This is a genomic window from Kitasatospora sp. NPDC005751, assembly GCF_040630835.1.
GTDB lineage: Bacteria > Actinomycetota > Actinomycetes > Streptomycetales > Streptomycetaceae > Kitasatospora.
This window is the reverse complement of sequence record NZ_JBEXYC010000058.1, coordinates 1-45,542: the sequence shown is the minus strand read 5'-3', so window position 1 is coordinate 45,542 and position 45,542 is coordinate 1. Positions and strand designations below refer to the sequence as shown.

The 45,542-nt window shown below is 75.6% G+C and carries 42 protein-coding genes; 19 read left to right on the top strand and 23 right to left on the bottom strand.

The window, feature by feature from the left end; translation table 11 throughout:
- Positions 1-144: 144 nt before the first annotated feature.
- Entirely contained in the window at positions 145-2,412 is a 2,268-nt protein-coding gene (locus ABZ497_RS31180; RefSeq protein ID WP_359810052.1) for an RICIN domain-containing protein, read from the bottom strand.
- A gap of 869 nt (positions 2,413-3,281) precedes the next feature.
- On the opposite strand from ABZ497_RS31180, the gene ABZ497_RS31175 reads away from it, so the two are divergent.
- Entirely contained in the window at positions 3,282-4,667 is a 1,386-nt protein-coding gene (locus ABZ497_RS31175; protein ID WP_359810049.1) for an FAD-dependent monooxygenase, read from the top strand.
- A gap of 295 nt (positions 4,668-4,962) precedes the next feature.
- Here the strand turns inward: ABZ497_RS31175 and ABZ497_RS31170 are convergent, their stop codons facing one another.
- The 3 genes from ABZ497_RS31170 to ABZ497_RS31160 form a co-directional block, all read right to left on the bottom strand.
- Positions 4,963-5,529: an SMI1/KNR4 family protein gene (locus ABZ497_RS31170; protein ID WP_359810046.1), complete on the bottom strand. Its 567-nt coding sequence runs from the start codon at positions 5,527-5,529 to the stop codon at positions 4,963-4,965.
- Positions 5,530-5,667: 138 nt separating this feature from the next.
- A complete protein-coding gene (locus tag ABZ497_RS31165; protein ID WP_329491251.1) occupies positions 5,668-6,090 on the bottom strand; it encodes a hypothetical protein in 423 nt (140 codons plus the stop codon).
- Between the two features lie 248 nt (positions 6,091-6,338).
- The gene (locus tag ABZ497_RS31160) at positions 6,339-7,118 is read right to left on the bottom strand and encodes a sigma 54 modulation/S30EA ribosomal C-terminal domain-containing protein (protein ID WP_359810043.1); all 780 of its coding nucleotides are present in this window, start codon (positions 7,116-7,118) and stop codon (positions 6,339-6,341) included.
- 432 nt (positions 7,119-7,550) lie between these two features.
- Between ABZ497_RS31160 and ABZ497_RS31155 the strand changes: the two genes are divergently transcribed.
- Positions 7,551-10,085, top strand: a complete 2,535-nt coding sequence (locus tag ABZ497_RS31155) for a cytochrome P450 (RefSeq protein WP_359810040.1) — start codon at positions 7,551-7,553, stop codon at positions 10,083-10,085.
- Here ABZ497_RS31155 and ABZ497_RS31150 read toward each other — a convergent pair.
- The 3 genes from ABZ497_RS31150 to ABZ497_RS31140 all read right to left on the bottom strand — a co-directional run bounded on the left by ABZ497_RS31150 (position 10,063) and on the right by ABZ497_RS31140 (position 11,342).
- Positions 10,063-10,194, bottom strand: coding sequence for a DUF6126 family protein (locus ABZ497_RS31150; RefSeq protein ID WP_329491248.1), 132 nt, complete (start codon positions 10,192-10,194; stop codon positions 10,063-10,065). The two genes, ABZ497_RS31155 and ABZ497_RS31150, sit on opposite strands and share 23 nt — an antisense overlap.
- Before the next feature lie 74 nt (positions 10,195-10,268).
- The gene (locus tag ABZ497_RS31145) at positions 10,269-10,643 is read right to left on the bottom strand and encodes a metalloregulator ArsR/SmtB family transcription factor (RefSeq protein WP_359810037.1); all 375 of its coding nucleotides are present in this window, start codon (positions 10,641-10,643) and stop codon (positions 10,269-10,271) included.
- A gap of 243 nt (positions 10,644-10,886) precedes the next feature.
- Complete coding sequence (locus ABZ497_RS31140) at positions 10,887-11,342, bottom strand: hypothetical protein (RefSeq protein WP_329491246.1); 456 nt, start codon at positions 11,340-11,342, stop codon at positions 10,887-10,889.
- A gap of 277 nt (positions 11,343-11,619) precedes the next feature.
- Between ABZ497_RS31140 and ABZ497_RS31135 the strand changes: the two genes are divergently transcribed.
- Positions 11,620-12,336, top strand: coding sequence for a polysaccharide deacetylase family protein (locus ABZ497_RS31135; RefSeq protein ID WP_359810035.1), 717 nt, complete (start codon positions 11,620-11,622; stop codon positions 12,334-12,336).
- Positions 12,337-12,358: 22 nt separating this feature from the next.
- Here the strand turns inward: ABZ497_RS31135 and ABZ497_RS31130 are convergent, their stop codons facing one another.
- The gene (locus ABZ497_RS31130) at positions 12,359-13,558 is read right to left on the bottom strand and encodes a glycoside hydrolase family 3 N-terminal domain-containing protein (protein ID WP_359810033.1); all 1,200 of its coding nucleotides are present in this window, start codon (positions 13,556-13,558) and stop codon (positions 12,359-12,361) included.
- Positions 13,559-13,721: 163 nt separating this feature from the next.
- The gene (locus ABZ497_RS31125; protein ID WP_359810030.1) at positions 13,722-15,215 is read right to left on the bottom strand and encodes a PLP-dependent aminotransferase family protein; all 1,494 of its coding nucleotides are present in this window, start codon (positions 15,213-15,215) and stop codon (positions 13,722-13,724) included.
- Positions 15,216-15,244: 29 nt separating this feature from the next.
- Here ABZ497_RS31125 and ABZ497_RS31120 point away from each other — a divergent pair, with 29 nt between their 5' ends.
- Positions 15,245-16,174, top strand: coding sequence for a methyltransferase domain-containing protein (locus ABZ497_RS31120; protein WP_359810027.1), 930 nt, complete (start codon positions 15,245-15,247; stop codon positions 16,172-16,174).
- Between the two features lie 81 nt (positions 16,175-16,255).
- Here the strand turns inward: ABZ497_RS31120 and ABZ497_RS31115 are convergent, their stop codons facing one another.
- Positions 16,256-16,753 carry a MarR family transcriptional regulator gene (locus tag ABZ497_RS31115; RefSeq protein WP_329491241.1) on the bottom strand — a complete coding sequence of 166 codons (498 nt, stop codon included), beginning with the start codon at positions 16,751-16,753 and terminating at the stop codon, positions 16,256-16,258.
- Between the two features lie 98 nt (positions 16,754-16,851).
- Here ABZ497_RS31115 and ABZ497_RS31110 point away from each other — a divergent pair, with 98 nt between their 5' ends.
- A complete protein-coding gene (locus ABZ497_RS31110; RefSeq protein ID WP_359810024.1) occupies positions 16,852-17,862 on the top strand; it encodes an EamA family transporter in 1,011 nt (336 codons plus the stop codon).
- Positions 17,863-17,939: 77 nt separating this feature from the next.
- Entirely contained in the window at positions 17,940-18,578 is a 639-nt protein-coding gene (locus tag ABZ497_RS31105) for an NAD(P)H-binding protein (protein WP_359810021.1), read from the top strand.
- Between the two features lie 127 nt (positions 18,579-18,705).
- Here ABZ497_RS31105 and ABZ497_RS31100 read toward each other — a convergent pair whose 3' ends face one another.
- Positions 18,706-19,806: a M20 family metallopeptidase gene (locus ABZ497_RS31100; RefSeq protein WP_359810018.1), complete on the bottom strand. Its 1,101-nt coding sequence runs from the start codon at positions 19,804-19,806 to the stop codon at positions 18,706-18,708.
- 114 nt (positions 19,807-19,920) lie between these two features.
- Positions 19,921-20,529, bottom strand: coding sequence for a helix-turn-helix domain-containing protein (locus ABZ497_RS31095; RefSeq protein ID WP_359810015.1), 609 nt, complete (start codon positions 20,527-20,529; stop codon positions 19,921-19,923).
- A 105-nt stretch (positions 20,530-20,634) separates the two neighbouring features.
- Between ABZ497_RS31095 and ABZ497_RS31090 the strand changes: the two genes are divergently transcribed.
- Positions 20,635-21,327, top strand: coding sequence for a nitroreductase (locus ABZ497_RS31090; protein WP_359810012.1), 693 nt, complete (start codon positions 20,635-20,637; stop codon positions 21,325-21,327).
- On the opposite strand, the gene ABZ497_RS31085 is transcribed toward ABZ497_RS31090, so the two are convergent.
- Complete coding sequence (locus ABZ497_RS31085; RefSeq protein ID WP_359810010.1) at positions 21,324-22,859, bottom strand: hypothetical protein; 1,536 nt, start codon at positions 22,857-22,859, stop codon at positions 21,324-21,326. The two genes, ABZ497_RS31090 and ABZ497_RS31085, sit on opposite strands and share 4 nt — an antisense overlap.
- 300 nt (positions 22,860-23,159) lie before the next feature.
- On the opposite strand from ABZ497_RS31085, the gene ABZ497_RS31080 reads away from it, so the two are divergent.
- On the top strand, positions 23,160-24,704 hold the full coding sequence (locus tag ABZ497_RS31080) for an alpha/beta hydrolase (RefSeq protein ID WP_359810007.1): 1,545 nt from the start codon (positions 23,160-23,162) through the stop codon (positions 24,702-24,704).
- Positions 24,705-24,835: 131 nt separating this feature from the next.
- On the opposite strand, the gene ABZ497_RS31075 is transcribed toward ABZ497_RS31080, so the two are convergent.
- The 3 genes from ABZ497_RS31075 to ABZ497_RS31065 form a co-directional block, all read right to left on the bottom strand.
- Positions 24,836-25,198, bottom strand: coding sequence for a hypothetical protein (locus tag ABZ497_RS31075; protein ID WP_359810005.1), 363 nt, complete (start codon positions 25,196-25,198; stop codon positions 24,836-24,838).
- 204 nt (positions 25,199-25,402) lie between these two features.
- Positions 25,403-26,299: a neutral zinc metallopeptidase gene (locus ABZ497_RS31070; RefSeq protein ID WP_359810002.1), complete on the bottom strand. Its 897-nt coding sequence runs from the start codon at positions 26,297-26,299 to the stop codon at positions 25,403-25,405.
- 144 nt (positions 26,300-26,443) lie between these two features.
- Positions 26,444-27,424, bottom strand: a complete 981-nt coding sequence (locus ABZ497_RS31065) for an EamA family transporter (RefSeq protein ID WP_359809999.1) — start codon at positions 27,422-27,424, stop codon at positions 26,444-26,446.
- 46 nt (positions 27,425-27,470) lie between these two features.
- Between ABZ497_RS31065 and ABZ497_RS31060 the strand changes: the two genes are divergently transcribed.
- Positions 27,471-28,019: a MarR family transcriptional regulator gene (locus tag ABZ497_RS31060; protein ID WP_359809996.1), complete on the top strand. Its 549-nt coding sequence runs from the start codon at positions 27,471-27,473 to the stop codon at positions 28,017-28,019.
- A gap of 100 nt (positions 28,020-28,119) precedes the next feature.
- Here ABZ497_RS31060 and ABZ497_RS31055 read toward each other — a convergent pair whose 3' ends face one another.
- The gene (locus ABZ497_RS31055; RefSeq protein ID WP_359809993.1) at positions 28,120-28,662 is read right to left on the bottom strand and encodes an AAA family ATPase; all 543 of its coding nucleotides are present in this window, start codon (positions 28,660-28,662) and stop codon (positions 28,120-28,122) included.
- A gap of 131 nt (positions 28,663-28,793) precedes the next feature.
- On the opposite strand from ABZ497_RS31055, the gene ABZ497_RS31050 reads away from it, so the two are divergent.
- Positions 28,794-29,450 carry an AAA family ATPase gene (locus ABZ497_RS31050; RefSeq protein ID WP_359809990.1) on the top strand — a complete coding sequence of 219 codons (657 nt, stop codon included), beginning with the start codon at positions 28,794-28,796 and terminating at the stop codon, positions 29,448-29,450.
- On the opposite strand, the gene ABZ497_RS31045 is transcribed toward ABZ497_RS31050, so the two are convergent.
- Positions 29,411-29,830 carry a helix-turn-helix domain-containing protein gene (locus tag ABZ497_RS31045; RefSeq protein WP_359809987.1) on the bottom strand — a complete coding sequence of 140 codons (420 nt, stop codon included), beginning with the start codon at positions 29,828-29,830 and terminating at the stop codon, positions 29,411-29,413. The two genes, ABZ497_RS31050 and ABZ497_RS31045, sit on opposite strands and share 40 nt — an antisense overlap.
- Positions 29,831-29,971: 141 nt before the next feature.
- Between ABZ497_RS31045 and ABZ497_RS31040 the strand changes: the two genes are divergently transcribed.
- Positions 29,972-30,907 (top strand): NADP-dependent oxidoreductase, encoded by a 936-nt coding sequence (locus ABZ497_RS31040; protein ID WP_359809984.1) that lies wholly within the window; start codon positions 29,972-29,974, stop codon positions 30,905-30,907.
- 276 nt (positions 30,908-31,183) lie between these two features.
- On the opposite strand, the gene ABZ497_RS31035 is transcribed toward ABZ497_RS31040, so the two are convergent.
- Together ABZ497_RS31035 and ABZ497_RS31030 are read right to left on the bottom strand one after the other, a co-directional pair.
- Entirely contained in the window at positions 31,184-31,459 is a 276-nt protein-coding gene (locus ABZ497_RS31035) for a hypothetical protein (RefSeq protein WP_359809981.1), read from the bottom strand.
- A gap of 8 nt (positions 31,460-31,467) precedes the next feature.
- A complete protein-coding gene (locus ABZ497_RS31030; protein ID WP_329491226.1) occupies positions 31,468-31,848 on the bottom strand; it encodes a hypothetical protein in 381 nt (126 codons plus the stop codon).
- Between the two features lie 420 nt (positions 31,849-32,268).
- On the opposite strand from ABZ497_RS31030, the gene ABZ497_RS31025 reads away from it, so the two are divergent.
- The 7 genes from ABZ497_RS31025 to ABZ497_RS30995 all read left to right on the top strand — a co-directional run bounded on the left by ABZ497_RS31025 (position 32,269) and on the right by ABZ497_RS30995 (position 39,960).
- Positions 32,269-32,937 carry a hypothetical protein gene (locus ABZ497_RS31025; protein WP_359809978.1) on the top strand — a complete coding sequence of 223 codons (669 nt, stop codon included), beginning with the start codon at positions 32,269-32,271 and terminating at the stop codon, positions 32,935-32,937.
- Between the two features lie 314 nt (positions 32,938-33,251).
- Positions 33,252-34,820, top strand: coding sequence for a PQQ-binding-like beta-propeller repeat protein (locus tag ABZ497_RS31020; RefSeq protein WP_359809976.1), 1,569 nt, complete (start codon positions 33,252-33,254; stop codon positions 34,818-34,820).
- 278 nt (positions 34,821-35,098) lie between these two features.
- Positions 35,099-35,266 carry a pyrroloquinoline quinone precursor peptide PqqA gene (gene pqqA, locus ABZ497_RS31015; protein WP_359809974.1) on the top strand — a complete coding sequence of 56 codons (168 nt, stop codon included), beginning with the start codon at positions 35,099-35,101 and terminating at the stop codon, positions 35,264-35,266.
- The gene (locus ABZ497_RS31010) at positions 35,251-36,000 is read left to right on the top strand and encodes a pyrroloquinoline quinone biosynthesis protein C (protein WP_359809972.1); all 750 of its coding nucleotides are present in this window, start codon (positions 35,251-35,253) and stop codon (positions 35,998-36,000) included. The genes pqqA and ABZ497_RS31010 overlap by 16 nt, the downstream gene beginning before the upstream one ends.
- Positions 35,997-37,415, top strand: a complete 1,419-nt coding sequence (gene pqqE / locus ABZ497_RS31005) for a pyrroloquinoline quinone biosynthesis protein PqqE (protein ID WP_359809970.1) — start codon at positions 35,997-35,999, stop codon at positions 37,413-37,415. The genes ABZ497_RS31010 and pqqE overlap by 4 nt, the downstream gene beginning before the upstream one ends.
- Positions 37,331-38,320 (top strand): pyrroloquinoline quinone biosynthesis protein PqqB, encoded by a 990-nt coding sequence (gene pqqB / locus ABZ497_RS31000; protein WP_359810054.1) that lies wholly within the window; start codon positions 37,331-37,333, stop codon positions 38,318-38,320. The genes pqqE and pqqB overlap by 85 nt, the downstream gene beginning before the upstream one ends.
- A gap of 224 nt (positions 38,321-38,544) precedes the next feature.
- A complete protein-coding gene (locus tag ABZ497_RS30995) occupies positions 38,545-39,960 on the top strand; it encodes a lytic murein transglycosylase (protein ID WP_359809968.1) in 1,416 nt (471 codons plus the stop codon).
- A 102-nt stretch (positions 39,961-40,062) separates the two neighbouring features.
- Here the strand turns inward: ABZ497_RS30995 and ABZ497_RS30990 are convergent, their stop codons facing one another.
- The 3 genes from ABZ497_RS30990 to ABZ497_RS30980 all read right to left on the bottom strand — a co-directional run bounded on the left by ABZ497_RS30990 (position 40,063) and on the right by ABZ497_RS30980 (position 42,800).
- The gene (locus ABZ497_RS30990; protein ID WP_359809966.1) at positions 40,063-41,106 is read right to left on the bottom strand and encodes a DUF5954 family protein; all 1,044 of its coding nucleotides are present in this window, start codon (positions 41,104-41,106) and stop codon (positions 40,063-40,065) included.
- Positions 41,107-41,336: 230 nt separating this feature from the next.
- Positions 41,337-41,921, bottom strand: a complete 585-nt coding sequence (locus ABZ497_RS30985; protein ID WP_329491221.1) for a TerD family protein — start codon at positions 41,919-41,921, stop codon at positions 41,337-41,339.
- Between the two features lie 228 nt (positions 41,922-42,149).
- Positions 42,150-42,800, bottom strand: coding sequence for a class I SAM-dependent methyltransferase (locus ABZ497_RS30980; RefSeq protein WP_359809963.1), 651 nt, complete (start codon positions 42,798-42,800; stop codon positions 42,150-42,152).
- A gap of 275 nt (positions 42,801-43,075) precedes the next feature.
- Here ABZ497_RS30980 and ABZ497_RS30975 point away from each other — a divergent pair, with 275 nt between their 5' ends.
- Positions 43,076-45,439, top strand: coding sequence for a glycosyl hydrolase family 18 protein (locus ABZ497_RS30975; protein WP_359809961.1), 2,364 nt, complete (start codon positions 43,076-43,078; stop codon positions 45,437-45,439).
- Positions 45,440-45,542 lie beyond the last annotated feature (103 nt).

Below are 45,542 nucleotides of genomic sequence, written 5' to 3'. Positions count from 1 at the left end.
CGCTACTGCCGTGAGAGGGCAGCGTGCTAGGCCGCTACACAACGGGGGCATCCTGGCGATCCCTTGCGGAGGGTCATCGGGACGGGCGGGGGAACGGGTACGGCGGGGCGACCCGCCGTCGGACGGTCCTCGGCGGGGCCGCCGTCAGCTGGTCTTCTGGAGCGTCCAGGACTGGTAGGCCTGGCCGTTGGGCTTCTGCAGCTCCAGCAGCCAACCGCCGTAGTACCAGCGGCTGCTGACCCCGAGGACGAGGCTCGAACCCTCGGCCGTCAGGGTGGCCCCACCGCCCGACTGGGTGAGCCGCCACTTCTGCGCGCCGGAGTCGGAGCAGGGCTGCTGCGCGAGGTACTGGCCGGCCACCGGGGTGCCGCCCAGCTGGAGGCACTTGTCGGAACGCGCCGACTTGATCCGCACGGTGCCCGAACCGGCGTCCTCGAAGCTCCACTTCTGGTTGGCGTAGCCGGTGCGCTGGTAGGCGATGGCCACCGTGCCGTCGTTGAGCGAGCTGCCCCAGAGGTCGGCGGCCTGACCGGTCAGCCCGTTGACCATCGTGTAGCGGGTGCCCGGCTGCGGCTGGCCGGCGTCGGCGAGGGTGCGGAAGGTGGCGGCGCGACCGGGCTTGGAGACGCTGCCCGCGCTGTCGCGGACGGCGACGGCGACGGTGTACGCGGTGTTGGGCGCCAGCCCGACCACACCGACGACGGTGGAGCGGACGGTGCCGATGGTCTGGCCGTTCAGCAGGACGTCGTACCCGGCGGCGGCCGGCGCGGCCGTCCAGCTCAGCATGACCGAGTTCTGGGTGAGCTGACTGGCCGTCACGTCAGGCGCGGTGCCACCGGTGGGCGAGGCGGTCGGGGTCGGCGTGGGCGAGGCGGTCCGGGTCGGCGTACCGGTGGGCGACGGGGTGGTGGTCGCCGTCGGGCTCCCGGTCGGGGTCGGCGCCGGCGTCTTGGTCGGCGTGCCGGTCGGGCTCGGCGTGGTGGTCCGGGTCGGCGTGGCCGTCGGGGTGGCGGTGGGGCTCGGGTTGGGGTTCGGGCCGGTGCCGCCCCCGGGGATCAGGAACCGGTTGTTGGCGACGTTCCAGTGCGTGGCCAGGTAACTGCCCGACGCGGGAGCGGTGTTGTAGTAGTCGTCGTGGTGGCAGTCGAGCCGGTTGTCACTGGCGTTGTCCGGGCAGACCGTCTTCATCGCCGGGTAGTAGGGGGTGTCCGAGTAGCACATCAGGTCCCACTCGTCGACGCAGTGGCCGCCCTTGCTGGAGTTGGGTGCGCTGTTGCTCACCGCACCCAGGTTGTGGCCGAGTTCGTGCGCCGCCGTGGAGCCGCCCCAGCAGCCGGAGTCGGTCCGGCCGTACGACGGGCCGAAGTTGCTCAGGTTGTCCTGCCCGGGGCGCTCGTCGCCCGCGAAGGTGCCGATGCCGCAGTAGACCTTGGCATCGGTGAACATCATGTACTTGCGGTCCTTGCGGTTGAAGCCCTGCGCCGCGAGCGCGCGGTTGCTCGCGTTGAAGTCCTTGATCTCGGAGTCCGAGATCTGCACGTTCAGCACCGAGGCGGTGCAGTCGGGTTCGGTGACGAAGCGGACGTGCCGCACGCCGCCGGTCTCCTGGGCGCTGGCGTTGTAGATGACGTCGACGTCCGCGGCCCACTTCTTGAACGAGGCCAGGTACTGGGCGAACCGGTCGTTGCCGGGGGCGTGAACGTACACCGCCTGGACCCGGTTGCCGGTGCTGCCGTCGCCCTCGCAGACGAGCGCGGAGCCGGCGGCGGCCGCGGCCTGCTGGGGCGCGGGCGCTCCGGCGGCGGCGTCACCCAGCAGGGCCTTCTGCCCGGCGTCCAGGACGGGCGCCGCACCCTTCAACAGGTCAGCGGCGGAAGGCGGTTGGGCGTCCGGGGCCGGGGTGAGCACCGGCGCCCGGTCGGCCGTGGCGGCCACCGGCGGGATGTCCTTGCGGATGTCCACGTCCTTGGGCGGCGCGTCCGGCCCGTGGCTGCAGAGCTGCCCGCCCGAGACCTCCAGCGAGCCGGCGCACCGGTCGCCGCTCGGCAGGGCCAGACCGGCGTAGACGAGACCGCGCTCCGGCTGGTCCTTGGGTATCTCCTGCAGTGGGGCGGCCTTCTTCTCCCGCTGCGGAGCGGGCGCCTGGGTGGCCCCCTCCGCGGTGCCGGTCTCCCCCGGGTCGCCGTCGGCGACCACTCCGGCCATGCCACCCGCCGCCCGGTCGGCCGCGGCGTCGGCCGCCACCGACACGCTGCGGTCCGCGGCCGGCTCGAACGCGGTCTGGATCCCCAGTGCGCCCGCGACCAGCCCGGCCACCACGGCTGCGGCCAGGAGCGCCGTCCGGCGCCCCGGCCTGCCGCTCCGGCGGCGACGCCGCTCGGTACTCCGGCGCTCGCTGCTCCGGTCTCCCATGTGTTCGTCTCCTCTCCTCGGTGTGACGGTCCGCCTGCCGCTGCTCGCGGCGGCCGGACCGTCCGACACCAGGGAGATCACGGCCCACCGGGCCGGATAACAGAAACCTCCTTTCGAAACTCGCGCAGATCTGCGGACGGCTTCGAACCGGCGCGCGAACGGCCCCACCGAGCACGCGGCGAACCCCTCGGCGCGGGCCGGTGGTCGGGCCGCTCGGCCCGCACCGCACCGGCTCCCGGACGGCCCCGCCCGACCGGTCCGGTCGCCCGCGTGACCGCCGTTCACCCGGGGGCCGTGGTCACCCGTGCGAGGGAAGAACGAAGGTTGTCCTTTGAACAGTTGCGGCCGCTGGCCAGAATGGGCTTCCTCGGTCGACCGACCGGTGACCGCCGGAATCCGGTGACCGGCGGCCGGGGACCGGCGATCGAAGAGCGGGGGTGGGGGCATGGAGCCGGGTACGCCGGGCTCCGGCCGGGGGGTCGGGGCGGACGCCCGTCCGGCCGTCACCGGTGCCACCGCCACGGGCTGCCCGGCGCCCCACCCCGCCGGCACACCCCTCGCTGCTTCGCGAAGTCGGCTCCCCCGAAACGGAGTTCGTGCACGAGCGGAACCCGTTCGTCCGCGCCCTCGTCCACTGGGCGGCCCCGCCGTCCGCTACCGCACGGAGGCTCCTCGATGATCCCCCGGCCGCCCGTCGGGCACCTGGTGCCACTCCCGCACGACCCGCCGGACGCCCCACCCCCGACGGCCCACCGCGGCTCGGCGCACCCCGGCTCCGAGCGTCTCACCGCCCACCGCACGTCCGCCTACCGCACGCCCACCCACCGCTTGTTCGACCACCGCGCGTCCGACCGCTCCGCCGGAGCGCGGTGAGCACCGCCGTCGTGCTCGGCGGCGGACTCGCCGGGCTCCTGGCCGCCGCGGCCCTCGAACCGCACGCCCGCCGCGTCACCGTCGTCGAGCAGGACACCCTCCCCGACGGGCCGTACCCGCGCCGGGGGTTACCGCAGGGCGACTTCAGCCACATCCTGCTCGGTGGCGGAGCCGATGCCCTGGACGCGCTGCTGCCGGGAACCGTCGACGCGCTGCTGGCCGCCGGAGCACACCGCCGGCCGATGCCCTCCGGCATGCTGATGCGCCTCGGCCCGGGCTGGCTCCAGGCCTTCGAGTCGACCGCCTATCTGATCGCCTGCAGCCGGCACCTGCTCGACCACATCGTCCGGCAGCGGCTGCGCGGCCGGGCCGCCGTCACGATCCGCGAGGGCACCTCCGTCCTCGGCCTGACCGGCGACGCGGCCCAGGTCCGCGGGGCGCTGGTGCGGAACCCGGACGGATCGCGCGAGACCCTCCCGGCCGACCTAGTCGTGGACGCGACCGGCCGCCGCTCCCAGGCCCCGCGCTGGCTGCGCGCACTCGGCTCGACAGGTCCGCGGGAGGTCACCGTGGATGCCGGACTCGCCTATGCCGCCCGCTTGTTCGACGCGCCGCGCGGCAACCAGGGCTTCCCCGTCGTCAGCATCGTCCCCGTCCCCGGCCGGCGGACACCCGGGCGCGGCGCCACCGTCGTCCCCATCGAGAACGACCGCTGGATCATCACCCTCTCCGGCACCCGGGCCGGCGAACCCTCCCGCACCGAGGCCGAGTTCCACACCTTCCTCAAGGGTCTCACCCACCCGGTCGTGCACGACCTGGCCCGCGCCGCCCGCCCCGTCGGCCCGATCCGCACGTGTCGCGGCACGCTGAACCGCCGCCGCTGCTACGAGAGCGGGACACCCGCGGGGTTCGCCGCGACGGGCGACGCGCTGGCCGCCCTCAACCCGGTCTACGGCCACGGCATGGCCGTCGCCGCGCAGTGCGCCGTCGCCATCCGGACCACCCTCGACGCCGAAGGGCTCCACCCGCACGTCAGCGCCACCGTGCAGCGGCGGATCGCCCGCGCCGTCGACACCCCGTGGAAGATGGCCGAGGAGCAGGACCGGGACTTCCCCGGCGCACGGTCGAACGAACCTCCCGCCCAGCGGCCGACCGCGCGACTCGGCCGCTGGTACACCGAGCGGCTGCTGCGCGCCGCCCTCACCGACCCGGCCGTCTCGGCGGCCTACTTCGACGTCTTCTCGCTCGCCGCCCCCGCCGGCCGGCTGACCTCGCCCGCGGTGGCCCTCGCCACGCTGCGGCCCCGCCGGACCGTCCCACCGACCCTCGGCGAGGCGATCGCCCGGTTCCCGCGGGTGGCCGAACTGACCGGACCGTACTGACCCGACCGTACCGACCGACCTGTTCTGACCGGCCCGTACCGACCGCCCGGCCCCGGTCGCCGACGGCCCCGCCGACGGTCGGCCGGCGGCGCCGGGAAGCGCGCTCGGGGGGTACGCGCTCCCCGGCATGAGGTGGCGGAGCCACCCGGCCGGCTGGTCCGAATGCCCGGACCACGGCTGCCGTGACCGGAATGCTAGACCTGAGCCGGCGCCGTGACCAGAACTCCGACCAGCCAACTTCCCGCCCAGGACATGCCATTCGGACCGCCTCGGCAGGCACACCCGGCCCCTGCTGTCACTCCGACCACCACGGCAGGCCCGCCGCCCAGCGCGCGACCCAGCCCGCGAAGCCCGGCTCCCCCGCCGACCCGCCGTCCGGGGCGCGGTAGGGGACGGCGCCCTCACCCGTGATCAGCCAGATCTCGCCGCGCCGGGGGCCGGAGACCACCAGGTACCAGTACATCCCGCAGCCGTCGGTGCCCAGCACGATCGAGCCGTGGTGGAAGACCCGCTCCAAGAGCGCCTTGACCTCCTCCTCGGGCCGTGGATCGTCGTCCCACAGCCAGGCGGCCGACAGCGGGAACGGCTCGGCGAGGACCTGCCCGGGACGGCCGGCGCCCCAGTCGGCCGGGAGCGCGGCGGCCGGTATCAGCCCGTGGTGCGGCGGGCCGTCCGAAAAGCCGTCACAGATCTCGGCCACGAACGTCCGGTACGGCTCGGGCAGCACGATGCCGTGCTCGGCCTCGAAGGCGCGCACCCCGCCGCCGCCGAGTGGTGGTGTCCGCACGGGCGACCTGGCCCGGTCGGCACCGAACGCGGCGCGCAGCAGGGCGAGGTCGGCGGCCGAGGCGTGCTCCGTCATGCCGTCAGGAGTACCAGAGGGGTACGACAACCGCGGCCCCCGCACGAAGGGCACGGGCTCAGGGCAGTTCACGGCGGCTCGGGGCGGCTCGGGGCGGCTCGGGGCTGCTCGGGGCTGCTCAGGGCTGCTCAGGGCTGCTCAGGCCGCGACGCCCAGGTGTCCCACGCCGTAGGAGTGGACACCCTGCGCGTGCATGGCGGCGAGGGAGGCCGCCAGGCGGTCCGGGTCACCCGCCAACCAGAGCCGCAGCCCGGCCGCCAGCGCCGCACTGGCGGGGCCGACCGGCAGCCCGGCGGCCCGGGTGACCCGCTCACCGACCAGCGGGAGCAGGTCCGCGACCGGTAGGGGCAGCCAGAGGGTGACGGCGCAGGGCGCGGGCCGGGCGAGAACGCGCAACAGCCCCGGCACGCCCGCGTCGTCGTGCAGGGCGGGGATGACGTCCAGCAGGCCGTCCACCGCGACCTCCGACACGTCACCGCGGTGGCCGCGGGCCAGTGCGCGCAGCAGGGCCCGCTCGGCCGCGGAGATCCGGACGGTCAGCATGACTTCTTCGCAGTCCATGGTCCCAGTTCCCGTCTTGCGCTAGGGGTGTGCCGGTCGGTCGGGTGCTCGTCTGCTCGCCACTCGTTCGGGGCGGTGCCGTGCCGCGTCCCGCGTGCTGCGCTTTGCCTCGTTCGTCCGGCGTCCTGCGTCTCGCCTCGTTCGTCCTGCGTCCTGCGCCTTGTCTTCTGCGTCCTGCGTCCTGCGTCCTGCGGTACCGGACCGGCCGGGGTCGTCCCGGGCGACCGGTGCCGTCCGATACCTGCCCCTCAGCAGGGCCGCGCTACCGCCGTGATCAAGCCGTAGTGGCCGTCGTAGCGGCGGTAGAGCACCCGGCCCCGCGCATCGCCGGGATCGGTGTGGAAGACGAACGGCCGACCGGTGAGCCAGAGCCGGCGGGCCGCCTCGGCCAGGTCCGACGTGGGCGCGGGACGCGGGCTTTCGGTCGTGAGGAGCCCGGAGCCGCCGGCGCGCGCGCCGGCGTGGGCGCGCACCACCCGGAGGCCGCCGCTCACCGCACCGCGGTGGACGACGGCGTCCTGGCCGGTGAGCGCGTCGACGAAGAGGTGGAAGCGGTGGTCCAGGGCCAGCATCGCGCGGGCGGCCTCGTCGGGGGTGCAGCGGGCCGGCGTGACCGATTTCCGCCGGACGAGCTGCCGTTCGGCCAGCGGGCGCGGCGCGTACTGCGGCCGGTAGGCGCTCTCGTACACCGCGGCCAGTCCGATCTCCCCCTGCTCGCGCAGCCGCGTGGCGCGCCCGGCCAGCGTGCCGAGCGCGACGTCCACCGCCTCGGTCCCGGTCGCGGCGGCCAGTTGCACCCGGACCGGGCCGACACCGTCCAACTCGACCGCGGCCTGCGCCACGACCGGCCGGGTGAGCGAGCGGTGGCGCAGCCGGGTGAGCCGGATCCGGACGGCGTGCGCGCCCGGCCCGAGGGCCGCGCCCAGCCCCCGTGCCCGCGCCCGCGCGTACTCGGCATCCGCGCGCGGCAGTTCGCCGCGGATCTCCACCCGCAGGTCGGGGGCCGGCGGGTGGTGCAGACGGGTCATCAGGTCCTCCTCGGTCCGGGACCATGCTGGACCGCCCGGGGCCCTCCCGCCGAGGGCCGAAAGACCTGGTCTGTGCGGCAGCCCGGGACCACCCGGCCCGGGCCGGACGACCGGGCCGGGCCCGGCCGCACCGGACCGCACCGGACCGCACCGGCCGGGCCGCACGGGCCTCCGGGCGTCCCCGTCACGCGCCTCCGCCGTGCCCCCGGCAGCCGGGGCGCCGCTCGCGGGCCGCACGCCGCGCGCTCCACCGATGGGGTGATCCGCCGGAGTACGGCGCAACGCCCGCCGGACCGGCGCGTTTCCCATGTCGTGCGCCCTCTGGCAGTGGTGCGCGCGGGGTCCGCTCCGCGGAGCCCCCGATTCCCCCCCGGTCGCGGCGACGACACCGGCGGTGCCGCCGCGACGGTTCATCTGGTGAGAGGTAATGTCATGGTCCTGACGACTGAGACCCGGAGATCGACCGTTCCCCCCAGAAGCACCCCACGGAGAACCCCCGCGGCCCCTCCCCCGCTCGCGCCGGGCGCGCTGCCCGGCCTCGGCCACGCCCCCGCCCTGCTGCGCGACCCGCTCGGCTTCCTCGGCTCGCTCGCCCGCCACGGCGGCGTGGTGCGGATCCGGCTCGGCCCGCGCACCGTCTGCGTCGTCACCGACGCCGGCCTGGTCCACACCCTTCTGGTCGCGCTCGCGTACGACTGCCCGCGCGGCGCCGTCCAGGACACCCTCAGGACGGCGTTCGGCGACGGCCTGCTGATGTCCGAGGGCCAGGCGCACCGCGACCGCCGCCGGACCGTCCAGCCCGCCTTCGGCCCGGAGCGGACGGCCGAGTACCTCGCGGTGATGCACCGGGTCGCCGAGGAGCGGGCCGGGAGCTGGCGGGAGGGCCAGGTCCTCGACGTCGCGAAGGAGATGAACCACCTCGCGCTGGAGATCGTCACCAGCACGCTGTTCGACGCCCGGCTGAGCGAGGACGCCACGCTCGCCTTCCACCGGGCGCTGCCCGACCTGGTGAAGGGCCAGATCGTCCAGTCGCTGTACCCGCACCCGGCGTTCGCCCGGCTGCCGCTGCCGGTCAACCGGCGGTTCGACGCCGCCGTCCGGGTGCTGAACCAGGTCGTCGACCAGGCTGTCGACGGCAGTGCCCGGCCCGGCGGCACGCCAGCGGGCGGCTGCCCGTTCGGCGGTGCCGCGGGCGGCGGGCGGCCCTCCGGCCCGGCGGACCGCACCCTCCCCGCGCTGCTGCGCGCGGCCACCGACCCCGCCACCGGCCGGCCGCTCACCGAGGCCGACGTCCGGTCGGAGGCGATCACCATGTTCGGCGCGGGCACCGAGACCGTCTCCACCACGCTCACCTGGCTGCTCGACGAACTGCTGCGCCACCCCGCGGTGGAGGCCCGCGTGCTGGCCGAGCTGGACGAGCACCTCCCGGCGGGTACCGTCCCGACCCCCGAGGCGCTCGCCCGGCTCGGCTACACCCGCAGCGTCACCCAGGAGGTGGTCCGGCTGCACGCGCCGAACGCCTTCCTGATGCGGACGGCGACCGTGCCGGTCGAGCTCGGCCCGTACCGGATCCCGGCCGGCACCGAGCTGCTGTACAGCCTCACCGCGCTGCACCGCGACCCGCACCTCTACCCGGAGCCGCTGCGCTTCCACCCCGGCCGCTGGCGCGAGGGCGGCGCGGCCGCGACCGCCGGGCGGCAGGCGTTCCTGCCGTTCGGCGCGGGCAAGCACAAGTGCATCGGCGAGGCGTTCGCCTGGGCGGAGCTGACCGTGGCCGCCGCCGCGATCCTGCGCCGCTGGCGGCCGACGGCGGTGGCGGGATCCCGGGCCCGCGAGGTGGTCTGGACGACCGTCCAGGCCCAGGACCTGCGCGTCCGCCTCGCCCCGCGCACCGCCGCCACCCCGGGCCGACCGGCCGGCCGGCCCGACGGCCGGGTGCCGCACGAGGTGCCGGCCCGCCCCGCCGCGGTCACCGCCCGGGCCGCGCTCGGCCCCCGGCCGGCTCCGCCCGCCTACCCCGCCGCCCGGCCGCCCGCCCCCGGAGGCCCGCGCCGGCCCGCCGAACTGCGCGCCTCCACCGCCCGGCACGCCGACTGGGTGGTCGGCCACGGCCTACTCACCCCGGCCGACCTGCCGCGCTACCAGGCCTACGCGCTCCCCGAGCTGATCGGCCACGCCTACCCCCGGGCCCGCGGCGCCGAACTCGACCTGCTCGTCGACGTCCTGGGCTGGTTCACCATCCTCGACGACCGCTTCGACGGTGCCCCCGGCCGCCACCCCGACCGGGCCCGCGCCCTCGTCGATCCGCTGCTCGCCGTCCTCACCGGCCCCGACCGCGCGACCGCGCCTGCCGGACCGGCCCCCGGCGACGACCGGCTCCTGGGCGCCTGGCGGGAGCTGTGGCTGCGGCAGAACGAGGGCATGTCACCGGCCTGGCGCGCGCGCGGCGCCACCGAGTGGCGGTCCTGCCTGGACACCTTCATCGCCGAGGCGGTGCACCGGTCGCGGGGCACCTCCCCCGGCCTCCCCGAGACGATGCGGCTGCGCCGCCACGCCAGCTGCCTCTACCCGTTCATGAACATACTGGAGCGCGTCCACGGCGCCGACGCGCCCGCCGGGCTGCACGCCGATCCCGAACTGCACCGGCTGCGCGCCCACACGGCCGACGCCGCGACGCTGATCAACGACCTCTACTCACTGGAGCGGGAGGAGCGCCAGCCGGCCGCCGCCTTCAACACCGTGCTGACCCTGCAGCGGGTCCGCGGCTGCACCCGCCGCCGGGCGGAGCTGTCGGTGCGCGCCCGGATCGCGCGGCTGCGCGAGGAGAGCCGGACGCTGCGCCGCCGGCTGCGGCGCCGCCACCCCGCCGGGCACTGGTACCTCGACGGCAGCCGGGAGTTGGTCGACGGCGTCTACGCGTGGACCAGCACCAGTCGCCGCTACCTCAGTGACGGTCGCCGAGGGTGAACAGCAGGAGCACGAACCCGGCGAACAGGTGGGTGGCGAAGATGTAGATGCCCGCGCGGATCAGCATCGCCCTGCGCCTGCTCTTCTCGTCGCTGGTGCCGCTGGCCATGGCCGGGTTCTCCTTCGGTCGGGGGCCGGGTGCGCGATCGGACGGCCGGGCGGCGGCCTCGGACCGGACGGCCGTCATCCGCTCGTCACCCGCTCGGCGCGGGGGCCCGGCACCCCGGCGGCGTCCGGCTCCCGGAGCTCCGTGAGCAGCGCGCCCTGGTCGGTGATCAGGTCGGTGAGGATCCGCCGGGCGGCCCGCAGGAGTTCGGCGACGTCCGGCGTGCTCAGCGCGTACACCACGGTGTTGCCCTCACGGGTGGCCGTGACCAGCCGGGTGCGGCGCAGCACGGCGAGCTGCTGGGAGAGGTTGGACGGCTCGATCCCGATCTCGGCCAGCAGTTCGCGCACCGGCCGCGGCCCCTCCTGGAGCAGCTCCAGGACCCGGATCCGGACGGGGTGCCCGAGGGTGCGGAAGAACTCCGCCTTGGCCTGGTACAGCGGGACCGCCATCGTCCGCTCGCTCCCTGCTGCTCGGTGGTGCCGGTGTGCACGCCCGCGCCGGCGGGGCCGTGCCCCGGCCGCCACGGCCGGGAAGCATCATCCTGGCAGATGAAGATTTCTTCAAGTCATCATCATCGGAGCCCGAGCACCCCGGGGGCGCGCCGGGCCGGGCCCGGGGCGCCCCCGGGAAACGCGGTGGCCGGGCCCGGGGGTTCGCACCACCCCCGGGCCCGGCCGCCGCGCACGCGTCGCCTAGCAGGCCACCACCACGTCCACGGTCACCGGAGCCGGGTTCCACGGGAAGGACGCCACGCCGAAGCTGCCGTGGACGGTGGACCCACAGGGCACCGTGCCGCCGACGCCACGGACCTGCACCGTGCTGGCGGTGAACAGCGTGCGCCCGTTCGACGAGCCGAGCGAGGCACCGCCCACGACCTCACCGGACAGCGTGGTCAGCAGCTCCTTGGTCTGCGGGGCGGGACCGCCCGGGGTCGGCGGACCGGCCAGCGAGACCTGTCCGTACAGCTGGACCTGGTCACCGGTCACCTCGACGCACACCTTGGTCGCCAGGCCGGCCTGCAGCCCGGAGGCACCGCAGGTGGTGACGGTGCCGGTGGCGGTCGTGGTGGCGGCACCGGCCTGCGCCGGAACGGCCAGCAGGGTCGCCGCCCCGGCGACCCCGGCGGCGAGCAGAGCGATTCGGTTCATCGGATTCTCCGTCTTCTGAAACATCGACTCATTCACATGTGACATTTCACATGTGCCATGCCTCAACCCTGGCATGGGATTCGAATACCTGAGTGGCGATCCACCCCGGAAAACCTGAACAGACCAGAAATCGACCTTCGATGGCGCGATCACTGCCGCCCCGCCCGCCCCACCCGTCCCGACCGAGACCGACCGAGCCGCCCGGGGTCCGGGCGCACGGGACACCCGGTCGGCGGTGCGCCGCGTGCCCCGCCCGGTCCGGACGCGTTGGGCAGGCGTGAAGCCCTTCCGCACGACCTTCGCCGCCGTGCTCGCCGCCCTCGCCCTCGTCGCCGCCCGGCCGGTGCCCGCACCGCTGATGGGTGCGGAGGTGCGCCTGCTCCCCACCGGGGATCGCGTCCTGGCCCTGACCTTCAACGCCGCCTGGGACGAGACCGGTCTGGACACCGTGCTGAGCACCCTGCGGGAGCGCGGGGCGCCGGCCACCTTCTTCCCCACCGGCCAGTACGCCGAGCGGCACCCGGACGCGGTCCGCGCGATGGCGGCCGCCGGGCACGGGCTCGGCAACCACTCGTACAGCCACCCGCTGTTCACCGAGCTCGACGCCCGGCAGGCCGGGGCCGAGGTGCTGCGCGCCGACACGGCGATCCGCAAGGCCGCCGGGACGGACCCCCTGCCGTTCTTCCGCTTCCCCTACAGCGAGACGACGCCGCAGCGGATCGCCGACGTCAACGCGCTCGGCTTCGCCGACCTCGAGTTCACCACCGACACCAACGGCTACCTCGGCACCGCCGGCGGCATGACCACCGCCCGGGCCGTCGACCGCGCCCTCGCCGCCCTCGCCCCCGGCGCCATCCTCCAACTCCACGTCGGCGCGTCCGACGCGAGCGCCGAGCGGCGCTGCCTGGACGCCGAGGCGCTCCCCCTGATCATCGACGCCGTCCGCGACCGCGGCTACCGCATCCTGGACCTGCGCACCCTCCTGGACGGCTGAGCCGCCCTCCCCCGGCTCCCGCTCAGCTCCCGCCGACCGAGTCCCGGAGGGCGTCGATCCGCCGGACGGACTCCAGGAAGGCCGTCCGGTCCAGGCCGCCCGCGTCGAGGGCGGTCGCGGCGGCCTCGCCCTGGCCGGCGTCGCGGGCGGAGCAGAGCAACAGGTCCATGCCCGCCCCGGCGGAGGCCAGGGCGCGGGCGCCGGTGTCGCCGTAGGGGGCGAGGGCCCCGGCCTCCAGGGCGTCGGTGACGGTGACGCCCCGGAAGCCCAGCCGGTCGCGGAGTTCGCCCTGGACCACGGCCGGGGACAAACCCGCCGGACGGTCGGGGTCGAGGGCGGGGTAGACCGCCCAGGAGGTCATCACCAGCCGGACCCCGGCGGCGATGGCGGCCCGGTACGGCTCCTCGCCCCGGGCCCGGAGGTCGGCGAGGGGGACGGGCAGGGTGACGGGGCCCTCGTCGGTGTCCAGGCCCCCGGGGGCGGAGCCGAGGCCGGGGAAGTGCTTGGCGGTGGCGGCGACGCCGAGGTCCTGCTGGGCGGTGAGGAAGGCGCTCCCCAGCCGGGCCACGAAGGCCGGGTCCTGGCCGTAGGAGCGCTCGCGGTGGTCGATGAAGTTGTCCGGGGCGTCGTAGACGTCGAGGACGGGGGCGAGGTTGACGTTCAGGCCGGCGTCCGCGACGGTGCGGGCCGCCCCGGCTCCCGATCGGGCGGCCTCGCCGACGGGATCGGCCGACGCCCCGGTGCGGCGCGCGGAGAGTACGGGCGCGCCGGGCAGGCGGCGCACCTGACCGCCCTCCTGGTCGGTCAGCAGCAGGAGCGGGCGGGGGTCCGGCGCCTCGGCCGCGGCCTGCCGCAACTCGTCGACAGCTGCCTTGAGTTGATCCGGCGAGGTGACGTTCTCGCCGAACAGGATGACACCGGCCGCCCGGCCCTCGCGGATCGCCCGGAGCACGGTGGGCGACGGCGTCGGGCCGGGGTAGGAGTAGACGATCCGCCGGCCGGCGAGCTGCCGGGAGTCCAGACCGGCGGTCCGGTCGGTGGGCGAGGGGGAGCCCGCGGTGGTGGGCGACGCGGCATCCGGACCGGTGGCCATCGACGAGGTCCTCTCCGCCGCGGACGGCGGTCGCTGCCCTCCCTGCGCCGAACAGGCCGGCACCAGGGCCGCCGCGGTCAGCAGCAGCGCCGGGAGCACGACACCGGCGGTCCGCGGCAGCGACGGCATCGGGCCTCCCCGGGACTGGGACGAGTGCGGACGGGTACGGGCGGACGGGTTCGAGCGGACCGGGCGAGGTGCCCGCCCGGTCCGCCACGCTACCGGGGTGGCGGCCGACCGGCACGGCGGACGGCACCCGCCCTCCCCCGGCCCCGGGCGCCTCCACGGCCCGTCACCCCGGCCCGCGCAGCAGCCGGCCCAGGACGGCGATGCCCTCCTCGATCCCGCCCGGCGTGCCCGCCGCGTAACCGAGGACGAGCCCGGGCGGGTGCGGCAGCCGGGCGTGCCAGGAGAGCGGCTGCACCTTGACGCCGTGCGCGAGCGCCGCGGTGGCGAGTTCGGCGTCACCGCAGCCGAGCCCGGCCGGGAAGGTGACCATCAGGTGCAGCCCGGCCGCGGCGCCGTGCACGACGGCCCCCGGCAGGTGCGCGCCGATCGCGGCGATCATCGCGTCCCGGCGGCGCCGGTGCCGGGGCCGCAGCAGGCGCAGGTGCCGCTCCAGCTCGCCGGAGTCCATCAGCCGGGCCAGCACCAGCTGGGGCAGCACGGGATTGCCGAGGTCGGCGAAGCGCTTGGCCGCGAGGGCGGCCTCGCGGTAGCGGGGCGGGACGAGCAGCCACCCCGTCCGCAGCGCGGGGGCGAGCAGCTTGGAGACGCTCCCCATGTAGCAGACCTGCTCGGGGAGGACCGCGCGCAGGGCGGGCACCGGCGGCCGGTCGTACCGGTGCTCGGCGTCGTAGTCGTCCTCGATCACCAGACCGCCCTCGCCGGCCCAGTGCAGCAGTTCGCGGCGGCGCCGGCCACCGAGCACCACGCCGGTCGGGAACTGGTGGGCGGGGGTGAGCAGCACGGCCGGGGCACCGGTGGCGCGCAGTGCGTCGATCCGGATGCCCTCCGCGTCGACCGGGACGGGCGGGGTGGCGCGGAGCCAGTGGCCGAGGTGCTGGCGGGTGCCGAGCGAGCCCGGGTCCTCGACGGCGACCTCGCTGATGCCCGCCCGGCCGAAGACCTGGCCGAGCAGGGCGAGGGCCTGGGCGGCGCCCGCGACGATCAGCACCTCGTCGGGGTCGGCGCCGATGCCGCGGTTGCGGGCCAGCCAGCGGGCGACGGCCCGGCGCAGCGCGGCGCTGCCCCGCGGGTCGCCGTAGCCGAACTCGTGGGCGGGGAGCGCGTCGAGGACGGCGCGTTCGGCCCGGAGCCAGGCGGCCCGGGGGAAGGCGGCGAGGTCGGGCACGCCGGGCGAGAGGTCGATCCGGGCGGGCGCGGCCCGCAGCGCGTCGAAGCTGGCGGGGACGGGGTCGGCCGCGAACAGGGCGGGCTCCGGCGCGGCCGGCACCGGGGTCACGAACGGCGGCGGCGGTACGGAGACGGCCGCGGCGAGGACGACCGTGCCGCCGCGCCCCCGACCGGCGAGCCGGCCCTCCTCGGTGAGGCGCCGGTACGCGTCGGTGACGACCCCCCGGGAGATCCGCAGCTCCGCTGCCAGCACCCGGGTCGCGGGCACGCGGCTGCCCGCCGGGAGCCGGCCGTCCGAGATCGCCTCGCGCAGGCGGTGGGCCAGCCAGTCGCCGAGGCCGCCGGGCGGCGCGTCGGCGGCGTCGAGCTGGAGGAAGTCCGCACCGGCGGTTATGGACCCCTGAATGGGCGTCACTTTGGACCTGTTCACCGGGCCATTGTGCGGGCCAGGGTGGGGTCATGACCACGGAGACGACGGACACCGCAGCAGCCCCCACCGCCGGACCGGCGAGCACCCCGCTCCCGCACGACGACCGCCAGCCCCACGCACGCGCCCACGAGCGGGGCGGTGAACAGGCCGGCGAGCACTCCTACGTCCACGGCTACTCGCCCACCGAGGCGCTGCGGCTGGGCGACCAGGCCGACACCCTCGCCGAACTGCTGCACGCCGGTACGGCCTACCCGGCGGGCAGCCGGGTCCTGGAGGCGGGCTGCGGCGTCGGGGCGCAGACCGTGCACCTGCTGGCGTCCAGCCCGGGCGCGGAGCTGACGGCCGCCGACATCTCGGCCGACTCGCTCGCCCAGGCCCGCGCCCGGGTGGCGGCGCAGGCGCCCGGCGCGCAGGTGACCTGGCACCACGGGGACCTGCACGAACTGCCCTTTCCGGACGACTCGTTCGACCACCTCTTCGTCTGCTTCGTGCTGGAGCACCTGGCGGATCCGTCGGCCGCGCTGACCGCGCTGCGGCGGGTGCTGCGTCCCGGCGGCACCGTCACGGTGATCGAGGGGGACCACGGGTCGACGTTCTTCCACCCGGACAGCGCCGCCGCCCGGGCGACCGTGGACCACCTGGTCCGGCTCCAGGCCGACGCGGGCGGCGACGCGCTCCTCGGCCGCCGGCTGCACCCCGTCCTGGCGGCCGCGGGCTTCCGGGACATCGCCGTCCGCCCGCTCACCGTCTCGGTGGACGACAGCCGGCCGGCGCTGGTGGAGGGGTTCACCCGGCGGACCTTCGTCGCGATGGTCGAGTCCGTGCGCCCCGACGCCCTCGCCGCGGGGCTCAGCACCGCGGCCGCGTTCGACCGCGGCATCGCCGACCTGCGGCGCACGGCGGAGGAGGGCGGGACGTTCCACTACACCTTCTTCAAGGCGGTGGCGGTCAACCCCTGACCGTCCGGCTGCCGTTGCCGCCCGGGGCCGGTGGCGCCCCGGTCCCACCCCGGTCCCGGTCCCGCCCCGGCCTCGGTTGTGCTACTCCGGGCTGTCCCCGAGGGAGGCGAGGAGGGTGCGCAGGGCGTCGATCAGCGCCTCGGTCTGCCGCTCGTCCAGGCCGGCCAGCAGCCGCCGTTCGGTGACCAGGTGGTCCGGGAGCGCCCGGTCGACCAGGGCGCGGCCCTCGGGGGTCAGTTCGACGTCCCGGCTCCGCCCGTCGGAGCCGCTGGGGGTGCGGGTGACCAGACCGCGGGCCTCCAGCCGGTCGAGCCGCTGGCTGATGGCACCGGAGGTGACCATCGCGGTCCGCATCAGGCCGGTCGGGGTGAGGCGGTAGGGCGGGCCGCTGCGGCGCAGGGTGGCGAGGACGTCGAAGGAGGGGGCGTCCAGACCGTGGGTGGCGAAGTTCCGCTTGAGCTCGGCCTCCACCAGGTAGGTGAGCCGTTTCAGCCGGCCGATCACCTCCATCGGGGAGACGTCGAGGTCGGGACGCTCGGCGCCCCACTGCTTGACCAGCCGGTCCACATGATCTGCCACACCCCCAGCCTAAACGATGCCTTAGCGGTGAGATACCTCACACGACCGAACGGCCGACGCCGACGCGAGATGCCTTAGCGCTGAGATACATTGGCTTAGTGCTAAGGAATCGACGACTCGGAATCGTCCTGCTGACCGCGCTGGCCCCCGCCATCTGGGGTTCGACCTACCTCGTCACCACCGAACTGCTCCCGCCCGGCCGCCCGCTGCTCGCCGGGGTGATCCGCGCCCTGCCCGCCGGGCTGCTGCTCATCGCCCTCACCCGCCGGCTCCCGAAGGGCAGTTGGTGGTGGCGCTCACTGGTCCTGGGCGCGCTCAACATCGGCGCGTTCTTCGCCCTGCTCTTCATCGCCGCCTACCGACTGCCGGGTGGAGTCGCGGCCACCGTCGGCGCCGTCCAGCCGCTGATCGCCGCCGGGCTCTCGGCCGGTCTGCTCGGTGACCGGCTCTCACTGCGCACCCTCCTCTCCGGCATCGCCGGGATCGCCGGCGTCAGCCTGCTGGTCCTGCGCGCCGGCGCCCAGCTCGACGCCCTCGGGGTCGCGGCCGCGCTCGGCGGCGCGGTCGTGATGGCCACCGGCGTCGTCCTCTCCAAGCGCTGGACCTCACCGGCACCACTGCTCGCCACCACCGGCTGGCAGCTCACCGCGGGCGGACTGCTGCTGCTGCCCGTCGCCCTCGTCGTCGAGGGCGCCCCGCCCTCCCACCTCACCGGCGACAACCTGCTCGGCTACGGCTACCTCGGCCTGATCGGCGCGGCCCTGTCGTACGCGCTCTGGCTCCGCGGCATCCGGGCGCTGCCCGCCACCTCGGTCACCTTCCTGGGACTGCTCAGCCCGGTGGTCGCCACCGCCCTCGGCTGGCTCGTCCTCGGACAGAACCTCACCCCCGTCCAGGGGCTCGGCGCGGTGATCGTGCTCGGTTCGCTGGTCGCCGCCCAGACCCAGCGGCCCCGCACCGCCGCGGCCCCGGCCGACCCGGCCGACCCGGCCCACCCGACCGGCCCGACCGACCCCGCTGACCCGGCCGGCCCGGCCGGCCCGGCCGGCCCGGAACCCGCGCGGGACGGCGAGCGGCCCGCGAGCGAGTCCGCCGCCGTACGCGCCTGAACCGTCGTCAGGCACTCCCGCAGAACCCTCACCCACACCACCCCTCACCCACACCACCAGAGAACCGGAGCCATCCCATGCGCATCACCGTCTTCGGCGCGACCGGCAACGTCGGCAGCCGGGTGGTGACCGAGGCCCTCGCCCGGGGCCACGAGGTCACCGCCGTCCTCCGCGACCCGTCCCGGCCGCACGCGCTGCCGGCCGCCGCCGAGATCGCCACCGGCGACGCCCGCAACCCGGAGGACGTCGCCCGTCTCGCCGCCGGCCGGTCCGTGGTGATCAGCGCCACCCGCCCCGCCCCCGGCAGTGAGCCCGAGCTGGCACTCGCCACCAAGGGCCTGCTGGCCGGCCTGGCCGGGACGGACGTCCGCCTGCTCGTGGTCGGCGGCGCGGGCAGCCTGACCCTGCCCGGCGGCGACGGCGCCACCGTCATCGACGACCCCGACTTCCCGGCCGCCTGGCTCCCCATCGCCCTCGCCTGCGGCGAGCAGCTCGCCCTCTACCGGGCCGAGACCGAGGTCGACTGGGCCTACCTCAGCCCCGCCGCGCTGCTCGAACCGGGCCGGCGCACCGGCCACTACCGCCTCGGGCGCGACGAGCTGCTGGTCGACGAGGCCGGTGTCTCGGCGATCTCCATGGAGGACCTAGCCGTCGCCCTCCTCGACGAGGCCGCTCGGCCGGTCCACCACCGCACCCGCTTCACCGTCGCCTACTGAGCCCCGCCGTCACCGCCCCCGGGAGTGCCCGGTGCCCTCGGCACCGGGCACCCGCACGTCGCGGGCGGGCCGGTGGCGGGGCCGGCCGCGGGGGCCGGTCGGTGGCGGGGCCGGCCGAGGGAGCGTCCTACGCGTTCCGGATCGCCGTCACCAGACCGGCGACGAGATCCGCCCGCTCGGCCATCGACGCGACCTCCAGGTACTCGTGGTCCGCGTGGGCACCCCCGCCGACCGCTCCGAGTCCGTCGAGTGTCGGGATCCCCAGGGCGGCCGTGAAGTTGCCGTCGCTCCCACCGCCGACCCTCATGCTCCCGACACCGGGCAGCAACCGCTCCGCCAGCGCGAAGAGTTCGGCCGACGCCGACGCGGGCATCGGCGGCCTGCCGACGCTCCCCCGCACCGTGATCCGCGCCCCGTCGAGATGCGGGGCGAGCGCCGCGAAGGCGGCCTCGATCCGCTCCTTCTCCCCGGCCGACTCGACCCGGACGTCGACGGTGACGGTCGCCCCGGCCGGCACGACGTTGTCCAGGGTGCCCGCCGAGGCCACGGTCGGGACCACGGTCGTGCCGACCTCCGGCCGGCCGAGCGCCGCGATGTCGAGCACCTGGTGCGCCGCCTCGACCAGGGCGTTGACGCCCGCCTCGGGTTCGAGGCCCGCGTGCGAGGCCCGGCCCACGACGGAGACCTCGAACGTGCCGCAGCCCTTGCGGCCGGTCTTCAGCGCCCCGCCGTCGGCCGCCCCCTCGAAGACCAGCACGGCGCCGCAGGCCCGCGCGCGTTCCTCGATGAGGGCCCGGGACGAGCCCGAGCCGACCTCCTCGTCGGCGGTCACCAGGATCTCCACGCCCGGCAGGTCGTCGAGGGCCGCCAGCCCGTGCACGGCCTGGACCAGGCCGCCGAGCATGTCGAAGACCCCGGGACCGGTCGCGTGCCCGCCCTCGACCGTGAACGGGCGGCGCCGGAGGGTGCCCAACGGGAACACCGTGTCGTGGTGGCCGAGGATCAGGACCTTGGGCTCGCCGCCGCCCGACCAGTGGACGTGCGGCCCGGCGTCGGTCCCGACCAGCACCGCGCGCCCTCCGAGACGGCTCTCGACCACACCCGCCACGGCCTCGGCCGAGGCCTTCAGCGCGTCGAGGTCACGTGACGGGGACTCGACCTCGACGAGTGTCCTGAGGTCCTTGAGCATCTCGTCGACGTTCACCGGTGCGGCCTTGTGCGTAGTCATGCCCGCCACGCTACTGAACCCGCCCGCCCCCTCGAACCGCCGTCCCGCCCCGAAGGCCCCCGAGCCCGACCCGTCGACCCGCCCGCCGCGCCCGGGGAACGTGTCCGGGCGCGATCAGCGGAGGGGAGGCGTGAGGGCGTGGGCGAGGATGGTCTCCGCTGCCGCGCGCGCGTGCCGGCCGTAGTCCGCCTCGTTCAACACCATGGCGCGACTGGCCGCGCCGTCCGCGAGGGTCACCAACTGCTCGGCGAGCGCGGCGGGCTCGGCGCACCCCAGCTCCGCCACGAGCGTGGTGACCAGATGGGCCATCAGCAGTTTCCGTTCCCGGGCGTAGGCGTGGATCGGGCTCAGGGGGTCGGGGAACTCCGCCGCGGCACCGATGAACGGGCACCCCCGAGCCGGGGCCGCCGCCGCGGCGGGTGGGTCGAACAGCCGAAGGATCCGCTCCCGGGGGTCGAGATCCGCACGGGTGAGCACGCTCTCCAGCGTGTTCCCCGACCCGGCGAGCGCCCGCAAGTAGGCGATCACGAGGTCGCTCTTGGTCCGGAAGTGGGCGTAGAGGGTGCGCTTGGACACCGGCGCCGCTTCCGCGATCTGCTCCATGCCGGTCGCGGTGATCCCCTGGTCCGCGAACAGCCGGGTGGCGGCGGCCAGGATGCGCTCCCGCGCACCCCGCCCCGGCCGCGCAGGTACGTGCACTTCCGTCTCCGGTGCCGCAGTCATGGGGGCGAGTATACGGCGGCGTTTACTTCCGCTGCGGCGGGTGGGTAGAGTCGCACCCGTCCAAGTAAACGGTTGCGTCTACTTCGTGCGAGTGAGGGGTGCCCCATGGGCCGGTCCGGTCACACCGAGCTGAGTGGTTACGCGGAGCGGCTGATCCGCGGCCGACGCGCCGTACGTGCGTTCCGGCCCGACGCCGTGCCCCCGGAGACGATGCGTGCGGTCTTCTCGCTGGCCGGCGCCGCGCCGTCCAACTCCAACACGCAGCCGTGGCGGGTGGAGGTGGTCAGCGGAGCACCGCGCGACCGCCTGGCAGACGCCCTGCGGGCGGCCCACGCCGCCCGCCGCACCTCCGCCGACTTCCCGTACCGCGAGGACATGTACGCCCCGATCCAGCGGGAACGGCGCGCCGCCTTCGGCGCCGAGCTCTACGGCGCGCTGGGTATCGCCCGCGACGACGCCGCGGCACGCGCGGCGTACGACGCCGAGAGCCTGCGGTTCTACGGCGCACCGCACGTCGCGTTCCTCTTCGTCTCCTCAGACCGTGCCGACGCGCGGCCGGCCGCGGATGTCGGCGCCTATCTGCAGACACTGCTGCTGGCGATGGCCGCGTACGGCGTGGACAGCTGTCCCCAGGGACTGCTGAGCTTCTACGCCGACACCGTGCGCGGCGAACTCGGCGTCAGCGGAGGGAAGCTGCTCGTCGGGGTCTCGTTCGGCTACGCCGAAGCCGCCGCGCCGGTCAACCGGGTCAGCACCGGACGCGTGGCACTGACGGCGACCACGACGTTCCACGACTAGGAGACCGGGACGACGGCGACGATCCGACCGCCCGCCAGGAAGCACAGCCGCTCGGCCCGGGTCCGGTAGCCCCAGGCCCGCACCCGGTGGAAGCAGAGGTCGGCCGGTATCGGCGCCTCCCGCAGGTCCGCCACCAGGGCGTCCCCGGGGAGCGCGGCCGCCGCCGCGGCCCGCAGTGCGTCACCGGCCGCGGCCCACTCCCGCGCCGGGGCCGAGAAGACCCAGGGCTCGCCCGTGTTGGGCAGGAAGTGGTGGAGGGCGGACCGCACCCGGCTCGCGAACCGGGCGCCGTCCACACCGCCGTCCGCCGTCGCCGCCCGGCGCGCCGCACCGCGGGCGGCCCGGGCGAGGACGAGCAGCAGGTGCGGCAGCGATTCAGCGAGCAGGGACACCTCCGGCCATTCGGCGAGCCGCTCCGCGTCCCCCGGGACGGAGACGACATGGCCCCACTCCCCCGTCTCCCGGTCGATCCGCACCTGCACGGAGACCGGGTCGTGGCCCCGGTCCAGCCAGGCCACCGGCCAGAACGAGCCCGGGCCGCCGACCATGTCCACCAGCGTCGGCGAGTGCCGGTCGGCCACCGCACCGGGGCGCAGTTCGACCGGCTCCAGGCCGGCGATCCGGACTCCGGTGAGCTCCCGCAGCACGGCGCGCACCTCGCCGGGCAGCGGCACCGGCCAGTCGTCCAGCTCCGCCTCGGTGCAGCCCCCCTCCAGGACCACCAGGCCGGGCAGCTCCGCCGCCAGGGCGCGCAGTTCGGCCACCGCCCGCTCGGGAGCGTCGGCGGGGACGGCGGGCCGCTCGACCGGGCGGCCCAGGAAGTCCCCACTGACCAGGCTCCGGACCAGCAGCGCCCGCCCGTCGCCGACCAGGGTGAACGAGACCTCGCTGCCGCTGGTGTCCGCGGTGGCGTGCGCGGTCGAGTAGTACGGCTCCCAGCCGAGCGTGCACGGGTAGCCGGGCAGTTCCCGCAGGTCGACGACGTCGGTCAGACTGTCGCCGGGGCCGGCCAGCCGGGCGAGCCCGGGATCGGCGGCCGCCGCCCGCAGCGAGGGCACGGCGAGCACCGTCGAGGCACCGGCCGGCTGCTGCCAGGCGTCCTCACCCTCGGCCAGCCGGCCGGCCAACTCCGGCAGCCAGCCGACGAATCCGGGCGCCTCGACGACGCTCTCCTCGTCCCCCCAGGGTTCGAGGCGCAGCACCGGGCCCCAGTCGGCACGCGCCGCCGCCCCGACGCCGACCACCAGCTGCCCGCCCTCGTAGCCGGTCTCACCGACGACCAGGTAGCCCTCGCCCGGTGCCTCCCCGCCGACCGGACCGAAGGCGTAGGTGCCCCACTCCTCGCTCTCGACCCCGCCGACCTCGCGCAGCACCGCGCGGCAGGCCGCCGGCACGAAGACCGGCCAGGCGTCCATCTGTTCGTCCGTGAAGCCGCCCAGCAGCTCGATCCCACCGGACGGTTCCTGCGCCAGCGCGCGCAGCGCGGCCAGCGCCTCGCGGGCCCCGCCCACCCCGTCGTCCGTCGTCGTCATACCGCTACCGCCTGCCCCGTGCCCGTACTGGTTCCGTTCCGATCACTGCGGACGGCAGCCTAACGACCTGCACCGACAATCGCTCCTCCGGGCGGCGCGACCCCGACACACGACCGGGCCGTCCCCCTCGCGCTCCCGCCGTTCGCCCGGCCGACGGCCCGTCAACAGTGCTGCCCGGGCCACCCGGAGGAGCCCTGCGCCCTCGGCGCCCCCGCCGTTCGGCGGGTGTCGTCCGCACCACCCCGAAAAGTGGTGCGTGCCGGATCGACCGCACCCGCTCCGGGCCCCGAGGATCAAGACGTGAACGAATCCGTACCCAGCACCCGTCGGCGCCGGGGGGCGCTCGCCACCGCGGTGGCCGCGCTCCTCGCCGCCCTGTCCCTGCCCGTCACCGGCGCCGCCGCGGCCACCGGCGCCCCGGTACCGCCCGTCCCCTCCCGCTACACCCAGCAGCGACTCGCCTGGCAGCCCTGTGCGGAGGCGCCCGAGCTGGAGTGCGCCACGATGGCCGTCCCGCGTGACTGGCACCACCCGAAGCGCGGTCCGGACCTCTCCGTCGCGGTGTCCCGGCACCGGGCGGACGACCCGGCGAAGCGGCGCGGCACCCTGCTGATGGCCGCCGGCGGCCCCGGCGGGGCGGGGCTGCTGCGGCCGGGCAGCTTCGTGCGCGCGGCGCCGGCCGTCGGAGCCGCGTACGACGTGGTGGGCTTCGACCAGCGCGGGGTGGGCCGGAGCACCCGGCCCGTCTGCCAGACACCGGAGGAGTTCCAGGACTTCTTCGCCGGGGACTTCCGCGACGACGACCCGGCCGCCCGCGCCCGCGTGATCGACAACTCCCGTCGCCTCGGCGCCGACTGCGCGCGGCGCAGCGGCGGTCTGCTGCCGTTCCTGACCACCGAGCAGACCGTCCGCGACCTCGACCTCTTCCGCGCCCTGCTCGGCGAGCGGCGGATCACCTACTACGGCCCGTCCTACGCGACCATGATCGGCGCGTACTACGCGACGCTCTTCCCGCGGCGGGTGGAGCGGATGGTGCTGGACAGCAACGTCGGCTTCGACGGCAGCTGGGAGCGGTTCCAGCTGGGGCAGCCGATGAGCTTCCAGCGCCGCTTCGAGGAGGACTTCCTGCCCTGGTTGGCGGCCCGGGACGACACGTACCACTACGGCGCCACCGTCGCCGAGGCCGGGGCCCACTGGGAGCGGCGGCGCGCGGCCCTGCACGACGGTCCGCTCGTCGACGGCGCCCTGACGGTCGGCCCCAACCAGCTGGACAACGGCACCGTCCAGGCCGTCTACCGGGCGAGCGACGGCTTCCCCGCGCTGGCCACCGCCCTGACCGCACTGGACGACTGGCCGGGCGCGAGCCCGGCCGCCCGGGAGACGGCGCGGCAGGTCTTCGGCCAGTACCTGAGCCCCGGGTTCCTCGCCGAGTACTTCGCCGTGACCTGCAACGACACGCCCTGGACGGGTGATCTGGACACCTGGGTCGCGCGGGGCCGCGAACTCACCGCCCGTTGGCCACTGGCGGGCGCCCGGACGCTGGCCTTCGCCGCCGTCTGCGCCACCTGGCCGGCGCCGACCGCACCCCGGGTGCGGGTGACGGGGGCGGGCCTGCCGCCCACGCTGATGCTCAACTCGGTGCACGACCCGGCCACCTACGACGAGGCGGCCCGCTCGGCCCACCGGGCCTTGCGCGGCTCCCGGCTGGTGACGGTGACCGGCAGCGGCGACCACGGCCAGTACCCGGGGTCCAACGCCTGTGTCCGCGAGGTCGTCGAGTCCTACCTGCTCGACGGCCGCGTCCCCGCCCGTGATCTCAGCTGCCCCTCCCCGCAGTCGGGTTGACCGGCACCCAGGCGCCCCCCGGCGCCGGGGGCGGTCCGGCCGGACGGGTGGGCGGCCTGCCCGGAGTGCGGTGGTGGCCGCAGGGCCCGGCGGCCACCACCGCATCCTCGGCGGATCGGAGCCGGCTGAGCTCAGGGGCGGTCGAGGGTGATGGAGTTGACCGGGCCCAGGTCGGCCCAGACGCCGTTCTGGGCGGCCATGTCGTAGTTGCAGTTGGTGCCGTTGTAACCGAGGCACAGTCGGGCGTGGGCGCCACCGGTCTGGTTGTTGAGGACCCAGTGCCAGCCCGTCTTGTTGCTCAGGTTGTGGGCTCCGTAGCTGTAGAGGACATCGGTCGGCGGGGTGGAGGTGGGGGCCCCCTCGCCGTAGATGCAGACCGCTCCGGACGGGCAGCCGTCCCAGCTGCCGGCGGCCTGGGCGCCGGTGGCACCCAGGGTGGTGACGGCGGCGGTCGCCAGGGCGAGCGCGGCGGCGGCGTGCAGGATCCTGCGCATGTGGTTCTCCCTCTGGGTTCGCGGGGGCCGGCGGTGAGTGATCCGGCCACTGATCAGCAGCGTAGGAGCGGTGCGGCGGCAACGGTCCCTGACGGATGACAGGGTGTGGCGGGCGGCGGGGCGCGCGGAACGACACCCACGAGCAGCGCCGGGAGCAGCCGGGTGGCCGATACCGGTACCGGTCGGTGTGAAGCCCGAACAGGGTCAGCGCGGGGTCGCGAAGGTGTCGCAGTCGCTCATCGAGCCCGTGCGGTAGCCGGCGGTGAACCAGGCCTGGCGCTGCGCCGAGGAGCCGTGCGTCCAGACCTCCGGGTCGATCCGGCCGGTCGCCCGCTTCTGGATCCGGTCGTCGCCGACGGCGGCCGCGGCGTCCAGACCCTGGGCGATGTCCTGGTCGGTGAGGGTGCTGATCAGCGGCCGGCCGGTGGAGGCCTGCGGGGTGGTGGTGGCGTGGTGCGCCCAGACCCCCGCGTAGCAGTCCGCCTGGAGTTCGAGCTTCACCGAGGCGCTGTTCTGGCCCTGCCGGTCCCCGCCGACCCGCTGGGTCGTGCCGGTGAGGTTCTGGATGTGGTGCCCGTACTCGTGGGCCACCACGTACGCCTCGGCGAAGGGGCCGCCGCGGGCGCCGAAGCGGGTGGAGAGCTCGTCGAAGAAGCCGAGGTCGAAGTAGGCCTGACGATCGCCCGGACAGTAGAACGGGCCGACGGCGGACGTCGCCGCGCCACAGGCGGTGGAGACGCGGTCGGTGAACAGGACCGTCTCGGCGGGGCGGTAGGGCGCGCCGTGCCGGGGCAGTTCGCCCCGCCAGTACTCCTGGAGGCTGTTGGTGACGGCGACGATCCGGCAGTCCTGACGGCGGTTCGCGTCCGCGCCGCTCCGGCAGACCTGCTGCACCTCGCCGGCGGTACTGGGGCGCGCGTCCGCACCGGGACCGCCTCCCTCGGAGAGACCGAGCAGGCTCGGGTCGACCCCGAAGAGCACCGCGACCAGCGCGATCAGCAGGCCCGCCGCGCCACCGCCGATGGCGACCCGGCCTCCCGGGCGGCCGCGCCGGTCGTCCACCTGCGAGGTGTCGAGGTCCCCCTGCTCGTCGAACTGCATGTCCCTCCGTCCGTCGCACCCGCCGCGACCCGGGTGCGGCCGCCCGGCCACGGTAGCCCGCCGGACCACCCCGGCCGGGGCAGGACGCGCAGGTCAGAACGGGTCTGCCGGACCCGGCCGCCGGGGTGAACCAGCTGAACCGGCTCACCCACGTCGCCGGGCCCGGAACGCCCCGCCCGCCCCGCGCCCCGCACCCCGGCAGGCCCCACCCTCGACCGTCTCGACCGTCTCGACCCCCTCCACCGGCGCCCCCGGCCGCGGGCGTTCCGCACGCCGCCCCGCCGCACGCGGCCGCCCGAGCAGCACTCCCACCAGCACCAGCAGCAACCCGCCCGCCTGGACCGGCCCCAGCTCCTCTCCTGCCACCGCTGTACCGAGCAGGACACCGGTGATCGGGTTGAGCAGGCCGACCAGGCCGACCGTCCCGGCCGGCAGGTGCCGCAGACCGGCGAACCATGCGACGAACGCCAGCGCCGTGGCCACCACGGCGACGTACCCGAACGCCAGCAGCTCCGCCAGGGCGGGCACCGGCGGCACCCCCTCGGCAACCGCGGCCGCCGGGAGCAGGACGAGCCCGCCCGCGATCAACTGCCAGGAGGTCGAGGCCAGGACGTCCGCACCGTCGCGCCAGCGGCCGGCGAGGACGTAACCGAAGGAGGAGACCAGCATGGCGGCCATCGAGGCGGCCAACCCGGCCGGGCTCACCGCACCCGCCCGGCCGAGCACCATCAGCCCGACCCCACCCAGCCCCACCAGCGCGCCGACCAGGTGCGCGCGGGCCGGCCGCTCGGCCACCAGGGCCCAGGCGATCAGCATCATCGCCAGCGGGGAGGCCGCCATGACGGTCGAGGCGACGCTGGTGGCGAGCAGTTGCGAGGCGACGTAGAGCAGGACGAAGAAGACCCCTGTGTTGAGCAGTCCGAGCACCGCCGAGCGCCACCACCAGGCCCCGCGCGGCAGCCGCCGGGCGAGGGCGAGCAGGATCAGGCCGGCCGGCAGGGCCCGCAGGGCGGCACCCCAGAGCGGGCGGTCCGCCGGGAGGAATTCGCGGGTGACGTAGTAGTTGGCACCCCAGGCGACCGGCGCGACGGCGGTCACCAGGATCCACCGAATATTCGCTTCCATGGAAGCAATATAACTTCCCAGGAAGCTATCCGGCTAGGATGGCGCCATGGAACAGCAGCGCGACCCGCTCGGACCGCCACCCGGAGCCCCGGACCACGTGGCCGCCATCCAGGCCGAATGGCGGCGGGAGCGGCCCGACCTCGATGTCTCGCCGCAGGCGGTGATCGGCCGGCTGCACCGCCTCGCCGCCCGCCTCACCGACGAGCTCGGCCTGGTGTACGCCCGCTACGGCCTCGGCGAGGGCGAGTTCGACGTGCTCGCCGCGCTGCGCCGAGCCGGCCCCCCCTTCGAACGGGCCCCCGGCGAACTCGCCGCCCACACGATGGTCACCACCGGCGCCATGACGAAGCGGATCGACCGCCTGGAGCGGGCCGGGCTGGTCACCCGCCGTCGCAGCGACGAGGACGGGCGCGGGCGCGTCGTCGCACTCACCCCGGCCGGCCGGCGACTGATCGACGAGGCGTTCACCGCCCACATGCGCAACGAGCACCGCCTGCTGGAGCTGCTCACTCCCCAGGAGGCCACCGCCCTGGAGGGCCTGCTGACCAGCTGGCAGTACCGCCTGGACCACCCCCCGAAGTCCACCGAGGCGTGACGAGGATCCGCCCGCCCTCCCCGGGAAGCCCCGACGGGCCAGAACTCCGACGGTCCAGAACTCCGACGGCCCAGGGCTCGGCAGCTGAGGAGTCGGCAGCTCAGGGCTCGCCGGCTCCGGACGCCGGCGGCGTCAGACCGGCGTCCGCCAGGATCCGCGCCACGGTCTGCTCCAGGGTGTTGTCCTCGCCGACGACCTGCTCCGCACCACCGGGCAGCAGATCGCCCCCGACGTACCAGCCGGTCATCTCCTCGGAGCCGAACTCGGCGGCCTGCGGCCGCAGCGAGTGCCGGCGCAGAGTCTCCGCCAGGTCGACGTCGAGGTAGTACAGCAGGGTGCGGCCGCGGTGGTCCGCGGCCAGCCGCCCGAGCATCGGGCCGTACCGCGCAGCGGTCAGGATGCCTTCGACGACGACGTGGAAGCCGTGGTCGAGGGCGTAGCGGGCGACGGTGTCGATCAGGCCGATCGAGGCGCAACCGTCCGTGTCCCGCTCCTGCAGCACGGTCCGGCGCAGGTTGTCCTGGCCGACCAGCGCGAGCTTCCCCCGCCCGCACCGGGCCCGCAGCTCGGCCGCGATGCTCGACTTGCCGGATCCGCTGTTGCCCCGCAGGACGATCAGCACGGTGTGCTCACTGCCTGTCATCCACCCCACGCTAGTGGACGCCGCCCGAGCCCGCCGGGCACCGCCGCGATGCGGACGGGCCGGCCCGTCGCCGCACCGGCCCGGTGGAATGCGGGTGATCCCGTCCCACGGCCCGCGATACGGTCCGCCGCATGACGACCTTGTGGTGGGACATCGTGCTGATCGGCGGAGCCTCGGGCATCGGGAAGAGCCGGGCAGCCGCGCGACTGGCCCGGGAGACGGGCGCGTTCGTGGTGGAGTTCGACGACGTGGTCAGCGCCGTCCAGGAGATCACCACAGCCGACCAGCACCCGGGGCTGCACCACTTCGACAGCCCTGACCCTGCCGAACCCCGCACAGCGGAGCAGGAGTTGCAGCTGCAGATCGCGACCGCCGGGGCGCTGGAGCCCGCCGTCCTCGGTGTCGTCCGCAACCGCCTGACGGTGGACGTGCCCGCCGTCGTCGAGGGCGACTACCTCACCCCGGCCGCCGCCGCCCGGGCCGTCGAGGCGGGCCGGGCGGCCGGGCGCCGTGTCCGGGCGGTGTTCCTGCACGAGCCGGACGCGGCCCGGATCACCGCCAACTACGCCGCCCGCGAGCCCGGGTGCGGCCCGCAGGTGCGGCGGGCCGAGGTCGGCGCCCGGTACTCGCACTGGCTCGCCGAGCAGGCGGACCGGTACGGCCTCCCGGTGGTCGACTGCCGCCCCTGGGACACTCTCGCGGTCCGCCTCGACGAGGCGCTCCGCACGCCCTCGGGCCGGCCGGGCCCTCAGCCCCCCGCGCCGCGTACGTCCGGCCGGGTGTCGTAGGCGTCCCGGGCGGCGAGCACCTCGGGCATGTTCTCCTCCGCCCAGGCCTTGATCGCCCGTACCACCGGCAGCAGTCCGGCCCCCAGCGGCGTCAGCGCGTAGTCGACCCGGGCGGGCACCGAGGGCGTGACGGTGCGGGTGAGCAGGCCGTCCCGCTCCAGGGCGCGCAGGGTCTGGGTGAGCATCTTCTCGCTGACCCCGGCCAGTCTGCGGCGCAGCTCGCTGTACCGCTGCGGGCCGTCGGCCAGCGCGTTGACGAGGAGGCTGACCCACTTGTCGCCGATCCGGTCGAGCAGTTGCCGCGCCGGGCACTGCGCGAGGTAGGCGTCGAAGCTCGCGCGCTCGGCCGAGCGGCGCTGGGCGGCGGTCATGGTGGCCATGGGCTTCCCTCCCCGTACGGTACGCACTTCGCGGTGCGTGCTTCCGACCGGAGGGCAACTCTCCCTAGCGTGGGTGCCGTTGGCAAGTCCGATCGCCCCGGGACCGCCGGGTCCCGCCGTCCCCTCCCCGAGGAGTGCCCCGTGCGCGCCGTCGTCGTCCGCAGCCATGCCGGTCCGGAAGCCCTGGAGCTGGTCGAGGTGCCCGTCCCCGAGGCCGGCCCTGGCCAGGTGCGGGTCCGGGTGTCCGCCGCCGGGGTCAATCCGGTGGACGCCGTGACCCGCTCCGGGGCCCTGGTGGCGGCGGGGCTGATGGCACCGCGCGAGGTGACCGGGCTGGGCTGGGACGTGGCGGGCACGGTCGACCGGGTGGGCCCGGGAGTGTCCGGCTTCGGCCCGGGCGACCCGGTGATCGGTCTTCGCGACCGTCTGGACGTCCCGCTCGGCACCTACGCCGAGTACGTGGTGCTGGACGCCTCGGCGCTCGCCCCGGCCCCGGCGGGGGTGCCGGCCGTCGAGGCGGCGACGCTGCCGTTGAACGGACTGACCGCCGCCCAGGCACTGGACCTGCTCGGCCTCCCGGCCGGCGCCTCGCTGCTGGTGACCGGCGCGGCCGGCGCGGTGGGCGGCTTCGCCGTCGAACTCGCCGCCCTGCGCGGCCTGCGGGTCGTGGCCCTGGCCGGTGCGGCGGACGAGGCGCTGGTCCGGGGTCTGGGGGCCGAGTGGTTCGTGCCGCGCGGTACCGCCGATCCGGCCGCCGCCGTCCGGGCGCTCGTCCCGGGCGGGGTGGACGGCGCCCTGGACGCCGCCCTGCTCGGGGTGGTCGCACTCGGCGCCGTCCGCAACCGGGGCAGCTTCGTCACCGTGTCCGGGGGCGCGCCCCAGGGCCTGCGCGGCATCCGGGTCGCCACCGTCTGGATCGCCGCCGACGGCCCGGCGCTCGCCGAGCTGTCCGCCCTCGCCGCCGCGGGCCGGCTCACCCTCCGGGTCGCCGCCACCCACCCGCTGGCCCGGGCCGCCGACGCCCACCGCCGACTGGCCGGCGGCGGCCTGCGCGGCCGGCTCGTCCTGGTCCCCTGACCACCGCCGGCGCGAGAACGGAGCGACCTCGGCCCGCTCTACCACCGCACCGACGGCGCCATCGGCCTTTACACCGGTCTCGCCGACACCACCGGCCACATCACCGCCTTCCAGGCCGGCCCCTACACCGTCCCCGCCAACGCCGGCTGGGACTGAACGCCATCCAGCTGCCGTGGCCCCGGTCCCCGTCCCGCCCCCGGCGTGACGGCACGGGGGCCGGCGACCAGCGGGTCGCCGGCCCTCGTCCCGGGCGTCGGCGTGCGGACGACGGCGGAACTACCCGCGTGAGGCGTGCCGTTGGCGGAGCCAGGCGAGGGCACCGATCAGGCCGACCGCGCCGCCGGCGCAGAGCTTGACGGCGCCCTTGGCAAGCAGCCAGCCGATCCCGGGGGCGGTCCAGCCCAGCCAGTGGAGGACGGCCAGCAGGACCGCCACCGCCCCCAGCGCCGCCAGGACGGTCACCACCACCGCGGCCCCGGTGGAGAGTTCGGTCTCCCCGGCCGTGGTCGCCCGTATCTCGTTCGTGCCCCCATCATCCGTGGGAGCGATCATAATCCGGCTCAGCGCGGGGCGTGGTGGGTGTCGCCGCTGTGCTCGCCGGTCTCGTGGTCGGGGAAGCTCACGGCCAGCGTGACGCGGTACTCGTAGACGTCGTCGCGGTGCCCGGGCACCCGGGCCCAGGCCAGCGAGTGCACCTCCGCCTCGGGTGCCTGGCGGCACCACGCGGCCGCCTCCTCCAGTGCCCGGGCCGCCGAACGGCCGGTGCACACCACGGCGGTGTACGCCGCGACGGCGACGTCGCCGCCGCTGCGCCCCGCCCGCGAGACCGCCCGGACGGCGGCGGCGGCATGGGTCAGGTCACGGGCCAGGTCGTCCACGACCCGGGGCGGCGCCGGGAGGACCGGCCCCTCCGCCACGGTCTCCGGCAGGTTCGTGCTCACCGTCTGGGCCTCCATCCGCCTGGTCTCGGGATCCGCCGATTGCGGGATCCGCCTGGTCACCGGCCCAAGGATGCCGGGCCGCCATTCCTGGCATGACCACTTTCACCAGAACATCACCCGTCCGGGGAGCTGAGGAAGGAGAGCTCGACACCGACCGCCCGGTACTGGTAAAGGACTTGCGTCGCATCGGTCCTGGTCAGACCCTCCCGTCCCGGGCGCCGCCGGGAGCCCGGCCGCACGTGCGCGTACCACCCCCGCACCCCGGACCGCCGGTCCGACCGCCGGACGCGCCGGGTCGGGCTCGTGACGCAGCTGTGCAACTCCCGTTTCCGGAACGGGAAATACCGGACCGGCCCGGCCACTAGGATCCCTGGAGCACCACAGTCCGCCGCACCGGCGGACGCCGGACGAGGGGGTCCCATGCAGCTCGAATCAGCGGTCCGGTACGGGCGTCGGCAGCTCTGGCTGCCCGCGTTGGCCCTCGCGGGCGTCGCCGTGGCCGGCTGCTCGTCCTCCGGCGGGGCGACGGCCGCGCCCCCGCCCACCACATCCGCCGCGGCCGCGACGACGCCCGGCGCGGCCGCGCCCACGGCGGCGACGACACCCGGATCCAGCGCCTCCGCGCCAGCCCCCGCGAGCACCGGAGCACCCACCGCCGCGCCCGCCGGGCGGCCGGCGGACGCCTGCACGCTGCTGCAGTCCCCCCAGGTCGTCGCGGCGGTGGGCACCTCGGGCCCGTTCCGCGGCACCCACCCCGACCCGGCGAGCGACGGCAGCCCGGTCTGGGGCTGCACCTGGGGCTCGCCCGACTCCTACGCCTCGATCCGCGAGACCACCCCGACCGCCCTGGCCTCGGCCAAGGCGGACGGCCAGCTCCAGGTCACCACCCTGCCGGGGGTCGGCCAGGAGGCGGTACTGACCCAGCGTAAGGACGGCACCCACCCGAGGGCCCTCTTCGTGGCCGGCGGACGCGTCTACGCCGTCGAGGTGGTGAAGGACCGCGGCCCGGGCGACGGCGTCAACGCCCCGGCGGAGGCCCTCGCCGAGAGCGGGCTGGCGATGGTGCTGGCCAAGTCGCTCGGCGGCTGAGCCCACGGCGAACCGGCGGCCCACGAACCGGCAGATGCCGCCCGGCGGCCCACGAACCGGCAGATGCCGCCCGGCGGCCCCCGAACCGGCCGCCGGGGGGACGCCGGGCGGCGCAGCCGGTTCCCTCCGGGGCGTGAACGGCGCCGGGCGGGGGCCTGCGGGCGGATGCGGGTACGGCACGGGCGTTCACAGAATGACGCCACCGTGCCGTACTCGGTACTCCCCCGAAAGCCAAGGCGGACCGCATGAGCCGACTCCACCCATCCACGCCCCCGGGCCGCCCGCGCGACACCCCTCCGGGGGGCCGAACGCCGGTGTCACACGCCGTCACCGCCCTGCTGGGCGGACTGGCGCTGCTCGCCCCGGCCCTGGCCGGTTCGCTGGTTACCCCGATACCCGCGCACGCCGACAACCCCACCGTCTCGGTGAACAGCCTGCGCACCGGCTGGGACGCGGCCGAGCCGGGCCTGGGCCCGGCGCAGGTCTCCGGCTCGGACTTCGGCCGGCGCTGGTCCACCGCCGTCGACGGCGCCGTCCTCGCCCAGCCCCTGGTCGCCGGTTCGACCGTGGTGGTCGCCACCGAGACGAACCACGTCTACGGCATCGGCGCGACCGACGGCCGGATCCTGTGGCAGCGCGCGCTCGGCACACCGGTCCCGTCGTCCACCGCCTGCCTCTCCCCCGGCACCGGCATCACCTCGACGCCCGTGTACGACAAGTCGACCGGCACGATCTACCTGGTGGCGAAGTCCACCGAGGGGGGCGCCCACTTCTCGGTGCACGCGCTGGACGTCGCCTCGGGCGCCGAGCGCGGCGACTGGCCGGTCACCGTCCAGGGCTCGCCGGTGAACAGCCCCGGGGTCCCGTTCAACCCGGGCACCTCGGCGCAGCGCGCCGGGCTCCTGCTGCTGGACGGTGCGGTCTACTTCGGCTTCGCCTCGGACTGCGGCGTCGGGACGTACGTCGGCCACGTCGCGGGCGTCCACACCGGGACCCGCAAGCTGACGCTCTGGTCCACCCAGTCCGGCTCGGCCTCGCAGAACGCGGGCGTCTGGATGAGCGGCGGCGGCCTGGTCTCGGACGGCGCCGGGAGGATCCTCCTCGCCACCGGCAACGGCGCGGGCACGGGCTCCTCCCCGCCGAAGGGCCCCGGCGACAAGCCGCAGGGCCACTTCGCCGAATCCGTCGTGCGGCTGGGTGTGAACGCCGACGGCAGCCTCACCCCGAAGGACTTCTTCAGCCCGACCGACAACCGGGACATGGACCACGGCGACGTGGACCTCGGCTCCGGCGGGCCCGCCGCCCTGCCGTCCGGCTTCGGCACGACCGCCCACCCGCACCTGCTGGTGCAGGTCGGCAAGGACGGCCGGATCTTCCTGCTGGACCGCGACCGGCTGGGCGGCATGGGCCAGGGCCCGAACGGCACCGACGCCGCGGTCGGCACGACCGGCCCGTTCAAGGGCGTCTGGGGCCACCCGGGGGTCTGGGGCGGGGACGGCGGCTATGTCTACCTGGTCGAGAACTACGGCTCGCTGCGCGCGCTCAAGTACTCGGTGAACAGCGCCGGGAACCCCCAGCTGACCAGCGCGGGCACCAGCGCCGAGGGCTTCGGCTACGCGTCCGGCTCCCCCGTGGTCACCTCCAACGGGACGGCCTCCGGTTCGGCGCTCGTCTGGACCGTCTACTCCGGCAGCGGTCCGGGCGGCCAGAACGGCGAGCTGCGGGTGTACGACCCGCTGCCGGTCAACGGCGCGCTCAAGCTGCGCCGCAGCTTCGCGCTCGGCACGGTGAGCAGGTTCGCCGTACCCGCCACGGACGGCGGGCGGGTGTTCGTGGGCACCAAGGACGGCCACCTGGTCGCCTTCGGCCGCGCCGCCGCCTGACACGGTTCCAATCCGGCGCGCCGCCCCCGGATGCCGCTCCGGCCCGACCGCGCCCGCCCGACCGCGCCGCCTCCCGACAGCGCTCCGGCCCGACCGCCCGGTGGCCGGTCGAACCCCCGGCCCCGGCCCGTCACCCGTTCGAGCGCGATTGTCCGCACATCGCGCGGGTTGGACCGGCGGCCGGGCCCGGCGGCTCGTAGCGTCCTGACCCACGGGGCCGCGCGGCCCACCGCGCGCGTGCGCTCCTCCCACCCGCCCTCTCCCGAGGAGGAATCCCGATGAACCGCACCGCCGCTCCACTGCCCACCCCCGCCGCCGCACCGCCCGAGCGCCCGGCCGACGCCGCCCCGAAGCCCGCCTGGTCCGCACCGGCGGTCGAGTGCCACCGCACCGGCGCCGAGGTCACCGCCTACGCCGGACGGGCCGCCCAGTGGCTCAGCCGCTGACCCGCGAGCGGTTCGCGGCCAGGCTGTACGACCTGCGGGAGCGCTACTGGGACAGCCACCCGTTCCATCTGCGCCTGCACTCCGGTGGCTGCACGCCACCGGAGTTGCGGCGCTGGGTCGCCAACCGCTGGTACTACCAGCTCTGCCTGACCCGCAAGAACGCCGCGATCATCGCCAACTGCCCGCTCCCGGAGGTCCGCCGGGCCTGGGCCGAGCGGCTCGCCTACCAGGACGGACCGGCCGCGCCCCTACCCGGCCCCGAGCGCGGCGCACCGGCCGGGGGCGCACCGGACGCCACCGCACCCGCCGAGGGCGGCCTCGCCGACTGGCTGGTCCTCGCCGAGGCGGTCGGCCTGGACCGCGCGGAGGTCACCGACGAACGGCACGTCACCCGCGGGGTCCGCTTCGCCGTCGACGGCTATCTGCACTTCTGCCAGACCAGAGCGTGGACGGAGGGCGTCGCGGCGGCCCTCACCGAGATGTTCTCGCCCGACCACATGGCCCAGCGGGTGACCGCCTGGCGCACCCACTACGGCTGGATCGACCCGGCGGGGTACGCCTACTTCGAGCACCGCATCCCCACCGCCCGCAAGGACAGCGCCCGCACCCTGGAGCTCGTGCTGGACCACTGCGTCACCGCCCACCAGCAGCAGGCCGCCCTCGACGCCCTGGCCTTCAAGTGCGAGGTGCTGCGGGCCATGCTGGACGCCGTCGACTACGGGGCCGACCGGTGACGACCGCCCAGGCCGCCCAGGCCGCCCAGGCCGCCCCCGCCGCCCAGGTGCCCGGCCTGCGGCGCGGGGTGCGGCTGGTGCACGACCCGGTCCGCGACCGGGCCGCCCTGCTCTACCCCGAGGGCGTCCTGCTGCTCAACGACACCGCGGCCGCCGTACTGCGCCACTGCGACGGCCGGCGCGAAACCGCCCTGATCACCGCCGGGCTCGCCGCCGAGTACGACGGGGTGGACGACGGGCAGGTCCGCGAGCTGCTCGCCGACCTCGCCGAGCGCCGGCTGCTCACCCTGGACGGCTCCGGCGCACCCGCACTGCCGTACCCGGCCACCGGCCTGCCGGGTGCGGCCGTCCGGGCGCCGGCGCCGTTCGGCCTGATCGCCGAACTCACCTACCGCTGCCCGCTCCAGTGCACCTACTGCGCCAACCCGGTCGAACTCGCCCGCTACCGGGACGAACTGGACACCGACCAGTGGCTGCGCGTGCTCGACCAGGCCCGCGGGCTCGGCGTCCTCCAGGTCCACCTCACCGGCGGCGAGCCGCTGCTCCGCCGCGACCTCACCCGGATCGTCGCCCACGCGCACGACCTGGGCCTCTACACCAACCTGGTCACCAGCGGGCTCCCGCTGGACGAGCCGCGTGCCACCGCGCTCGCCGGGGCGGGCCTGGACCACGTCCAGCTCTCCCTCCAGGACGCCGACCTGCGCCGCGCGGACGCCGTGGCCGGCCTCGCCGCGCACGAGCGCAAGCTCGCCGCGGCGGCGCTGCTGACCGGCGCCGGGCTGGCGCTGACCGTCAACGCCGTGCTGCACCGGGGCAATCTGGCCCGGCTCGGCGCCCTCGCCGACCTGGCCGTGGCGCTCGGCGCCGACCGGGTCGAGCTGGCGCACACCCAGTTCTACGGCTGGGCCTGGCAGAACCGGGCGCACCTGGCGCCGAGCGAGGCCCAGGTCCGCCAGGCCGAGCTGGACGTGGCCGCCGCCCGGGAGCGCCACGGCGGGCGGATCGAGATCGTGCACGTCGCGGCCGACCACCACGGCGGCGCCGTGAAGCCCTGCATGGACGGCTGGGGCCGCCGGCAGCTGGTGGTCGCGCCCACCGGTGACGTGCTGCCCTGCCTGGCCGCCGCGCAGCTGCCCGGTCCGGCGCTGCCGAACGCGGCGACCGATGGGCTCGCCGCGATCTGGCACGACTCGCCGCTGTTCAACCGGTACCGGGGCACCGACTGGATGCCGGAGCCCTGTCGCGGCTGCGCGCTGCGCGAGGTCGACCACGGCGGCTGCCGCTGCCAGGCCTTCCAGTTCACCGGGGACGCCGGCGCCACCGACCCGGCCTGCCGCCTCTCCCCCGACCACCACCTGGTCACCGGGCCGGTCCCGGCGGCCACCCCGGCCCCCGTGCCCCGGAGGACGCGCTGAAGATCCGGATCCTGGGCACGGCCGCCGGCGGCGGACTGCCCCAGTGGAACTGCGGCTGCGAGGGCTGCTCCACCGCCCGCCGCACCGGCGCCGCCCGCAGCCAGGACTGCCTGGCGGTCAGCGCGGACGGCGTCGCCTGGTACCTGGTCAACGCCTCGCCCGACCTGCGGAGCCAGCTGCTGGCCGCCCCGGAGCTGGCTCCGGCCGCCGGCACCCGGGACACCCCGCTGCGCGGCGTCCTGCTCACCAGCGGCGAGCTCGACCACACGCTCGGCCTGTTGACCCTGCGGGAGGCCGCCGGGCTGAGCGTGCACGCCACCGAACCGGTCCGTGCCGCGCTGCACGGCGTCTTCCCGGTCGGCCCGCTGCTCGCGCCCTACACCGAGGCCCGCTGGCAGTCCGTCGCGCCGGGCACCGCCTTCGACCTGGCCGGCGGGCTGCGCGCCGAGCCGCTGGCGCTGGGCGGAAAGCGGCCGCGGTACGCCGCCGACCTGCCCGGCAAGGCCTGGGACGGCCGGGCGGACTGGGTGACCGGCTACCGCTTCACCGCCGCCGGGAGCCGGTCGAGCGCGGTGTACGCGCCCGGACTGGCCGCCTGGACGCCGGAGCTCGACCGGGCGGTGGCCGGTGCGGCCGTGGTGATCCTCGACGGCACCTTCGCCACCGACGACGAACTCGCCGAGCGCACCGGCGGCTCGCGCTCCTCCCGCGGCATGGGCCACCTGGCGGTCCGGGACTCGCTGGCCCACCTGGGCCGCCACCCCGGCCCGCGCTACCTCTACACCCACCTCAACAACACCAACCCGCTGGCCCACCCGGGCTCCCCCGGCGCCGCCGCCCTCGCACCGGCCCTGGCGGCGGCGGGCGCGGCCGTCGCCGAGGACGGTCAGCTCGTCGAGTTCTGAGCCCCGGCGCCGCTCCCCGGCCCGCCGGGTACCGCCGGGCGCACCCTCGCCACCTGCCCGTTCACCGGACGGTGGGGCCCGGGACAGCCGCTGCTCACCCGGGTCCGGTCAGATCATCGTGATACTAATCATTCCGGTAGCACGAACTGTCATGCACTGGCAGGCACGATGGTGACAGCCCGTCCGTTCCCCCGGGGTCCGGACGGTGACGGGGAGGGCACGGCATGAAGGCACGGGTCGACAGCGGACGACAGACGGGGCGCCGGATACGGCTGGGCAAGCGGGTGACCGGGACGGCCGCCGCGTTCACCGCGCTCGCGGCCCTGACCGGCTCTCAGGTGACGGGACTCGGCCTCTCCGGTGTCGCGGCCGCCGAGCCGGTGCCGCCCGTGATCGACCCGACCACCTCCGTGGTCGCCACCGCTCCCGGCACCACGCTGCCCGGCTCCGAACTGCCGTCGCCCGCCGGCGGGCCGACCGTGCCGGTCGACGGCGGGGGCGCCGTCCCGCTGCCGCAGCCGCCCACGACCCTGCCGGGCGACCCGTCCGCCGGACCGTTCCGGACCGGGCCCGCCCTGCCGGCGACGGTCTTCGCCGCCTACCGCAAGGCCGAGGCCGCGCTGGCCGTCCGCTCGCCCGGCTGCCACCTGCCGTGGCAGCTGCTGGCCGCGATCGGCGAGGTCGAGTCCGGCCAGGCCAACCGGGGCGGGGTGGACGCCGCGGGGACGACGTACCGGCCGATCCTCGGCCCGGCGCTCAACGGCAACGGCTTCGCCGCGATCTCCGACACCGACGGTGGCCGCTACGACGGCGACCGGCTCTGGGACCGGGCCGTCGGACCGATGCAGTTCATCCCCTCCACCTGGGCCTACTGGGGGGTCGACGCCAACGGTGACGGCCAGGCGGACCCCAACAACGTCTTCGACGCCGCCGAGTCGGCCGGCCGCTACCTCTGCGCGGGCGGCCGCGACCTCGGCAATCCGGCCCAGCTGGACCGGGCGGTCCTCGGCTACAACAACTCGGGCGAGTACCTGCGGACCGTCAAGAACTGGATGGCGCACTTCGGCAGCGGGACGGCGACCACGACACCGGACCGGCCCGCCCCGGCCGGCGCGCTGACCGCGCCGTCACCGTCGCCGACCGTGCCCGCACCGGCGACCGGCCCCACGACGCCCACGCCCCCGGCATCCCCGGCGCCGTCGACCGGCACGCCGACCGGTGGCCCGAGCGGGACGCCGACGGGGGCGCCCACGCCCACCGCGTCGGCCTCGCCCTCGGCCGGCCCGAGCCCGAGCGCCACGCCGAGTGCCACGCCCAGTGCCACCCCGACCGGTACGCCGAGCACCTCGCCGACCGGTACGCCCAGCACCACCCCGACGGCCACCCCCACCGGGACGCCGACCGCCACCCCCACCGCCACGCCCACCACCTGTGCCACCCCCACGGCGACGGCGACGCCCACCGACGGCGCGAGCCCGACGGCCACCCCGTCGGCCACCGCCACCGCGACGCCCCCGGCGCCCGGCTGCCCGACGCCGACCGGCACCCCGACCGGCACCCCGTCGGCCACCGCCACCCCGAGTGGCTCGTCCTCGGCCGCCGCCTCCCCGTCGGCCTCCCCCTCGCCCTCGGCGCACTGACCACACGCCGAGTACGAACCGAGCACGCACGGAACACGCATGGAGCACGCGTGACCCCGGCCCGGGCGCCCCGATCAGCGGGCGCACCGGGCCGGCGGCCGTTCAGTCCTCGTCGTCCTCGTCGTCCGGGTAGCGGCCGGCCGCCCGGTCCTGCTCCTCCTGGGCCTTGACCGGGAGGTCCGGGTCCCAGTCGGAGGGCCGCGGCCGTTCGGGCCCGTCGGGGCCGAGACGGAGCACCGGCTCGACCCGCACCAGCCGGAACCGCCGGTCGGCCGCCCGGAGTTCGTGTCCGCGCTCGGCGTCCAGCCGGTCGGCGGCGGCGGCGTACCGGGCGCGCTCGTCCTCGCCGAGGTCCGGCAGCAGCCGCGGGGCGAAGTCGCGCAGGTAGGCGGCGAGGCTGTCGCGGGCGGCCTGCGGGGTCTCGTAGGCCCCGGTCATCGGGCCCCAGTGGCCGTCCTCGTACTCGGCGACGGCGCAGTGCACCGGGAGCACGAACACCTTGGGATAGCGGCTGGAGGCGTGCCGGGCGTCGGCGCGGACGTTCTCGGGGATGCCCCGGCCGGCCGGCACCAGCGTCATCATGTCCAGCCGCAGGATCCCGTCGACCAGGGTGACGTCGGCACCGGGGTCGACGACGAAGCCGTCGACCCGGGACGGCAGCCGGTAGGCCTGGCCGACGGCGGCCGGGTCCGGGTCGGTGGGGCGCGGCGGTTCGATGCCCTCGGGGCCCGAGCGCAGCACCTGTTCGGCCCGGAAGATCCGGTACTCCCGCCCGGCGACGGTGATCTCGTCGAGCGCCTCCCACTCCATCCGCCGGTACGCCGCCGTGTAGGCGGCCCGCTCCTCGTCGGTGATGTCCCAGGTGGCGGCGAACCGGGCGCCGCGCTCGGCCCGCGCCCAGCATCGGAACTGGTGGCCGAGGTCGTCGCGGGCCATCTGCGGGGTGGTCGCGCGGTAGCCGAGGATCCGCCAGGTCCCCTCGGGGGTGCGCTCCAGACTGCCGAAGGCGGGCGCCATCATCATCAGGCTCGGATACCGCTCCCGGGAGGCCCACGCCTCCAGACCGGCCACGGCCGCGACCGGGTCGTCGGTGTGCGCGACCCGGATGGTGAGGTGCCCCGGCAGCTGCGCAGCGTCATCGTCCATGCGGCCAGTGTTAGCGGACGCGGTGAGTGGGCCGCAGGGATATCGGGGAAGTGCACCCGACCGGGCAACGGCGGCGGACCGGAGGGCCGTCCGCGCGACCGCGCGGGACGGGGACAGCGGGCGCGGGGCCCGTCCGGGGGGAGATCGGACGGCCCCCGCGCCGCCGGTCGACGGACCGGCCGGAGGGCCGGTCGCGGGCGGCGCGGCGCGGGCGGGCCCGCGGCGCACCGTCAGAGGTGCTTGGCCAGCTCCGGCATCAGGTCCTGGAAGGTCCGCCCGCTGGCCGGCTGGCCGATCGCGGCCATCTGCCAACCACCGGCCGTGCGCTGCACCTTGGCCATGATCTGGGCGGTGTACGGGCCGCCGCCGGTGAGCGTGTACCGGGCCAGCTCGGCGCCGGTCTGCTCGTCGACCAGCCGGCAGAAGGCGTTCTCGACCTCCTGGAAGGTCTGCCCGGTGAAGGAGTTGACGGTGAACAGGATCTGGTCGACCTCGCTCGGCACCCTGGTGAGGTCCACCGTGATCGACTCGTCGTCGGTGGCGTCGCCGGCGCCGCCGGTCAGGTTGTCCCCGCTGTGCCGCACCGAACCGTCGTTGCTGGTGAGGTGCTGGAAGAAGACCACGTCCACCGGCTTGCCGGCGGCGAACAGCACCGCCGAGGCGTCCAGGTCGATCTCCTGCGAGGCCAACAGCTTGGCGAAGAACCCCTTCCGCTGGGCGGCCCGCCAGCCGAGGCCCATCCGCACCACGCCCAGCTGCCCCCCGCCCGGCTTCTCCAGGCTCAGCTTCTGCCCCTTGGCCAGCGAAACGCTCATCGCGTCCTCCTCGTTGCTCCGCCCTGCGTCCTGAATCTACAGCACTGTAGAGATTCCCGGGTGCGCAGGGTCGGTCCTGGGAATCCCCGTACCCGCTCCTACGATCAACACCACATCATCCGGACACGGAGGGATTCGCGACGACCCACCGGCCCCCGGCCGCAATTCCGCACGCGGGCTCCGGCGCCGGTCCCGCACGCGGCGCCCGGCGACGCCGACGGCCCCCCGCTACGGCCGCTGCAGCGGCCGCTCCAGCCGCACCAGGGCGTCGACCGCGGCAGCGCGCCCGCCGGCAGCTCCGTCGCGGTGTCCGGCCTCCGCGGCCACCGGGCGGAGCACCCGCTCGGCGCGGACGGTCCGCAGCCCGGCGTCGGAGAGGTCGGCGAGCACGTCGTCCGGGGTGAAGAGGACGCGCGGGTCCTGCGGGCCGCCGACCCCTTCGGTGAGATTGCTGCTGTCGTGGCCGACCACCAGCAGGGTGGCGCCGGGGGCGAGCGCGGCGGCGGCCCGGCGCAGCGCGGTACGACGGTCGGCGGCGGGGAGCTGGAGGTAGGCGACCAGCACCAGGTCGTAGCCCTCGGCCGGGAGCGGGAAGCCGCGGGCGTCGTCGTGGCGCCAGGTGAGCCGGTCGGCGACCTCGTCGGGCAGGTCCGCGGTGAGCCGCTCGGCGCGCTCCAGGGCGACGGCGGAGAAGTCGAGGCCGGTCACCCGCCAGCCCTGCCGGGCGAGCCAGATGCTGTTGCGCCCCTCGCCGGCCGCGACGTCCAGGGCGCGGCCGGGAGTGCGGCCGGTCAGCTCGCCGACCACCCAGCGGTTGGGCTCGGCGCCCCAGACCAGCTCGCTCGCGGCGTAGCGGTCGTTCCAGTCCTGGCTGTCCATGGCTCGTCCTCCGTTCGGCGGGGCTGCTCCGTACGCCACCGTACCGGCGCGGGGGCCGCCGACCGTCCAGCGGGCGGACACCCTTGACGGCGAATATTGGTCCAGTCCAATCTGTGATGTCGTTGATGCGTACGGGCCCGGCCCGACGGTGTCGACGCGTCGTACCGAAGCATGTGTCACCCCGCCCGCGCGCCCCCACAGCGCTCGGCTCGGCTCCCTTCGGCCCACCCGGGCCACCGCACCGCCGGAACCCCCACTCATCCGGAGGACACCGCATGCACGACCGAGTCACGCCCGCGCGCCCCGCCGAGCGCCGGGCCGCCGCACCACGCCGGCGAGCCACCGCACTGGCCCTGGCGGCCACGCTCACCACCGGCACCGCCGCCCTCGCGCTCTCCCTGAACACGGCCTCCGCGGCGCCCGTCAACCTGCTCGCCAACGCCGGTCTGGAGACCGGCTCGCTGGCCGGCTGGACCTGCGTCAACGGATCCGTCGTCACCACGCCGGTGCACGGCGGGAGCTACGCGCTCAGCGGGGCCGCATCGGCCTCCGACACCGCGCAGTGCCAGCAGACCGTGACCGTGCTGCCCAACACCCAGTACACCCTGTCGGGCTGGGTCCAGGGCAGCTACGTCTACCTGGGCGCGACCGGGACCGGGGTCAACTCCTCCTCCTGGACGCCCAGCGCGACCGGCTGGACGCAGCTGAGCAGCACCTTCACCACCGGCGCCGCCACCACCTCGGTGACGGTGATCACGCACGGCTGGTACGGCACCGGCACCTACCGGGCGGATGACCTCAGCCTGACCGGCCCGGCCGGGCCGACCAGCAGCGGCAGCCCGACCGCGACGAGCAGCCCCACGGCGACCAGCAGCCCGACCGCGACCAGCAGTCCGACGGCGACCACCAGCCCGACCGCCTCGAACAGCCCCACCGCGAGCACCAGCCCGACGGCCTCGAACAGCCCGACGGCGACCACCAGCCCCACCGCGACGGCCACCGCCACGGCGACGGGCACCGGCCCGGCCGGGGACGGCAAGGTCACCGTGCCCGGCGGGCTCACCGTCGGCAAGGTCACCGGCAACGCCGTGGTGCTCAGCTGGCAGCCGTCCACGCTGACCGGCGGCGACGGCCCGGTGGCCTACAAGGTCTACTCCGGCAGCCAGCTGGTCGCGACCTCGATGGGCACCTCGGTGGCCGTCAGCTCGCTGCTGCCGAGCACCAACTACCGGTTCACCGTCCAGGGCTACTCGGGCAGCCACGCCTCCGCGCAGTCCGCGCCGGTGGGCACCACCACCGCGCCCGCCCCGGCCGCGAGCCCGTTCCGCTCGGCCTACTTCGACCAGTGGGGCGTCTACGAGAACGCGTACCACGCGAAGAACGTGGACACCAGCGGCGCGGCGGGCAAGCTGGACGTGATCACCTACGCCTTCGCCAACATCCACCCGACCACGCACACCTGCTTCCAGGCCGTGAAGGCCTCCGACTCGGCCAACGAGTCCAACCCCAACGCCGGGGACGGCGCCGGGGACGCTTACGCCGACTACCAGGCCGACTACAACGGCGCGGCCAGCGTCGACGGCAGCAGCGACACCTGGGAGCAGCCGCTCAAGGGCAACTTCAACCAGCTGCGCCAGCTGAAGGCCAAGTACCCGAACCTGCGGTTCACCATCTCGATCGGCGGCTGGACGTACTCCAAGTACTTCTCGGACGCGGCCGCGACGGACGCCTCCCGCAAGGCCTTCGTCTCCTCCTGCGTGGACATGTTCCTCAAGGGCAACCTGCCGACCGGCGTGGCCGGTGACGCCTCGGGCGGCCAGGCCTCGGCGGCCGGACTCTTCGACGGCGTGGACCTCGACTGGGAGTACCCGGGCTCGGCCGGCGGCCACACCGGCAACCACTACTCCGCCGCCGACAAGCAGAACTTCACCCTGCTGCTGAAGGAGTTCCGCACCCAGCTGGACGCCCTCGGCAACGCCCAGGGCAAGCGGTTCCTGCTGACCGCCGCGCTGCCCAGCGGCCAGGACAAGATCGCGCAGCTGGAGACCGACAAGATCGGCGCCTACCTGGACTACGCCGACGTCATGACCTACGACATGCACGGCGCCTGGGACGCCAAGGGCCCGACCAACCACCAGGACCCGCTGCACGACAGCCCGGCCGACCCGACCACGCCGATCACTCCCGGCACCCGCAAGTACAACGTGGACACCACCCTCGCCGCGTACACCACCGGCCTGCCGGAGTACGGCATCGCGGGCGGCTTCCCGACCAACAAGCTGGTGCTGGGCATCCCGTTCTACTGGCGCGGCTGGACGGGCGTGCCGGCCGGCTCGAACTACGGCCTGTACCAGAGCGCGACCGGTCCGACCCCGGCCAAGCCGCTGAGCGCCGAGGCCGGCCTGGCCGCCTGGAAGGAGCTCAACGCCAGCGCGGCGAACACCCACTGGGACCCGGTGACGGAGACCTCCTGGGTCTACGACGGGACCAACTTCTGGACGGGTGACACCCCGCAGGCCATCCAGGCCCGCGGGGCGTACGCCAAGAGCAAGGGCCTGGCCGGGATGTTCGCCTTCTCCCTGGAGAACGACGACGCCTCCGGCACCCTGCTGAACGCGATCGACAGCAGCCTGCGCTGACGCACCACCGGGCAGGGGCCGCGCGGATCACCGTGATCCGGCCGGCCCCGGCGTCACCCCTCCACGCGACGGGCCCAACCCCCCCGGCACCGCGTCCGCGTGC

What these genes read in the sequence shown, in the direction of transcription:
- ABZ497_RS31035 (WP_359809981.1), bottom strand. Translation starts at nt 31,459, where the DNA reads ATGATCGCTCCCACGGATGATGGGGGCACGAACGAGATACGGGCGACC.
- ABZ497_RS30980 (WP_359809963.1), bottom strand. Translation starts at nt 42,800, where the DNA reads ATGGACAGCCAGGACTGGAACGACCGCTACGCCGCGAGCGAGCTGGTC.
- ABZ497_RS31045 (WP_359809987.1), bottom strand. Translation starts at nt 29,830, where the DNA reads ATGGCCACCATGACCGCCGCCCAGCGCCGCTCGGCCGAGCGCGCGAGC.
- ABZ497_RS31160 (WP_359810043.1), bottom strand. Translation starts at nt 7,118, where the DNA reads ATGACCCGTCTGCACCACCCGCCGGCCCCCGACCTGCGGGTGGAGATC.
- ABZ497_RS30990 (WP_359809966.1), bottom strand. Translation starts at nt 41,106, where the DNA reads ATGGACGATGACGCTGCGCAGCTGCCGGGGCACCTCACCATCCGGGTC.
- ABZ497_RS31180 (WP_359810052.1), bottom strand. Translation starts at nt 2,412, where the DNA reads ATGGGAGACCGGAGCAGCGAGCGCCGGAGTACCGAGCGGCGTCGCCGC.
- ABZ497_RS31130 (WP_359810033.1), bottom strand. Translation starts at nt 13,558, where the DNA reads ATGCCGTCGCTGCCGCGGACCGCCGGTGTCGTGCTCCCGGCGCTGCTG.
- ABZ497_RS31065 (WP_359809999.1), bottom strand. Translation starts at nt 27,424, where the DNA reads ATGGAAGCGAATATTCGGTGGATCCTGGTGACCGCCGTCGCGCCGGTC.
- ABZ497_RS31060 (WP_359809996.1), top strand. Translation starts at nt 27,471, where the DNA reads ATGGAACAGCAGCGCGACCCGCTCGGACCGCCACCCGGAGCCCCGGAC.
- ABZ497_RS31165 (WP_329491251.1), bottom strand. Translation starts at nt 6,090, where the DNA reads ATGGACTGCGAAGAAGTCATGCTGACCGTCCGGATCTCCGCGGCCGAG.
- ABZ497_RS31155 (WP_359810040.1), top strand. Translation starts at nt 7,551, where the DNA reads ATGGTCCTGACGACTGAGACCCGGAGATCGACCGTTCCCCCCAGAAGC.
- ABZ497_RS30975 (WP_359809961.1), top strand. Translation starts at nt 43,076, where the DNA reads ATGCACGACCGAGTCACGCCCGCGCGCCCCGCCGAGCGCCGGGCCGCC.
- ABZ497_RS31075 (WP_359810005.1), bottom strand. Translation starts at nt 25,198, where the DNA reads ATGCGCAGGATCCTGCACGCCGCCGCCGCGCTCGCCCTGGCGACCGCC.
- ABZ497_RS31025 (WP_359809978.1), top strand. Translation starts at nt 32,269, where the DNA reads ATGCAGCTCGAATCAGCGGTCCGGTACGGGCGTCGGCAGCTCTGGCTG.
- ABZ497_RS31090 (WP_359810012.1), top strand. Translation starts at nt 20,635, where the DNA reads ATGGGCCGGTCCGGTCACACCGAGCTGAGTGGTTACGCGGAGCGGCTG.
- ABZ497_RS31120 (WP_359810027.1), top strand. Translation starts at nt 15,245, where the DNA reads ATGACCACGGAGACGACGGACACCGCAGCAGCCCCCACCGCCGGACCG.
- pqqA (WP_359809974.1), top strand. Translation starts at nt 35,099, where the DNA reads ATGAACCGCACCGCCGCTCCACTGCCCACCCCCGCCGCCGCACCGCCC.
- ABZ497_RS31050 (WP_359809990.1), top strand. Translation starts at nt 28,794, where the DNA reads ATGACGACCTTGTGGTGGGACATCGTGCTGATCGGCGGAGCCTCGGGC.
- ABZ497_RS30985 (WP_329491221.1), bottom strand. Translation starts at nt 41,921, where the DNA reads ATGAGCGTTTCGCTGGCCAAGGGGCAGAAGCTGAGCCTGGAGAAGCCG.
- ABZ497_RS31145 (WP_359810037.1), bottom strand. Translation starts at nt 10,643, where the DNA reads ATGGCGGTCCCGCTGTACCAGGCCAAGGCGGAGTTCTTCCGCACCCTC.
- ABZ497_RS31100 (WP_359810018.1), bottom strand. Translation starts at nt 19,806, where the DNA reads ATGACTACGCACAAGGCCGCACCGGTGAACGTCGACGAGATGCTCAAG.
- ABZ497_RS30995 (WP_359809968.1), top strand. Translation starts at nt 38,545, where the DNA reads ATGAAGGCACGGGTCGACAGCGGACGACAGACGGGGCGCCGGATACGG.
- ABZ497_RS31055 (WP_359809993.1), bottom strand. Translation starts at nt 28,662, where the DNA reads ATGACAGGCAGTGAGCACACCGTGCTGATCGTCCTGCGGGGCAACAGC.
- ABZ497_RS31070 (WP_359810002.1), bottom strand. Translation starts at nt 26,299, where the DNA reads ATGCAGTTCGACGAGCAGGGGGACCTCGACACCTCGCAGGTGGACGAC.
- ABZ497_RS31095 (WP_359810015.1), bottom strand. Translation starts at nt 20,529, where the DNA reads ATGACTGCGGCACCGGAGACGGAAGTGCACGTACCTGCGCGGCCGGGG.
- ABZ497_RS31170 (WP_359810046.1), bottom strand. Translation starts at nt 5,529, where the DNA reads ATGACGGAGCACGCCTCGGCCGCCGACCTCGCCCTGCTGCGCGCCGCG.
- ABZ497_RS31140 (WP_329491246.1), bottom strand. Translation starts at nt 11,342, where the DNA reads ATGAACCGAATCGCTCTGCTCGCCGCCGGGGTCGCCGGGGCGGCGACC.
- ABZ497_RS31085 (WP_359810010.1), bottom strand. Translation starts at nt 22,859, where the DNA reads ATGACGACGACGGACGACGGGGTGGGCGGGGCCCGCGAGGCGCTGGCC.
- ABZ497_RS31105 (WP_359810021.1), top strand. Translation starts at nt 17,940, where the DNA reads ATGCGCATCACCGTCTTCGGCGCGACCGGCAACGTCGGCAGCCGGGTG.
- ABZ497_RS31150 (WP_329491248.1), bottom strand. Translation starts at nt 10,194, where the DNA reads ATGGCCAGCGGCACCAGCGACGAGAAGAGCAGGCGCAGGGCGATGCTG.